The following is a 56,085-nucleotide window of genomic DNA, read 5'->3' as shown; positions in this document are numbered from 1 at the left end:
CAGGCCTACGGCACACGGGAGTCGGGCCGCGCCGAACTCCGCCTGATCACCTGCGGCGGCACCTTCGACCGGACGGCCCACCGCTACACGGCGAACGTGGTCGTCTCGGCGTACCTCACGGGCGGCGGGCTGTAGATACCCGCGGCGGCCACTCGAACTCCAGGACAACCCTTGGTGTCTGTGAGGTGTCTGAGTGGCTGGCGGAGCGAAGTGCGCTCCGCGGGGAGGGGCAAGAATGATCAACCGCCGACGCAAGGCGGGGGCGGTACTGGCCGCCTTCGCCGCCGCCGTCGCCGTATGGCTGCCCGCCACGTCCGCGCAGGCCGCGGGCGGGCCCGTGGTGCACATCTTCGTGGTGAACGACAACATCGGGGTGCCGGTGCCGACCCAGGATCCGCCGCAGATCAGCTGGGGCCTGGACAACGACGGGCCGGGCGCCGCGAAGGACGTCACGGTCAAGCTCGACTTCAGCCAGGTCAAGGACTGGGTCACCGTCAACGGGAAGACGGTCGACACCTACACGGCGCCCGCGCTCGGCGACGTCCACGAGGGCAACAACGGAGGCGGCTTCGTGGACCTGCGGGCGAAGGACGGCACCCCGCTGGGCACCAAGGGCACGGTGACCCTCAGCGGCACCTCGTCGAACGGCACCGTGGTCTCCAAGACCGTCGAAGTGACAGCGGGCGACGTGGAGTTGAAGGTCAACAAGCTCGCCGACCGCAAGGGCGACAAGCCCGGTTCCACCATCGAGTCCCCGCTCACCATCAGCAACACCGGCTCCCTGCCCGCGAACGGCGTCCAGCTCCAGGTGCTCACCACCCCCGGCCTCTCCTACGCGGACAGGTTCTCCAACTGCTCCTACTCCACGGCCTCCGGTGACTTGTACGGCACCACCCAGCAGGCGTTGTGCACCTTCGACACGACCGTCGAGCCGGGCAAGAGCTACCGGCTGGACCAGCCGCTCAAGCTGGACGTGAGCAAGCAGGCCCTGTACGAGTACATCCGCCGCGAGGCCCTGCCCGTGAAGGACGCCAAGGCGCCGTCCGGGAGCGGCCCGAAGCTCTCCCTCGTGGCCGCCGGAGCCGCGGACACCGGTGGCGTGGAGCTCGGCAGGCAGTACGTCATGGTCGACAACACGGCGGACATGGCCGCGGGCGGCGACACCGCCGCGGGCGCGCCGGGCGACCTGGTGCACGTGGACCTCACGCTGAGCAACGAGGGCCCGGCCCGGATGGCCAACGACGTCGGCGACGACCAGCCCGCGCTGCTGTTCACCGTCCCCACCGGGACCAAGGCCGTGGAGATCGCCGACCGGTGCCGGGTGTGGAACCCGGAGTCTCAGTCGAGCACCGGGGAGCGGACGCCGGGCGCCCCGCAGTACATCTGCTTCCCCGAGCCGAACCAGTTCGAGGTGGGGGATACCCGGACCTTCCGGTTCGGCCTGGAGATCCGCAAGGGCGCGAAGACCACCACTGGTGAGGTCCGGGCGACGACGTCGTACGACACCGCCCTGGAGTTCGACCACGACCACGCCAACAACACCGCGGCGGTCAAGGTCGAGGTCGAGGGCAGTGACAGCGGCTCCGCCACCGCCACGGCCACCCCGTCGGCGTCCGCCACCGCCAAGACCGACGGCAACGGCGTCGGGACCCAGACGGTCGCCACCGCCGACGACTCCACCGGCTCCCTCGCCAGCACGGGAAGCAGCGGCATGCTGCCCGTCGCCGCCACGGTGGGCGCGGGCGCGCTGCTGCTCGGCGGCGCTCTGGTGTTCGTGGTCAGGCGCCGCAAGGCCTGACCGGAGGTCCGGCCGGGGCTCGCCGGCCCGGCCCGGTCGGCGGCCCGCTCCCCCTGAGGCCGCCGACCCGGCTGGTCCTCAACCGCGCGCGCTCGGGCTGCGGGAGTAACCCGGCGACCGGCGCGGGAGGCTGGGAAGGCGGGCCCGAGGGGGAGAGCCGCCTGCAAGCGACTGTAGAGGGGAACGGGCGCCCGGGCCTAGGTTCCGGTCCCGCCAAGCATCCACCGCGCCCGTCAACTCCGGCTGTAACAGGTCACCGACAAGGCTTGCGTGACCTCGTGGCGAGTGCGGTGGGTATGTCACGATTGGGGCCTGACCCAGTACACCCAGGGGGGAATTGGATGTACGACAGCAGGGGGGTCCGGTCGGCGGCCTGCGCGTGGGCGCTGGGAGCGGCCTTACTGGTCGCGGGGTGTTCCTCCGGAGGCGGCGGGGACGGTGACAAGCCGTCCGCGAGCCCGGACAGGGCGCTCATCCAGCAGCCCAAGGAGGCCGACCCGTTCTGGGTGAACCCCGACTCCAACGCGGCCCGCCAGGTCAAGGCCTACGCGAAGGCCGGCAAGGACGCCGACGCCGAGCGGATCCGCAGGATAGCGGCACAGCCCACCGGCGAGTGGATCGGCCCGGAGAACCCGGAGCAGGAGGCGCGCGGCTTCACCGAGGCCGCCCAGAAGTCCGACCGCACCGCCCTGCTGGTCCTCTACAACATCCCGCACCGCGACTGCGGCCAGTACAGCCAGGGCGGCGCGGCCGACGGCGACGCGTACCGGGCATGGATCGACGGGGTCGCCCGAGGTATCCAGGACCGTCCCGCGACCGTCGTCCTCGAACCGGACGCCGTACTCCACCTCGTCGACGGCTGTACGCAGGCCCGGTTCGCCGAGGAGCGCTACGACCTGCTGCGCGGCGCGATCGCCAAGCTCAAGTCCCTGAAGAACACCAAGGTCTACCTGGACGCGGGCAACGCCGGCTGGGGTCACCCCGACCAGATCTACCAGCCGCTCCAGCAGGCGGGCGTCGCGCAGGCCGACGGCTTCGCGGTGAACGTCTCCAACTTCTACTCCACCCAGGACTCCATCGCCTACGGCAAGCAGTTGTCGCAGAAGGTGGGCGGCAAGCACTTAGTGATCGACACGAGCCGGAACGGCAACGGCCCGTACAGCGGTGGGAATCCGGAAGAGCGGTGGTGCAATCCGCCGGGGCGGGCGCTGGGGGAGACGCCGACCACGAAGACGGCGGATCCGCTGGTGGACGCCTATCTGTGGGTCAAGCGCCCGGGGGAGTCGGACGGGACGTGCAAGGGCGGGCCGCAGGCGGGGGACTGGTGGCCGGCCTACGCCCTGAAACTGGCCGGGGCGTCAACCTCCTGAGGAATGACGGCCGTTGTCCGGGCCGGCCCGCGCGGGCGGGCCGGCCCAGGGTGACGCCCGCCAGGACGAGCAGCAGCCCGAGCAGCTGCCGGCCCGTCAGCACCTCTCCGGCGACCACCGTGCCGAGCAGTACGCCGGTCAGGGGGTTGAGGAGTCCGATCAGTCCGACCGTCCCCGCGGGCAGGTGCCGCAGCCCGGTGAACCAGGCGACGAAGGCCAGCGCGGTGGCGACCAGGGCCACGTAGACGAACGCGAGGAGCGCGGTCGGGGAGAGTGCGGGGGGCGGCCCTTCCACCGCCGCGGCGACCGGGAGCAGGAAGAGACCTCCGGCGGTGAGCTGCCAGGCGGTCGAGGCGAGTACGTCGGTACCGGCGTTCCACCGCTTGGCCAGGATGTGGCCGAAGGACGACACGAGCATGGCGGCGGCCGAGGCGAGGACTCCCGGCATGCTGACGTCCTCGGCCCCCGTGAGCAGCATGAGGCAGACCCCGCCGAGTCCGATCGCGGCGCCGGCCAGGTGGGCGGTCCGGGGCCGCTCGGAGACCAGCGGCCAGGCCATCAGCGTCATCGTCAGGGGGGACACCGCCATGACGGTCGAGGCGACGCTCGTCGCAAGCAGCTGGGAGGCGGTGTAGACGAGGACGAAGAACACGCTCATGTTGAGCAGCCCGAGGACCGCGGACCGCCACCACCACGCACCGCGCGGCCGCTGTCTGCACAGGGCCAGCAGGACGAGGCCGGCGGGCAGCGCCCGCAGGGCGGCCCCGTACAGCGGGGTGTCGGCCGGCAGGAACTCGTGTGTGACGTAGTAGTTGGCTCCCCAGGCCACCGGCGCGACGGCGGTCAGTGCCACCCAGCGTGCGTTAGCTTCCATGGAAGGCAATATAGCTTCCCGGGAAGCTATTATGGAATGCATGGAGCACGGCGAACCGATGGACCACGTGGCCCGCATCCAGGCCGACTGGCGCCGCGAGCGGCCCGACATCGACGTCACCCCGCAGGGGGTGATCGGCCGGCTGCACCGCCTGGCGGGCCGGCTGACCGGGGAACTCTGCCTCGTCTACGACCGCCACGGCCTGAGCGAGGGCGAGTTCGACGTGCTGTGCGCCCTGCGCCGCGCCGGGGAGCCCTACGAGCGGGCACCCGGCGAGCTCGCCGCGCACACCATGGTCACCACCGGCGCGATGACGAAGCGGATCGACCGCCTGGAGCGGGCCGGCCTCGTCACCCGCCGCCGTTCCGACGACGACCAGCGCGGCCGGATCGTCGCCCTCACCGGACCCGGACGCGAACTGATCGACCGCGCGTTCACCGACCACATGCGCAACGAGCGCCGCCTGCTGGACGCGCTGACCCCCGCCGAGGCCGAGACGCTCGAAACACTGCTCACGACCTGGCTGTCCCGCGTGGAGGACACCCCCTGGGACACCCCGTAGGGCACCCCTAGGGCACCTTCACCCACTGCGCCTTGCTCGGCGTCCCCTGGTCGTCGTCGACGAACAGCATGTACCAGCCCGACTGCACCAGGTTCCGGTTCTTCGGCATGGTCACCGTGATCCGGTTCCCCGACGTCGTGAAGTCCAGCGCGATGCTGCGCTGGTCCACGTCCGTCACATGGGTCGTCGCGCTGGGCCGGATCAGCCGCACCTTCTTGATCGTCGAGGCGTGCTGGGACGTGAACGTCCCCGAACCGCCCCGGGCGATGGTCTGCGGACCGCCACTCAGGGACGGCCGTGAGTCCCGGTACAGATAGGGCGGGGTGTAGATCTCGATCCGCTGCTCGAAGACGCCCGGCCTGGTGTTCGCCCTGTCCGCGTAGAGCGGGTTGGACCCGAAGAACATGACCCGGCCGTCCGGCAGCAGGATCGACCCGGAGTGGTAGTTCCGCCCCACGAGCGGATCGGCCACCCGCTTGAAGGAGTTGGCTCCGGGGTCGTAGAGCCGTGCCTGCAGGATGTCGGAGTCGCTGCGGCCCCGGTAGTCCTCGGAGCCGCCCGACACCAGCACGGTGTCGTCCGGCAGCACCGAGATCTGCGGATACCGGGTGCCCTTCTCCAGCGAGGGCCCGTCCGTGAACCTCGGGTCGGCGTCCTTGAGGTCGATCAGCCGGGTCTTCTTCGTCGACAGCTCGGACTCGCCGACCCCGCCGCCGCCGACCACCAGGTACTTCTCGTCCTGCGCCGGAGGCAGCAGCACGGTCCCGGACGTCTCCAGCATGTTCGGGTCGCTCAGCCCGGGGAGTTTCGTGAACCGGTTGGTGTCCACGTCCCAGATCCCGGGGTCACGGCCCACGTCGTCCGGCCCGTACCCGGCGTTGGAACCCGAGTAGAAGAGCTTGCCGTTCTGCAGGAGGAACAGCGCGGGATAGGTCGGGAACTGGCGCTTGTACTTCGTGTACGTCCAGGTCTTCGTCGCCGGGTCGAAGACCTCGTTCTTCCCGGGGACCAACTGCCCGATGTCGTCGAGACCCGAGACGCTGAGCACCTTTCCGTCGGACAGGGTGGTGAGCGTCGGATACCAGCGGGCCTCGTTCATCGGGTCGACCTTGATGTACTTCTCGGCGACCGGATCGAATTCGTACGCGTTCTTGATGCCCTCGAAGTCCCGCTTGTCGAGGCCGAGTTTGTTGGCGATGCCGTAGGTGTTGCGGGCGTCGGCGCCGGTCAGTCCCTCGATGCTGTAGTTGTCCTGGGTGCCGGTCTCGTACTTCGTGCCCTGCTCGGGCGCCTCCACGATCACCCGCGCGTAACCGGGGTTGTTCCGCAGGAACCTGCCGGTGCTCTTGTCGAAGACCTTCGTCGCGCGCGGGATCAGCGCGGAGTCGTCGGAGACGAAGGTCTTGCCGTTCTGCTTGCCGGTGAACCTCGTGCCCTTGGGCAGGGTCATCGGTTTGTCGGGGTTCTCGTTGTAGAGGATCATGACGCCGCCGGCCTTCTTGACGTCGCCCTTGAGCTTCTCGTACTGCTTGGTGCCGCCGGCGATCAGGATGTTGCCGTCGGCGAGCTGGGTGTGCCCGGTGCAGAACAGATCGGCCGGGGTGGGGACCTTCTTGACCGTGCCCTTGACGGGGTCCCAGATCCGGCTGTCGTAGATCTTCGCGTCGAAGTTGTCCTGGTTGTTGCCCGAGCCCGCGACCAGCAGCACCTTCCCGGTGTGCAGGAGTACCGCGTGGATGGTGTCCTGGCGGTACTCCTTCGGGAACTCGATGACGTCCCAGTGGCCGTTCTCGGCCTTGTACTCGGGTCTGTTGATCTTGTACTGGTGGTACTGCTCGGTCCCGAAGCGGTAGACCCACGGCCCGTTCATCCCGGCCAGGACGAGAACCACCGCCGTGCCGATCGCGAGACGACGAGCCCGGCGGCGGCCGGCACTCTCGTTCATTCCTTACGACCCCCCAGCCCGCCGAGCGCGATCCGCATGGTCTGTTCGGTGTTCGTGCCGGTGGGCGGTGTCCAGGCCGGCCGCTGCTGCGGCGCGTGTCCCGCGGGCAGGTATCCGGCCGGCACCGCGTCCTCCGGCTCGGCCGCCGCCACGGGTGCCCCGCGCTCCTTGCGCAGCGTGTACTGCCAGGCGAAGATCGGCGCGGCCGTGATCAGCAGCGCCAGCGAGGCCCAGGTGAGCATCGCCGGCTGCGAGTGGCCGTTCAGGAAGCCGGAGACGAGCGAACCGCCGAAGACGACGATGAAGAACCAGTGGATCCGGAACGTCCCGAAGGCGGTGTCGGGGCTGGCCGACTCGCCCTTCGGCGTGACCACGAACCTGCTCCTGCGGCGCAGTACCGCGTCCATGAGCGAACGGGCGTAGACGGGTGCGGAGAGGGCCGACATCACCATGCCGGCCACTCCGCCCGAACCCTCCGGCTCGTGCGGGGAGACGTTGTGCCGGCGGTTCCAGATGTAGAGGCCGATCTGGAGCGCGGAGGCGTTGCCGTAGAGCATCAGCCACACGGTCGGGTCGATGTTCACACCCGAGGCACCCAGGCCCAGGAACAGCGCGCAACTCAGCGCCGCCAGGATCCAGTTGAGGGCGGACATCGGGTAGAAGATGATCATCATGGTGTAGTTGAAGAGCTTGCCGGGACCCAGGCTGAACAGGCCCTTCCAGTACTGCTTGAGGATCGTCTCGTAGGTCCCCCGGGACCAGCGCAGCTGCTGGGTGAAGAAGTCGGTCCAGGAGTTCGGGCCCTCGCCGACCGCGAGCACGTCCGGGGTGTAGACCGAGCGCCACTTCCGGCCCGTCGCCGGGTTCTTGGCGCGGTGCATCTCGAAGCCGGTCGCCATGTCCTCGGTGATCGAGTCGTACAGGCCGCCGATCTGCCTGATCGCCCTGATGCGTACGGCGTTGGAGGTGCCGACGAACATGGGGGCGCCGTAGCGGTTGCCGGCGCGCTGGATCAGGGCGTGGAAGAGGAACTGCTGGGACTCGGCGGCCTTGGTGACGAACGTGTCGTAGTTGCCGTACACCTGCGGGCCGATGACGAAGCCGACGTCCGGGTCGCGGAAGTAGCCCAGCATCCGCTCCAGGTAGTTGGGGAGCGGGACGTGGTCGGTGTCGACGGAGGCGAAGAAGTCGTACTCGTCGCCGTGCGCCTCCAGCCAGGCGTTGTAGTTGCCGTGCTTGGTCTTGGCGCGGTGCGGGCCCTTGGGGCGGTTCCACTTCTCGACGCCCTTGCGGCTGAAGTGGTGCACGCCCAGGCGGGCGCAGACCGCCTTCACCTCCGCGTCGTCGCCCTCGTCGAGCAGCCAGACGTGCAGCAGCCCGCGGTGGCGGAGCCGGACGGCCGCCTCCAGGGTCCGGGTGACCATGTCGAGGGGTTCCTTGCCGGGCACGAACGTGGTGATGAAGGCGACCCGGGTGCCGGTCTCGGGGACCACCGGGACCGGGTCGCGGGCGACCAGGGTGGCGTGCGCGTTCGACAGCACGTTCATGCAGCGGAAGAACTCGATCAGGCCGATCGACACCAGCATCACGATGTCGAGGGCCGGCAGGAAGTCGTAGGCCGGGTAGTCCCGCTGGGTCCAGTGCTCGGGCTGCAGCAGCCAGGTCAGCAGCACCAGCGAGAGCAGCGGGGCCGCGCCCAGCATCAGCGCGGCGCGCACGCGGTGCGGCTCCTGGGAGAGCAGCGAGCGGTACTGCACCTGGTACGGCCTGCTCGGATCGGGCTGGGTGAGGGGGCCCGCGAGCCGGCTGTAGTGCTCGTAGTCGTATCTCGGCAGCGTCTTCTTGATCCGGCGCAGGGCGCCGGTGGTGCTTCGGTGCGCGGGCACCCGGAGCTGTGTGGTCCGTGACGGATCGTATGTCTGTGCCGGGTCGTATTCCTGTTCGTGCCGGGCGGCGCCCGTCGGCGTCGACGTCATGAGTCTTCCCCCCCACACGCGCAGACCGGCGCGTGTCTGTCGGTCCCACCGCCCGATCCGATCCCCCTCGACCCTCTCGGGCGCGTCAATGGCGGGGCACGGTCGTCCCACAGAAAATGGACACGGACCGTGACCGTCCGGTTGCATGATGCCCCCCTCGGCACCGATTCATGACGGGGCCCCTCTCCCCGCAGATCTGGCAACCGGGGTTATCTACCCCCCAAGTGCCCGGAATCACCGGCACTTCGGACAACCAGGGTTCTACGGTGTTCAGCATGATCGCAAGGTGCGAAACGCGCTGTTTACCGGTCATACGCGTTCAACGTGGAGCGTGTGGGGATTGTGTGGACCGGCCGTGTCGGTTGTTGACAGAAGAGGGCGCACGCCAGCAGGCCCCCCGCTGCTGCGGAGGGCCTGCTGCTGTCTGTGCGCCGCCAGGGACTCGAACCCCGGACCCGCTGATTAAGAGTCAGCTGCTCTAACCAACTGAGCTAGCGGCGCCTGCTGACATCGAGAACTCTACCCGACCCGCGACGGTGCTCCCGACCACCGGCCACCGGGGTGACCTCTGTCCGCCTCCTGCCGTACATCATTCGCACCGTCAGCATGCGCACCGGGATGACAGTTGGGAAACTTGTTAATGTGCACAATCCCGGACATACCAACAAAAAATATGAGGGGAGTCGCATGCCGGCCCCGGTATTCGAGGAATTCGACCCCGCGAACGACTGCGAATGCCCCGGATGCGTCCACTGGCGGCGGGTGGGCCCGTACCCGCTGCCCGGCCGCTTCGGCGGGCACCCGGCCGCCCGGAGCGTCCTGGTCGTGGCCGCCGCCGCGTCCGCCGCCCTCGCCGCGGGCGCCCCGACCGCCGCCGCCCACGGCACCCCGCCCGCGCCCCACCGGCCCGGGGTCCCCGGCGACGGCGAGCCCAGCACCCCGCAGGGCGCCAAGTCCCCCCTGCACGGCCAGGGCGGCACGCCCGTGCAGGGTCCGGTCCAGACGCCCCCGACCACCCGCACGGAGATCATCAACCGAGCCAAGACCTGGGTCGCCGCCCAGGTGCCGTACAGCATGTCCCTCTACTGGACGGACGGATACCGGCAGGACTGCTCCGGCTATGTCTCGATGGCCTGGAAGCTGACCGGGAACGAGTGGACCGGCAGCCTCGACCAGTTCGGCACGAAGATCACCAAGGAGGAGCTCCAGCCCGGCGACATGCTGCTCTTCCACAACCCGGCCGATCCCGAGAAGGGCTCCCACGTCGTGCTCTTCGGCGGCTGGACGGACTACACGCACACCTATTACACGGCGTACGAGCAGACACCCCCGCACGCCCGCCGCCAGTCCACGCCCTACGCCTACTGGAGCAACTCCGCCAAGTACGTCCCCTACCGCTACAAGGGCCTGGTCGCGGACCCGGGCGCGGCGGGCGCCGAGGCCGGGAAGGCGGCGGGGCCGTACCCGGGGGCGGCCTACTTCGGTCCCGGCGCCGACAACAAGTACGTCTCCCTCCTCGGCCGGATGCTGGTCGCCCGGGGTGCCGACGGCTACTACGCCAAGGGGCCGGGGCCGGTCTGGGGCACCGCGGACCAGCGTGCGACCCAGGCCTTCCAGCGGGCCCAGGGCTGGACCGGTGCTGCCGCCGACGGCCTGCCGGGCCCGGGCACCTGGGAACTCCTCGCCACCGGCAAGGGCAAGAACATCAAGCCCGCCGTCACGGGCACGACCACCCCCGCCTCGCACGGGGTCCCGGGTTACCCGGGCAAGAACCACTTCCGCCCCGGCGCGACCAACGACTACGTCGCCCGGCTCGGCAGGCGGCTGGTCGAGAAGGGCTTCGGCCGCTTCTACCCCAAGGGCCCGGACGCGGTCTGGGACGAGGCGGACCGCCGGGCCGTCGAGGCGTTCCAGCGCACCCAAGGCTGGCGCGGCGGCGCGGCCGACGGCTACCCGGGGCCGGAGACCTGGCGCCGGCTGTTCCTGTGACGACCCCGACGATCACCTGAGTCACCTGAGTCACCTGAGTCACCCGAGTCATCTGAATCACCTGAGGCATCTGGCGCGGAGGCTGGAGGCAGGCATGAGTACGACCACCGCACACACCCCTGATTCGGACGAGCCCCCGGACGGCGGGACGCCCGTCCGCCCGGCCCCCCGGCTGATCCACAACGAGACCACCACCGAGATCCCCGTCCATCTGCTGTTCCGCGACGACCCCGACCCGGTGTCGGTGCCGCTGCGGCCCGCCGTCGTCGCCCGCCGGCAGGGCACCGGCGAACAGCCCCGGCTGCGCCGCCCGGTCATGACCAAGCCCCGTCCGGCCGCCGCCGTCGACCCCGCACTGGTGGAGCGCCCCGCCGGGGTGCTGCCCGGCGTGGCCGGGGTGGCCGCCGGGCTCGGCGGGGTGGCGGGCGGCCTCGCCGCCACCTGGTGGGCGGGGGCACTGCCGCCGCTCGTGGCACATGCGCTGTATCTGCCGGCGTACGCGGGCGCGGGGGCGGGATTCGGCCCGGCGCAGTGGGCCGCGTGCGCCGGAGCGGGCGCGCTCTGCCTGTTCGGCTTCGGGGGGCTCGCGCGCGGGGTGACCGGACAGGCCCGGGTGCTCGGCCTGTTCGGCCGTTATCGGGGGACGGTACGGCGCACCGGCCTGGTCTGGATCAACCCGCTGCTGTTCCGGCGCCGGGTCGACGTCCGGCTGCGGCACTGGCGCAGCGAGGAGATGCCGGCGGCGGACGGCAACGGGGTCGCGCTCAGGGTCGTCGTCCTGGTGGTGTGGCGGGTGCGGGACACCGCGCGGGCGGTGCTCGGTGTCGAGGACCACGAGACGTATCTGCGCGAGTGCGTGGAGGCCGCGCTCGCCCGGGTGCCGGTGGAGCCGGCGGGTACGGCCCGGGGTTCGGTCGAGGTGGCGGCGGACGCGCTGAGCCGGCTGGTCTCGGCGGACGCGGCCGGGATCGGTCTGGAGGTGTTCTCCGTGCGGCCGGTCCGGGTGGAGTACGCGCCGGAGGTCGCCCCGGCCATGCAGCGCCGCCGGATCGCCGCGCTGGACGCCCGGCAGCGGGCCGGGATGCTCGCGGGCGTCGTGGACTCGGTCGAGGACACGGTGACCCGGCTGACCATGCGCGGCCTGGTCGAACTCGACGACTACGAACGCAAGGTGCTGGTGCGGGATCTGACGGTGGCGTTCTGCTCGGGGCGCGTCGAGTCCCTGCCGTGAGGAGACGGGCCGTGGCATTGGTATGGACATGTTCAACAGTCGGCAATAATCTGAAACTTGGTCTAGACCTGCACGGCTCACTGAACCTCCCCCACGTTCTCCAGGAGCGGCAGCATGCGTAAACGGACCAAGGTGTCGGCCGTCGTACTCGGCGTGGCGACCGCCGGAGCCTTCGCGCTCTCCACCGGCGGCGCCAGCGGACACGGCTACACGGACCTCCCCATCAGTCGGCAGAAGCTCTGTGCCAACGGCACGGTGGCCAACTGCGGCGACATCCAGTACGAGCCGCAGAGCGTCGAGGGCCCCAAGGGCTTCCCGGCCTCCGGCCCCGCCGACGGCCAGATCTGCAACGGCGGGCTGAGCCGGTTCGCCCAGCTCAGCTCGCCGACCACACCGTCGGGCGGCGCCTGGCCGACGACGAAGGTGACGGGTGGCCAGTCGTACACGTTCCGCTGGCAGTTCACGGCGATGCACGCCACGACCGACTTCAAGTACTACGTCACCAAGCAGGGCTGGAACCAGAACCACGCCCTCGCCCGTTCGGACCTCAACGCCACACCGTTCCTCACCGTCCCCTACAACGGCCAGCGCCCGCCGGCCACCCTCAGCCACAGCGGCACCCTGCCGTCGGGGCTGAGCGGTCACCAGGTGATCGTGGCGGTCTGGACGATCGCCGACACGGGCAACGCGTTCTACGCCTGCTCGGACGTCACGTTCTGACCGGGGTCGTTCGACAGCTGGGTAACACCGGGTCGATCTGAGCTTCGCTTGAGGACCTGCCGCAGGGTGCAGGGGTACGTTCCCGAACACCGGTCAGTCGGACCGGTGTTCGGAATCGGGGGACTCCCATGGGCCTGATGGAAGCGGTCTTCTACATCCTTCCCGGCATCTTCCTCGTCGGCGGTGTCCTCGGGGTGGTCAAGACGCTGAGGCGGTCGAGCCGGATCAGCCGAGTGTGGCGTCACGGGCGGACCGCCGAGGCGCGCTGTCTGCGGTCGTACACGACGACCAGCGGCGGCGGGGAGATGTCCGTGACGACCACGCTGCACCATGTGTACGAGTTCAGGACGGCCGAGGGGCAGGTTGTCCGTTTCAACGAGGCGAGTGGGCCGTCGACTGTCATCGAGGGTGACTTCGTGACCGTGTACTACCTGCCGGAGGACCCCTCGGGGGCGACGGCACAGCCGCCCGCGCAGGGGAAGCTGGCCGCGGGTACGGGGTGCCTCGTGGCGTTCTTCACGGTGTTCATCCTGTTCTCGCTCGGGTTCATGGGCGTGGCGCACTTCATCTTCTCGGTGACGGGGGATGTGGCTCCGTGAGGTCGTGGGGATGTGCGGGCCGGTGGGGGCTGGTCGCGCCCACGCGGCGGTAGCCGCACATCGATACAGTCCCGCGCCCCTGGGGTGTTGATCTGACGGAGTGTCAATTAATCTGCTTCTCCATGGCCTTCCAAAGGCGCACGATCGCCGAAGCAGTGGCCGCGCGATGGGGTGACCATCGGCCGGGGTTGTGGTGCGGGGAGCGGGTGTACACGCACCACGAGGTGGCTGCGGGGGCGGCGGCCCGGGCCGCGTTGTTCGCCGATCTCCTGCCCCCGGACGCCGTGCCCCACATCGGTGTCCTCCTCGACAACACCCCCGAGTTCCCGCTCTGGCTGGGTGCCGCCGCGCTCGCCGGAGCCGCCGTTGCCGGGGTCAATCCGACCCGGCGCGGTGCCGAGCTCGCCCGGGACATCCGGCACATCGAGTGTCCGGTCCTGGTCACCGAGCGGGCCCGGTTGCCGCTGCTCGCCGGGCTCGAACTCCCCGGCGTCCGGCTCCTCGTCACCGACGAACCGGAGTACGGCGCTCTCCTCGCCCCCTATCTCGGTGCCTTCCCCGATCCCTCCCGGGCCGCCCCCGCCGACCGGATGCTGCTCTACTTCACCTCCGGTTCCACGGGCGCCCCGAAGGCCGCGCTCTGTTCGCAGGGGCGGCTGGCGGCGGCCGGGCGGTCGCTGGTGCAGCAGTTCCGGGTCGGGGCGGACGATGTGCACTACATCTGCATGCCGATGTTCCACGGCAACGCCGTGATCGCCGACTGGGCGCCCGCGCTGATGGCGGGCGCCGGTGTGGCGTTACGGCGGCGGTTCTCGGCGTCCGGCTTCCTGGCCGACGTGCGGCGCTACCGGGCCACCTACTTCACGTACGTCGGGCGCGCGGTGCAGTACATCCTCGCGACCGAGGCGCGGTCCGACGACCGGGACAATCCGCTGCGGCTCGGCTTCGGGACGGAGGCCGGGGCCGTGGACGCGGCCGCCTTCGAGGAGCGGTTCGGGGTGCGGCTGGTGGAGGGGTACGGGTCCTCCGAGGGCGGGGCGGCGATCCAGTGGTCCCCGGGGACGCCGCCGGGTGCGGTGGGGCGGGCGGCGGCCGGTCTCGTCGTACTCGACCAGGAGACGGGGGACGAGTGCCCGGCGGCCGTCTTCGACTCCGGGGGGCGGCTGCTCAACGGGGACGAGGCGATCGGGGAGCTGGTGAACCGGGCCCCGAACCCCTTCGAGGGGTACTGGCGCAATCCGGCGGCGGAGGCCGAGCGGCGCCGGGCAGGCTGGTACTGGACCGGGGACCTGTTCTACCGGGACGGGGACGGCTACCTGTACTTCGCGGGGCGGACCGATGACCGGATACGGGTCGACGGGGAGAACCTGGCCGCCGCGATGATCGAGAACATCGTGGCCCGGTACGGCGGCGCGGACGCCGTCGCGGTGTACGGGGTGCCGGATCCGGTGACCGGGGACCAGGTGATGGCGACGATCGCCGGGCGGTTCGAGCCGCTGGACTTCGCCGAGTTCCTGCTGGCCCAGACCGATCTGGGGACGAAGATGGCACCCCGGTTCGTACGGGTCGTGGAGCGGATGCCGGTGACGGCCACCAACAAGATCCAGCGGGCGGCGCTGCGGCGGGAGGGGGTGCGGTGCGCCGACCCGGTGTGGTGGCGGCCGCCGGGGGAGCAGACGTACCGCAGGCTGACCCCGGAGGACGCCGAAGGGCCCCTCGTTTCCACGAGAGGCCCTTCCTGACGGGGGTGTGGGTGGCGGAGCCCCCACCGCGCGCGGCGCAGCCGCGCAAAAACAGAGATGGCGAGCCTGGTCCGCGCCTTCCGCGGGCATGGCTCGCCATCGTCATCGTGCGCCGCCAGGGACTCGAACCCCGGACCCGCTGATTAAGAGTCAGCTGCTCTAACCAACTGAGCTAGCGGCGCATGACTCTCGCCGACCGCTTGAGACTGGCCCTCGCGGCTGGCGACGAAGAAAATACTACCTGGTCCGCAGGGGTGCTCTCGACCAGGTTCAGATGGCCAGGGAGAGGAGCACCGGAGCCGCGCTGCGGTTCAGGGCGTCGGCGGCCTGGCGGAGCCGGTGCGCGTGCTCCACCGGCAGGGACAGGGCGAGACAGCCCACGGCCGAGCCCGCGGTGATCGGGACCGCCGCGCACACCGTGCCGATCGCGTACTCCTGGAGGTCCAGGACGGGCACCGTCGGCGGCTGCGCCTCCAGTCGGGAGAGCAGCAGCTTGTCGCTGGTGATGGTGCGCGAGGTGAGGCGGGCCATCTTGTGGCGGGAGAGGTGGTCGCGGCGGGCGTTGTGGTCGAGCTGGGTGAGCAGGCTCTTGCCGATCGCGGTGGCGTGCGCGGAGGAGCGGAAGTCCACCCACTCGTTGACCGCGGGGGTAGCCGGGCCGGCCGCGTACTGGCCGATCTTCACCTCGCCGTCGACGTACCGGCTGAGATAGACGGCGGCGCCGACCGAGTCGCGCAGCCGGTCGAGGGTCTGCTGGAGCTGCTGGCCGAGGGCGCGCTCCCGGTCGTGTGCGGAGCCCAGGCGGCGCAGGGTCTCGCCGGTGACGTACGCGCCGTCGGCGATCTGCTCGACATAGCCCTCACGGCGCAGCATGCGCAGCAGCGCGGTCAGCCGCTCGGGATCCAGACGGGTGAGGCGGGCCAGCTCGGTGTCGGTGACGCCGGCGGAGTGCCGTGCCACCGTCTCCAGGACGCGCAGGGCGTCCTGGGCGGAGTGGTACGGGGCGGTCGGCTCGTGCTTCAGCGCCACGGTGGTCCCCCTGCGCTCGCTCGACGGTACTGCTTCGGCAGCACTGCTTGGGCCGCGATCCGGTCTGCGGATCCTCTCCACGATAACGGGCAAGAGCCGGAAACGGAGGGGGTGTTGGCGAGATTCCGGCCCTCCCAACTGCGGCAAAGACCCTCTGGCATATGCCAGCGGAATGACCCGACCGTTGGACCTCGGGTGATCGAGCGTTCACTTCGTGTAATCGGGGCGGCCCTGCAAGGAAACTTTTACGGCGCTGTGTACCGGCCGGTCACAACACCGCGCCCAGGAACTCCCGGGTGCGCTCGTGCTCGGGTTCGCTGAAGATCCGCTCCGGCGGGCCCGCCTCGATGATCCGGCCCGAGTCGAACATCAGGACCTGGTCGGAGATGTCCCGGGCGAAGTTCATCTCGTGGGTCACGCAGAGCATGGTGATGTCGGTGGTGCGGGCGATGTCCCTGAGCAGGTCGAGGACGCCCGCGACCAGCTCGGGGTCGAGCGCCGAGGTCACCTCGTCGAGGAGGAGCACCTTGGGCCGCATGGCCAGCGCCCGCGCGATCGCGACGCGCTGCAGCTGGCCGCCGGAGAGCTGGGTCGGCCGGGCGTCGGCCTTGTCGGCGAGGCCCACCAGGTCCAGCAGCTCCCGGGCCCGCGCCTCCGCCTCCTCCTTGGGCAGGCCGAGGACGGTCACCGGAGCCTCGGTGATGTTGCGCAGCACGGTCATGTTCGGGAACAGGTTGAACTGCTGGAACACCATCCCGATCTGCTTGCGGACCTCCCGCAGCTCCTTCTCCGACGCCGGGAAGAGCCGCTGCCCGTCGACGGTGATGGTGCCGGTGTCCGGCTCGGTCAGGGTCATCAGCAGCCGCAGGATCGTGGTCTTGCCGGAGCCGGAGGGCCCGATCAGGGTGACGTGCCGGCCCGCCTGCACGGTGAGGTCGAGCCCGTCGAGGACGGTGTTCTCCCCGAACCGCTTGGTCACCCCCTCCAGACGGATCAGCTCGGTCGGGGTCGTATCGGACGGGGTTGGCTGCTTGCTGGTCTCAACGGACAAGGCGACGCTCCAGGGTGCGCAGAAGAAGGGAGGCGAGGTAGGAGATGACGATGAAGGCGACGCCGATCACCGTCACCGGCTCGGTGAACTGGAAGTGCTGCTGGGAGAAGAGCCGCGCCTGGCCCAGCATCTCCAGCACGGTGATCGACATCAGGATCGGCGTGTCCTTGAGCATCGAGATCACGTAGTTGCCGAGCGGGGGCACGATCCGGCGCAGCGCCTGCGGCAGGATGACCGCGAACCAGGTCCGCCGTGCCGGCAGGCTGAGCGCCGTGGCGGCCTCCCACTGCCCGGCCGGCACCGCCTCGATACCGGCCCGGTAGACCTGCATGGTGTACGTCGAGTAGTGCAGGCCGATCGCGAAGACACCGGTGGTCAGCGCGGAGAACGTCACCCCCCGCTCGGGCAGCACGTAGAACAGGAAGAACAGCTGCACCAGCAGCGGGGTGTTGCGCACGAACTCCGTGACCACCCCCACCGGCCAGCGCACCCAGCGGCTCGGTGTGCGCATCAGCAGCGTCCACACCAGCCCCAGCGAGAACGAGATCAGCGATCCGAGGACCAGCGCCTGCAGGGTGACCAGCAGACCGTCCCAGAAGTGCGGCATGAACTCGCGTACGGCACTCCAGTCCCACTTCACGCGACACCACCGACCCCGGTCGTCTCCCTGCGTTTCACCGCACGCGCCTCACGTTCGCTTCCCGGGGCCTTGCCGATGCCGGCCTTCAGCCGCTTCTCAAGACCGCGCATCAGCCGGGTGATGACGAACGCGATCACGAAGTAGATGAGGAGCAGGTAGGTGTAGATGTGCGCGCTCTCCTGCAGCGCAAGCCGCACCAGGTTCCCGCTGAACGCCAGGTCGCCCATGCCGGTGATCGACACCAGCGCGGTGCCCTTGAGCAGTTCGACGAGCAGGTTGCAGTAGGAGGGGATCATCTCCGGCACCGCCTGCGGCAGCAGGATCAGCCGCAGCCGTTGCCAGGGCGTGAAGCTGAGCGCGATCCCGCCCTCCTGCTGCGCCGGGTCGACCGCGTTCAGCGCCCCGCGCACGATCTCCGAGCCGTACGCGCCGTACGTCAGCCCGAGCGCGAGGGTGCCCGCCCACAGCGGCACCAGCTGCCAGCCGAAGGCGACCGGCAGCACGAAGAACACCCAGAAGATCATCACCAGGGCCGAGGTGCCGCGGAACACCTCGGTGTAGAGGCCGGCGAGGAAGCGCACGATCCAGTGCCGGTTCGTCCGCGCCACGCCCACCACCAGCGCCACGGCCGTCATCAACAGGCCGCTGAGGAGCAGTAGTTGGATGGTCGTCCAGGTCCCCTTGAAGACGAGGTCCCACAGTCCCGAGGTCATCCGCTCTTGCCTCCCCCGCACAGCTCCTTGGCCGTCAGGTCGGTCATCTCGGCCCGGGTGAAGCCGAACGGCCGCAGGATCCGCAGCAGTTCGCCGCTCTTCTTCAGCTTGCGCAGCTCCACGTCGAAGGCGTCCCGCAGCCGCGTCTCCGCCGACCGGAACGCGAACGCGCCCCCGTCGACATGGGGTCTGCCGCCCACGAGCGGCGCGAACGGCTTGGTCGCCTCGGCCTTGGCGGACTTCTTGACGACCTCGCGGACGGTGACCGCGGTCCCGGCGAACACGTCGACCCGTCCCGCCTCCACGGCGTTCAGCCCGGCGACCTGGTCGGGAACGATCAGGATGTCGCTCTCCTTGTACCCGGCCTCGACCGCGTACTGGATCTCCGCGTAGCCCGTCCCCGTGGCGAACTTCGCCTTCTTCGCGACGATGTCCCGGTAGTCGTGCAGCCCCTTGGGATTGCCCTTCCGCACGACGAACGAGTCGAGCATCTGGTAGTCCGGGTCGGCGAAGATCACCTGCTGGCACCGTTCGGGGTTGACGTACATCCCGGCGGCCACGACATCGAACTGCTGCGAATTCAGTCCGGGAATCAGCGAACCGAACTCGGTCGGTACCGGCTGTACGTTGTCGACCCCGAGCCGCTTGAAGATCGCCTTCGCCAACTCCGGTGCCTCACCGGTCAGCCGGCCGTTCTTGTCGATGTATCCGAAGGGGATCTCACCGGCGATCCCGAGCCGTACGACACCCTGGGCGCGCAGCCGTTGCAGCAGGTCACCGCCGTTGGTGGCGGAGGCGGTGGCCACCCGCGAACAGCCGGCGGCGGCGAGCGCGCCGACGGCGGCGGCACCCGCGAGCACCGCCCGCCGAGAATGTCTGGATTCATACCTTGATGTGTCTATGTTGTTCCCGTGTGGTGGAGCCATGGCGGCGCGGCTACCCTCGGCCAACCCACTTATGCACCATGGATTGCATGGGCAATCGACGCATCGAAGTCTCGCTGGTCAGCCGAGGGGTCACCGCCACGGCCCGGCTCCTCGACGACCGTGCTCCACTGACCTGTGCCGCCGTCTGGGACGCCCTGCCGCTGGTCGGCGACGTCTACCACGCCAAGTACGCCCGCAACGAGATCTACGCGCTTTTCCCGCCATTCGCGGAGGCGGAACCGCCCCTGGAGAACCCGACCGTCACCCCGATCCCCGGTGACCTCTGCTACTTCTCCTTCGCCGGCACCGAGTTGGGCACGAAGGCCTACGGCTACGACCGCGAGGTGCGCGCCGGTACCACCGTGGTCGACCTGGCCCTCTTCTACGAACGCAACAACCTGCTGCTCAACGGGGACGTGGGGTGGGTGCCGGGGATCGTGTGGGGCGAGGTGGTGGAGGGCCTCGCGGAGCTGGCCGAGGCCTGCAACGACCTGTGGCGGAACGGCGCGGCGGGGGAGCGGTTGGCGTTTCGGAGGGCGTGAGCCACGTCGCCGCTAAGCCGCAACGGTGCTGCTCGGCGGTGCCGAAGCCACCCCCGCCTCGTACAGCGCGTGGGCGGCCCGCAGGACCAGGTCGTCGCGGTGGCGGGCGGCCACGATCTGCAGGCCCACCGGCAACCCTTCGGCGTCCGTCCCGACCGGGACCGTCGCCGCCGGCTGCTGGGTCAGGTTGAACGGGTAGGTGAACGGGGTCCAGCCCGTCCACCTGCGGTGTCCCGACCCCTGCGGCACCTCCGCGCCCGCCTCGAACGCCGTCAGCGGCAGCGTCGGCGTCACCAGCAGGTCGTGGCGCTCGTGGAAGCGGCCCATCCGGCGGCCCAGGTCCATACGGACGTCCACCGCCGCGAGATAGTCCAGCGCGCTCAGCCGTGCCCCCTGCGCGCAGATCTCCCGCAGCCCCGGGTCGAGCAGCGTCCGCCGGTGCGGGGAGAAGCGCTGTGTCAGCCGGGCGGCGCCCGCGAACCACAGCGCCTGGAAGGCCTCCACCGGGTCGCTGAAGTCCGGGTCGGTCTCCTCGACGTACGCCCCGAGTCCGGCCAGCCCCGCCACCGCCCACCGTACCGCCGCCGCGACCGCCGGGCGGACCGCCACCTGGCCGCCCAGGGAGGGGGAGAAGGCCACCCGAAGGCCACGGATGCCTCCGGCCAGGCCCGCCACGAAGGAGCCGGACGCGGGGGCGAGGGCCGACCAGTCCCGGGCGTCCGGAGCCCCGATCACGTCCAGCATCAGCGCCGCGTCGGCCGCGTCCCGGGTCATCGGACCCACGTGCGACAGCGTGCCGAAGGCGCTCGCGGGGTAGAGCGGGACGCGCCCGTACGTGGGTTTCAGCCCGAAGATCCCGCAGAAGGACGCCGGGATGCGCACGCTGCCGCCGCCGTCCGTGCCGAGGGAGAGCGGGCCCGCGCCCAGGGCCACCGCGGCCGCGCTGCCGCCGCTGGAGCCGCCTGCGGTGCGGGAGGGGTCGTACGGGTTGCGGGTGATCCCGGAGAGCGGGGAGTCCGTGACGCCCTTCCAGCCGTACTCCGGGGTGGTGGTCTTCCCGATGAACACCGCGCCGTGCTCGCGCAGCCGGGCGACCGAGGGCGCGTCCTCGTCCCAACTCCCCGCCGCGGAGATCGTCTTGGAGCCGCGCAGGGTCGGATGGCCGCGCATCAGGAGGATGTCCTTGACCGTCACCGGGACCCCGTCGAGCAGGCCCTGCGGCTCGCCCCGCCGCCACCGCTCCTCCGAGGCCCTCGCCCGCGCCAGGGCGTCCTCCTCGGTGAGGCGGACGAAGGCGTTGACCTCCGGCTGGATCCGCGCCGCCCGTTCCAGCGTCGCCCGGACGGCCTCCACCGGGCCGAACCCGCCGGTGCGGTAGCCGTCGAGGAGCTGCCGGGCGGTGAGGTCGGTGAGGTCGGTGAGTTCCATGGTCCCCTCCCGAAAGTCAGTGACCGGGCACGTACCCGCGCTTCTTGTCGACCACGTTCACCAGAGATCTGCCCGCCGCCCACCGCTCGTACAACTCCACGAACTGCGTGCCCAGTTCGTCCCGCCAGCCGACCGTGTCCCCGCTCATGTGCGGGGAGACGACCAGGCCCGGCACGTTCCACAACGGGCTGTCGGCGGGCAGGGGTTCGGTCGCGAAGACGTCCAGGGCCGCGCCGGCTATCCACCGTCGGGTCAGCGCCCGCACCAGCGCGTCCTCGTCGACCAGCTGACCGCGGCCGACGTTGATGAAGCACGCCGACGGCTGCATCACGCCGAAGCGGTGCGCGTCGAACATGCCGTACGTCTGCTCGGTCAGCGGGGCCGCCGCGATCACCCAGTCCGCGCGGGACATCAGCCGGTCCAGGTCGTCGGGTCCGTGGATGCCGGTGCGCGGGACCCGGCCGACCAGTGCGGTGGTGACGTCGAGCGCCTTGAGGGTGCGTACGATCGCCCGGCCGATCGGGCCGGAACCGACCACGCACGCGCGTGTGCCGCCCACCCGGCGCGCCTCGCGGTGCCGCCAGGTCCGCTCCCGCTGGAGATCGAGAGTCCGGGGAAGGTCCTTGGCCATCGCGAGGACCAGCGCGGCCACGTACTCGGCGATCGGCCGGTCGAAGATCCCGCGTGCGTTGGTGACGACCGTGTCCGACGCGGCCAGCTCGGGACACAGCAGATGGTCGACGCCCGCGCTCGCGGTGTGCACCCAGCGCGGCCGCGGCCCCTCGCCCGGCCAGGCCTCGCGGACGGCGTGCGAGGCGAAGTCCCAGACGAGCAGGACATCGGCCTCCGGCAGCCGGGACGCGAGGCCCGCCGCGTCCGTGTGCACGATCCGGGCGCGGCCGGTCAGCCGGCCGAGCCGCGGCGGCGGGTCGGCGTCGAGGACCAGCAGAGTGGGCACGGGCGGCGTCATGCGGGGTGGTCTCCCGGTGTCCGACAGCGTCTGACATGGGCGGATGGAACGTCTGACATGAGCGGATTGACCACGCTCGCACCCGAACCTACCTTCGTCAACACGGGCGTATCCGTCGACCGTTACCTCCTCGATCTCCAACGTGAGGCCGGTGACTTCCCATGGACGTCTCCTTTCTGGGCGGGCCTCGTCCCCAGCGCGGCGTGGGCGTCGTGGCGCCCTTCGACTTCGCGCTCGACCGCGAGCTGTGGCGCTGGGTGCCGGACGAGGTGTCCCTGCACCTGACCAGGACACCGTTCGTCCCGGTCGAGGTCAGTCTCGACCTGGCCCGGCTGGTCAGCGAGCACGAGACCCTCGGCGAGGCGGTACGCGCGCTCACGGCCGTGGCACCCGAGGTCGTCGCCTACGCCTGCACCTCCGGCAGTTTCGTCGGCGGCATCGCGGGCGAGCGCGCGATGTGCGAGGCGATGACCCGCTCCGGCGCGGTGCCGTCGCTGACCACGTCCGGGGCGCTGCTCGACGCGCTGACCGAGCTGGGGATACGACGGCTCGCGCTGGTCACGCCGTACACCGTCTCGGTCACCCGGGTGCTGGAGGAGTACGTGGCGGAGGCGGGCGTACGGGTCGCCGGCTGCGCGTTCATGGGGCTGACCCGGCACATCTGGCAGGTGCCGTACCGGGACGTGGTCGCCATGGCCCGGCAGGCGGTACGGCCCGGGGCCGCCGACGCGCTCTTCATCTCCTGCACCAACCTCGCCACCTACGACGTCATCCCCCAGCTGGAGGCCGAACTCCGCATCCCCGTCCTGTCGGCCAACCAGGTCACGATGTGGGCGGCGCTGCGCAGGATGGGTACCCGAGCGGTGGGGCCTTATCAGGCGCTGATCCGTCTTGGGGACGAACCGGCGTCGTCGCGTGACTGGCCCGCACTGCCGGAAGAACAGCAGGAAGGGTGGACATGACAGCGCTCGGACTCCTCTACCCGGGGCACTCCGCCGAGGACGACTATCCCCGTATCGAACAGCTCCTCGGCAGCGACATCCGGGTGGACGTCGTCCACACGGACATCGGTGAGGACGCGCACCGGGTGGACGCGCTGCGCGAGATGGGCTCCGCCCAGCGGCTCGCGGCGGGCGTGGCCGAGCTGCGGCTCGCGGGCGCCGACGCGGTGGTGTGGGCGTGCACCAGCGGAAGCTTCGTGTACGGCTGGGAAGGCGCCCAGCAGCAGGTCCGCACCCTCGCACAGGCGGCCGGGCTGCCCGCCTCCTCGACGTCCTTCGGCTTCGTGCACGCGGTACGGGAGCTGGGGGTACGACGGGTGGCGGTCGGCGCGACCTACCCGGACGACGTGGCCGCGCTCTTCGCCGACTTCCTGCGGGCCGGAGGCCTGGAGGTGACCGGGATGAGGTCGGCGGGGATCGTCACGGCGGCGGAGGTGGGGACGTGGGGCGAGGAGGAGGTGCTGACCCTCGCGCGGGCCGCGGACGTGGGGGAGGCCGAGGCGGTGCTCCTTCCGGACACGGCGCTGCACACGGCGGCGCACCTGTCCCTGCTGGAGAAGGCGCTGTCCAAGCCGGTGCTCACGGCGAACCAGGTGACCGTGTGGGAGGGGCTGAGGCTGGCGGACCGCCGGGTGAACGCGCCGGCCCTGGGCACGCTGTTCACCCGCGAGCCGATCGTGCAGGTCTGACGGGGCCGCCGTACCAGGGGGCGCCGCCCCCTGGACCCCCGAGACCTCCGCCCACCCGCCACCCGACTCGGTCACTCGAAAAGCGAGGAAAAGAACCAAGGAATAAACGGAGACCTCCTCCTGTTATCGCCCCTCAGTACAGTTCACCGCCGCGATCAGGAGGCTCTCACCGTGTCGGCAGACGAGATCCGGGGCATCACGCACGGGACCGCCCCCGTCCCCCTCTCCGTACTGGATCTGGTGACCGTCGGCACCGGCAGTACCGCCACCGACGCCCTGCGCACCAGCGTCGAGCTCGCGCGGCTCACCGAGGCGCGCGGCTTCCACCGGTACTGGGTCGCCGAGCACCACTCGATGCCGGGTGTGGCCTCCTCCTCGCCCGCCGTGATCCTCGCCCACCTGGCCGCCCACACGGAGCGGATCCGGCTGGGCTCGGGCGGCGTGATGCTGCCCAACCACGCGCCGCTCGTCATCGCCGAGCAGTTCGGCACACTGGAGGCGCTGGCCCCGGGGCGGGTCGACCTGGGGCTCGGGCGGGCGCCCGGGACGGACGGGGCCACGGCGGCCGCGCTCCGCCGTACCCAGACCCTCAACGAGGGCGCCGACGATTTCCCCCAGCAGCTCGCCGAGCTCACCCGGTTCCTCGACGACGACTTCCCGGACGGGCACCCGTACCGCAGGATCCACGCCATCCCCGGCCCGGTCCAGAGCACGACCCCCGGCGGTGTGCAGTCCCCGCACCGGCCGCCGATCTGGCTGCTCGGCTCCTCCGGTTTCAGCGCCCGGCTCGCCGGCATGCTCGGACTGCCGTTCGCCTTCGCGCACCACTTCTCCGCGCAGAACACCATCCCCGCGCTCGACCTGTACCGCGAGTCCTTCAGCCCGTCCGCCGTCCTCGACGAGCCGTACGCCCTCATCGGCGTCTCCACCCTCGCGATGGACGACGAACGCGAGGCGCGCCGCCAGGTGCGGGCCGGTGCGCTGAACATGCTGCGGCTGCGTACCGGGCGGCCGGGGCTGTTCCCCGACCCGGACGAGGCCGACAAGCACGAGTTCTCCCCGATGGAGGAGGAGTTCGTGCACTCCTGGACGTCCAACATCGTGCACGGCACCGCCGACGAGGTCCGCGCCGGTCTCGACGACCTGCACAAGCGCACCGGCGCCGACGAGCTGATGCTCACCTCGCACGCCCACCGCGGCGAGCTGCGGCTGCGCTCCTACGGGCTGATCGCCGACGCCTACGGGTTGCCGACCGGGGTGTCCGCGTAGGACTTGGTGTCCAGCAGCTCGGAGATACGGTCCGCCGTCACCGGCCGGGAGTAGAGCCACCCCTGGCCGGTGTCGCAGCCGATGTGGCGCAGGCGGGAGGCCTGTGCCGAGGTCTCGACGCATTCGGCGGTGACGGTCAGGCCGAGGCGGTGGGCCAGCTGGATCATCGCCTCCACCACCACCTCGTCGGCGGGGTTGGGGCGGTCGCCCGGGTCGTCGTACTGGAATCCCCTCACGAAGGACCCGTCCAGTTTGAGGACCGAGACCGGGAGGCGGCTGAGGTAGGCGAGGTTCGAGTAGCCGGTGCCGAAGTCGTCGATGGCGATCCGGACGCCCATGTCGCTGAGGGCCTGGAGGGCCTGCAGCGGGCGGCCCGCCGAGCCCATGACCGCCGACTCCGTCAGCTCCAGCTGGAGCAGGTGCGGGGCCAGCCCGGTCTCCGCGAGGGTCGCGGCGACGTCCGTCACCAGGTCCGAGTCCCAGACCTGGCGGACCGCGACGTTGACGCTGACGAAGATCGGCGGCTCGCCGGGGTGGTCCAGCTGCCAGCGGCGGGCCTGGCGGCAGGCGGTGGTCAGGGCCCAGCGGCCCAGCGGGACGATCGAGCCGTCCTCCTCGGCAAGTCCGATGAACCGATTCGGCGTCAGTGTGCCGAACTGCGGATGGTGCCAGCGGACCAGGGCCTCGACCCCGTTCAGCCGGCCGTCCTCCATCCCCACCAGCGGCTGGTACTCGAGCACGAACTCGCCGCGTTCGATGGCCGGCCGCAGGGTGGAGGAGAGCGCCTGGCGGGTCATCCGGTGGGCGTTGCGCTCCGGGTCGAAGAGCGTCCAGCGGGACTTGCCGTCGGCCTTCGCCCAGTAGAGCGTCGTGTCGGCGGCCTGCATCAGACCGGTCGCGGTCGTGCCCGCCGCGTGGCGTTCCACCACCCCGATCGACGCCGACAGCGACAGCCGCTGCCCGGCCAGGTCGAACGGCGCCTGGAGGGCGGCCAGCGCCGACTCGGCCAGATCGGCCAACTGCTCGGTGCCCGTCGAGTCCTCGACCAGCAGCGCGAACTCGTCGCCGCCGAGCCGGGCCACCAGCGGCGCCCCGGCCCGCGCGAAGCCGGCCTCGTCACAGACCCGGGTCAGCCGCTCGGCGACGGCGGCCAGCAGCCGGTCACCGACCCGGTGGCCGAGGGTGTCGTTGACCGCCTTGAAGCCGTCCAGGTCCAGGTAGCACAGGCCGATCCGGCCGGTGCCGCTCCGCTCGTACGACTCCGCCTCCAGCGCGGCCGACAGTCGCTCGAAGAACAACGTCCGGTTGGGCAGCCGGGTCACGGGGTCATGCATCTGCAAGTGCCGCAGCCGGGCCTGGAGTTCGCGGCGCTCGCTGATGTCGGAGACCGACAGCAGGACACCCGGCCGGTCCTTCGCCAGCGGCGAGATGGTGACCTGGACCCACACCGAGTGCCCGTCGGGATGCTTCAGCCGCCGGGTGCAGCGCAGCTTGGCGTTCCGGCCGCGCAGCACCTCGCGATAGGCGTGCCAGGTACGGGCGTCGGAGGCCAGGTCCAGCAGATCCGCGGCGACCCGCCCGGGCAGGCCGGCCGGGTCGGCGCCGATCAGGGTGCCGAACGCCTCGTTGGCGGTGGTCACGAGGCCCTCGCGGTCGACGACGGCCATGGGTAGCGCGGCGCCCGTGAAGGCGTGTTCGTATGTCTTCAGGTCGGTTGTCTCGTCGTACGACTTCCGACAGGTCTTGTCACTCACTGTGACGGCGGACCGGTCGAGGTCTGCCGCGGGCGTCGGCCCTTCGGACGTTCCGCTCACCGCTCGCTCCCGCAGTGCACTCGATCTCTGTCCGTGCAGGAAAGTGTGCCGATCATAGAGGCTGGCCCGAGGGCCTTCCAGCCACTGTCCAGTGTCCCCGATGAACCGGCGATTCTGACAGATCGTTTCTGCCCGCACCTGGACGGGTTCTTGAGCCGCCCGACCACTTGTGACGTTCCGTGAGTTTCTCGGGGTGTCGGCCGTTCGGGTAGCGCATGGGTCACCAGGGGATCCCTCACCCTTCTGGTGCAGATGAACAGGACATATAATGACAAACCCACGCAGGCTGGGTGCGGTGTCCCGCGAACCGCCCCGGAGGTTTTTCCGTGCCGCGTCTCCCGCTGCGCAGCACCGCCGCCGTGTCCACCACGATGGCGGCGCTCGTCACGACGACGATCCTGACCGGACCGTCGGTCGCCGAGCCGTTCTCCACGGCTCCCTGTGCCCTGCACCGCACCGACGCGCACCACTCCGAGGGTCTCGACACCTGGAACGCCGCCTACACCCGTCCGACGCACCCGCTTTCGGCCGTGATGGTGTTCCTCTCCTTCCCCGACGCCACCCCGCGCACCACGCCGGCGGAGCTGGCAGCCGACCACTTCCCGGCCACCAGCCGCTACTACGAACAGGCCTCCTACGGGAAGTTCACGATCCATCCGCACCCGCTGACGCACTGGCTGCGGATGCCCCGGCCGTCTGTCGCCTATGGCATGCAGCGCGACTGGAGCATGGCCCTGCGGGCCGCCTACCTGCGGGACGCGTTCGCGGTCGCCGATCCGGAGGTCGACTTCTCGCGCTACGACATCGTGTACTTCGTCGCCGACCCGGACGCGCCCGGAGTCGACTCCGACGCCACGAAGGTGGTCAACCTGAGCACCCCGATGCACCTGGACGGCACGGACGTCCGCCGGGTCGTCACCGTCTTCGAGAAGCATCCGCCGGACCGGCTGGTTCTCGCCCATGAGACCGGTCATCTCTTCGACCTCCCCGACCTCTACCACCGTCCGGTGGACGGCAAGGGCGACTGGGACACGTACGTCGGCGACTGGGATCTGATGGGAAGCCAGTTCGGACTGTCCCCGGATCTGTTCGCCTGGCACAAGTGGAAGCTGGGATGGCTGGATCCGCGCCAGGTGGTGTGCGTACGGGGGGCCGGGCCGACCCGGCTGACCCTGGAGCCGCTGTCGGCCGGGCCCGGGGTGCCGGTGCCGGTGCAGGGCGCGGCGGGCGCCCCGGCCTTCGGGCTCGGCAACGGCACGAAGCTGGCGCTGGTGCGCACCGGTACGGACACCGTGCTGGCCTTCGAGGCGCGCGGCGCGACCGGCAACGACAGCACCGCCTGCCGGCAGGGCATCCTGGTCTACCGGGTCCGCGGCGAGGCGGCCTCCGGCGGCGGCCCCATCGAGGTGGTCGACGCCCATCCGCGCACCGAGGCCTGCTGGGAGAACTCGGTCTACCCGCCCCTCGCGGACGCCCCGGTCTCCCTCGGCGAGACCTTCACGGTGCCGGGCGACGGCGTGAAGGTGGAGGTGGAGGGGCGGACGGCGACCGGCGCCTGGAACGTGAAGATCACACCCGGAGAGCCGGACGACCCGGGAGAGTCGGCAGGGCTGGGCTGAGGCCCCGGAAGCGCAAAAACAGTTGGGCCAAGCTCGCAGGAGCTTGGCCCAACCGTCTACTACTTCGCGTGCGCCGCCAGGGACTCGAACCCCGGACCCGCTGATTAAGAGTCAGCTGCTCTAACCAACTGAGCTAGCGGCGCCTGCTGACGTCGTAGACATTAGCATCCTGATCGGTGGGAGGAAAAATCGATATCCGCACGGTCGAGCGGGCCGCCCGTACCGCCGCCCACAGCAGGATCTCGGGGCCCGGCAGCCACGGGTGCCGGGTGTCCGGGGCGACCAGCCAGCGGGAACCGGCCGGGGCGGGGGCGGACCGGTCGCCGCTCGGCGCCGGCACGGTCACCGCGTCGCCGGTGCCGTGGCACAGCAGCGGCGGTACGCCCTGACCGCGGCCGCCCCACTCCTCCCAGCCCAGCAGCGAGGGCAGCCGCGCGGCGGTGCCGGGAGCGGCGAACAGGAGCATCCGGCCCCGGAACACCGCGACCGGCCCGGAGCCCGGCCCCTCGTCCCACAACCGGTCCAGCATGCGGCGGCCGAACATCGCCGGGGCGTTCACCACGTCGAAGGCGGTACCGCAGGGCAGGACGACCGGGGCGTCCGGCCGCTCCTCCCAGAACGCGAGCGTGCTCCGCGGATACGTTCCTGCCGAGGCGAGCCAGGCGGCTCCGTCGGCGGTGACCCCGGCGGCGTCACCGAGGTCGCCGGGGTCGCGGAGAGGTGTCTCGTACGGGTTGCTGCTCATGGGGAATTGATACCCCCGGTGAGCGGCCGCTCCCTGTGAGTTGCCGGAAAACGGGACAGGGTGGAGCGGAGGGGCGTATCTTGCCCGCCTGGCATATGCCGTCCGCCAGGGCCGGACAGCCGTCCGTGCTAGATCTGCTCGGGTCCCTGCCCTTCCGCACCCCTCAGCAGGTCCCGGCCGAACTCGACCATCTTCTTCGCGTAGTCCTCGGTCCACTCGGCCCGCTCGGCGATGTCGGCCGGGGTCAGCCGGTCGAAACGCCGCGGGTCGGCGAGTTGCGCGGCCGCCATGGCCTGGAACTCCACCGCCCGGTCGGTGGCCGCCCGGAACGCCTGGGTCAGCTCGGTCGCGCGCGCCAGCAACGCCCGGGGGTCCTCGATGGACTCCAGGTCGAAGAAGTGCTCCGGGTCGGCGACCGCTTCCACGGGCTCGAAGAGCAGGGGCGCGGGGCGTAGCCGCGGTTCGTTCCGACGCGGCGTGGGCTCCGCCATGTCTGGTCCTCCTCGTACGGTTCTACGGTTCGATGGCCACCGACCATTGTCTCGCGCCCGCGCAAGAGCACCCTGAGGCCGATGACTGACACTGCGCTCGCCCGGCCGCCGAGACAGTGCTCAGGGCCGCCAGGTCACCCGGTGTTCGGCCAGGTGGGCCAGGACCGCGTGGTTCGCCTCCCAGCCGTCCGGGGCTGTGACCATCGGCCGCCTCCGGCGGCGCGCCGGACTCCGTCCGGCGGATGGGGCGCGGCAGCCGAGGCCGGTCGGGCGGGCACCGAAGCATCGGTCAGGGCCGCCAGGTCACCCGGTGTTCGGCCAGGTGGGCCAGGACCGCGTGGTTCGCCTCCCAGCCGTCCGGGAACTTCACGAGCGTGCCCAGCTGGACCGGTTCCGTCGACGGGTAGTCGTCCAGGAGGTCGGTCACACCGGCCCGGCAGACCACGATGCAGGCGTGGCGGTGGCGGGAGGCCAGGACGCACAGGCGGCCCGTCTCCAGGTGGAAGGCGGTGGCGTCCGGGCGGCCGGAGAGCGGGTGCAGGACCACCGTGACGTCGTACTCGCGGCCCTGGAGCCGATTCGCCGTGTCGACCGTGACATCGCTCACGCCCAGCTCCGCCAGGGCCGCGCGGACCGCCGCCGCCTGGTCCCGGTGGGCCGTGCCGACCGCGATCCGGTCGGGGGTCAGGGGCGCGGGGTCGGGTGAGCGCTCCGAGGTCGCCGCGCCGCCCCGGTCGAGCAGCCGCCGTACGACCGTCGCCACCGCCCGGACCGCCTCCGGGTCGGTGCGCGGGGTGTGCCGGGCGGGCAGCTCCAGCAGACCCCAGCCGGACTCCGCCGCCTCGTCGATCACCCGGTCGGGTCCCGAGCCGTCGGACGGGACGGCGAAGGCGAGACTCCGGTCGCCGTGGCCGGTGCCGCTGCGGAACGGGGTGTACGGGTAGAACGCGCCGGAGACGAGCGGGGCCGCGGAGGCCGGCAGGCGCCAGGAGACCGGGAGGCGGTGCTGGGGGAGGCCCGGGTTGTGGGCCAGGAGCGTGGAGACGGCGGAGGCCGAGGGGTCGTACGACAGGCCCGCCCACTGCTCGCTGCCCACGATCGCGAACGGGTCCAGCTGGCCGGGGTCGCCCACGAACAGCGCCCGCTCGAACAGACCGGCCACGGCCAGCAGCGAGTCCGAGCGCATCTGGTACGCCTCGTCGACGATCGCGTGCCGCCAGGGCTCGTCCACCTGGACATGCGCCCACTTCGCGGCGGTGGACAGCACGACCGATGCCTCTCTGAGGTCGGCCGCCTTCGACGACTTGCGGACGTTCGGCAGATCGTCCAGCGCCTTGTCGTACGGGTCGGCGTCACTGCTGTGCAGCCGGCCGACGGGGAGCTCCGGGTTCTTCTCGGCGAGCCTCAGGACCAGGTCGTCGACCTGCGCGTTCGTCTGGGCGACCACCATCAGCGGGCGGCCCGCGTCGGCGAGTTCCAGCGCCGCGCGGACCACGAGCGTGGACTTGCCGGCCCCCGGCGGGGAGTCGACGACCACGCCACGGTCGGTGCCGTGCAGGGTGTCGTGGAGGATCGCGGCGGTGGCACGGGCGGCGGCCGTGCCCGGGTCGAGATCGACGTCGGTCGTCACAGCATGTCCTCCTCGGTCACCGTGTCGGCCGCCTCCTGCGCCGCCTCGCCCGGCGGCCCGCCGTGTGTCCACGGGGTCGCTTCCGGGTCGGGCAGCTTCGCCCCGCCGCGCTGCTCGTGTTCGAAGAGGGTGAAGGTGAGCCGGTCGCCCTGCTCCGGGACCGAACCGGGCTCCGGTTCCTTGCCCCGGCCCATCTTGTCCAGCACCCGCAGGACGACGACCCCCTCGGCCTCGTACCCGGCGAACTCCATGGACTGCGGCTTGCCGCCCAGTGAGCGGTAGGCCTTGGCCCGCTCGCCCAGCTGTGGCCGGTCCTCCGTGCGCACTGTCACCAGCGGGCGCGGGCTGGGCCGCTTGCCCTCGCTGTACGCCATGACGACATCGAGGACCTCGCCCGCGAACGCCTCCCCGGTCAGCCGCCGCCCAGCCATCACCAGCGGGTCGTCGAGCGCCTCCTGGGCGTCGAGGCGGGCCTGTTCGCGTTCGCGCGTGGCCAGTTTGTTCGCGGCGGTGACCGCGTCGTCGCGGCGCGGCTGCGGCGGCTCGCCGGCCACGACCCGGTCCCGGTGGCCGGTGAACGACCAGCGGTCGCGGGTCCACCGCTCCTCGGCCCGGACACCCTCCGGCAGTCGGTGCAGCAGGTCGAGGCCGCGCCAGACCGCGTCCCAGGTGGGCCGGGTCCGGCTCTCGACGAGGTCGCGGATCTCCCGTTCGGCGGTGGTGAGGATCGCCAGCCGGTCGTCGGCCTGGAGGCCGTCCTCGGCGGCGGCCAGGGCGGTCCGGGCCCGGTCGTAGCGCTCGAAGGCGGGGGCCAGCAGCTTGTTGTCGAACGCCGGGTCGGTGGCGGGCCCGGCCGGCGGGCACACCAACTGGCCGTCGGGGTCCCGCGCGAGCTCGGCCGTGCGCGCGGCCGCCGCGCCCGTGCTGCCCTGCGGGGGGTCTATCCAGGCGAGCAGCGCGCCCAGGTGCTGGTCCTCGACGCCGGACTGGCCGGTCGCCCAGTGCCGGGACAGCAGGTCCGTCATGGCGAGCAGCAGAGAGGAGCCGGGCACCCGGGCGCGCTCGCCGAAGTGGGTGAGCCAGCGGCCGAGCAACGGCACCCGGGGCGGCGCCGGGTAGGGCGCTTCGGGGTCCTGCTCGGCCGTGCGCCGGAACCGCATCGAGCGGCCCAGCAGCCGTACGTACTCGACGGCCGCGCGGCCCGGCACGATCAGCTGGGGGGCGTCCGCACACAGTTCGACCTCGACCTTGACCCGCTTGCCGGTCTCCGGGTCGGTCTCGGTGCGCTCGGCTGCCTCGACGTCGTCGGCGAAGGAGTCCAGGTACGGCAGAACGACGTCGGCGAGTTCGGCGAGGAAGGCGAACCGCAGGTCCCGGTCGCGCGGCTGGGGTACGACGAGCAGACGCGGCGCGTCCCGGTCGGTGCCGACCAGCGCGCCGAGCGGGGCACCGGCCTCACCGGCGGTGGTGAGCGGCACGAGGACGAGCGGGCGCTCGGACAGATGCCGGTGGCGGACGGTCGCGGCGGGCCGTGCGGTGCCCGTGCTCACGGCTTCGAGACGGGCGAGGGTGGTGATCAGGGACACGCGGCCCCCTGAAGTGCCTCCGCCCGCAGGGCCGCCGCCCTTCTGAGGGCCGCCACCGCCGGGTCGTCGGGGTCGCCGCTCTCGCCGCGCGCCGCCGACAGGACGTCCTCGACCGTGGTCAGCCCGCCCAGCTCGGCGCGGACCGCGCGACCGAGCGCGGTGACCTCGTCGGCCGCCTGGGAGCGCTGTCGGCAGTGGAAGGCCAGTTCGCAGGCGGACAGGCACTCGGGCGCGTAGGTCGCCGGGACGGCCTCCACGGCCGCCGTGAGCTGCTCGGCCGGCAGGTCCGGGGCGAAGCAGGTGCCCTCGGGGAGGGTGTCGGCGATGTCCTGGATGCGGGTGAGCCGGTCCAGCTGACGGGCGGTGACCGCGCGCTGCTTGCGGACGTCCACCGCGGAGGCGGTGGGCAGGTTGGAGAAGTCCTTGGGGCAGACCAGCAGCACGTCGTGGCGCACCCGCGGGGCCGGGTCGAGCCGGGCCGCGACCTTCTCCAGGGCCAGTACGTACACGGCCGCCTGCCGCGCGGCGGCGCCCACCTTCGCCGGGTCCGCCGAACCGTCCACCATCGGGAAGGACTTGATCTCCACGACCGTCCAGCTGCCGTCGGGGTGTACGACCACCGCGTCCGGCTCCAGGAACGCGGGGGAGCCGGCCACCTCCAGGGCCAGCATCGGGTGGTCGAACAGCGACCAGCCACCCGCTTCGACGGCCTCGCGCAGTGCGAGCGCCGTACGGGCCGTGCGCCCCTCCGGGCCGGTCGCGGACAGGTCGGGCACGGCGGCCCGCTCGGCCGGTTCGGCGCCCGGATCGAGGTGCCCGCGCACCAGCCGCAGCAACTCGGCCCCGCCGTCCGCCTTCACCTTCGCCTCGAAGGCGTTGCCCCGGGTCAGCGCGAACTGCGACTGGCCGAAGGCCGCCGGTGAGCCGAGGGCGCTCGCCAGCGCGGTCTTGTCCACCCCGGCCCCGTCCAGGATCGCCCGCCTGCGGCACCCCGGGTTCGCGGCGAGCGCCGCGAGGGCGCGCGCGTCGAGGGCCTTGGCGGGGACGTCGGGGCCGCGCAGCTCAGCGAGCTGTTGCCGGAGCGCCGTCCCCCGCGTCTGACGGGGAGGCGTCCGGTTCGGCTCCGGAGGCGAGCCGGGGCTCGCGCTGCGATGGAATTCGCTCACCCGCCGAAGTCTGGCATCCGCCACTGACAACGGGGGAATCTGCGCTCTCCGAGCGCGCTGTGACGAGGGAGGTGCCCGGGACGATCCGGACCCGGATCGCGTCCGCGACCCGCATCACGTACGGCGCGAGCAGGAACCCGGCGCCCATCACGGCGACGCCCGCGACCGCGTCCAGGAAGTAGTGGTTGGCGGTGCCCATCACGACGATCGCGGTCAGCAGCGGGTACGCCACGCCGAGTACCTTGGTCAGCCGGGAGTTGCCGTACCGCCACAGCATCACCCCGCACCACAGCGCCCAGCCGCAGTGCAGGCTCGGCATCGCCGCGTACTGGTTGGTCATGCCGCCCATCCCGCGCGGGGCGCTGGCCTCGCCGCCCCACCAGCCGTACGAGCTGTACTGGGCCATGGTGTCGACGAAGCCGTACTTCGCCTCCAGCAGCCGGGGCGGGCAGGTGGGCAGCAGGGTGAAGCCGATCAGACCGATGAACGTGGACGTCATCAGCCAGGTGCGGGCCTGCCGGTAGATCTCGGAGCGCTTGCGGAACAGCCAGACCAGGATCACCGGGGTGACGATGTAGTGCAGCGAGGCGTACCAGAAGTCGGCGGGTATGCCGAGCCAGGGCTCGCGGGTGAAGAGGCGGTTGAGCGGGTGCTCGGCGTTCAGGCGCAGGGTCTTCTCGACGCGCAGGATCGCCAGACCGTGGTCGACGGCGCCGGAGGTGTCCCCGCGTGCGAGGAGGCGGCCGGCCAGATAGCAGCCGTACACCAGCAGGATCAGCGGCAGCTCGGTCCACCAGCGCAGTCGGGTGCCCGAAGTCACCTCGGTGCCTGGTTTCTCGGTCTGCGGCATCCGACTGCCTCCCCCTTCTCGTCCAGTGTCTGCGCGGCGCCCGGCGGGCCGACCGTGACACTTTACGGTGTACGCGTGCCCGCCCTTGCGGGGTGCTCAGACCTCAAAGACGCGGGGAGCGCCCGCCGGGTTGCCCGTTCCCGGCGCGTTCCAGGCGCGTTCCCGGCGTGGGCGATGATGGAGGTGTCCCGCTTCCGAATTTCTCCCGAGAGGTTCTCCCGCTCATGGCACCGCGCATCCTGCTGGCCCGGCACGGACAGACGGAGTGGTCGCTGTCCGGCAAGCACACCGGCAGGACCGACGTACCGCTCCTGGAGGAGGGCCGGCGGGGGGCCAAGCTGCTGGGCGAGCGCCTGCACCGGCCGCCGTTCGACGGCCTGGCCGATGTCGAGGTGCGCACCAGCCCGCTGGCACGCGCGCGTGAGACGTGCGAACTGGCGGGCTTCGGCGACCGTGCGGCCCACTGGGACACGCTGATGGAGTGGGACTACGGCGGCTACGAGGGGCTGACCCCCGCCGAGATCCAGTCCGGTCGCCCCGGCTGGCTGATCTGGCGCGACGGCGTGCCCGGCGGCGAGACGCTCGCCGAGGTGACCGCGCGGGCGGACGAGGTGGTGTCCTGGGCGCGGTCGGCGGACCGGGACGTACTGGTGTTCGCCCACGGGCACATCCTGCGGTCGATCGGCGCGCGCTGGCTGGGCATGCCCCTGGACTTCGCGGCCCGGATCAGGCTGAACCCGACGTCGCTGTCGGTGCTGGGGTGGGCCTACGGAGAGCCCGCGATCGAGAGCTGGAACGATCTGGGGCACCTGGCTGGGTGACCCGGGGTGGGGGCTGGGCGGGGGTGGGGACGCTTACCGGCGCTCGCAGGGTGCCTCCCCCAGAGGGGGCCCCAGCCCACCCGTGCCGCCCTGGGGGCACCTTCCAGGCCCTTGAGGCACTGGGGGAGGCACGACTTCCCGCGACTGGAGAGAAGCGGCTGGGACAGCGCCCCGTCAGGGGCGCTGGGGGTACTCCCGGCCGAAGGCTGGGGGAGGAACTGCGCGACCAGCCCCCACCCACCCGCAGCCGAATGTCGGCCTACACACCCCTCGGCGTGGACGCATGCCGGTCCAGGAACTCCTGGACCCCGCTCGCCCGCCGATGCGGCAGCAGCACCCTCGCCGTGCCCGCCAGCATCCCCTGGATCCGCGACGACTGGACCTGGTCCAGCAGATCGAGCACCCGCATGCCGGCCATCGCCGCCTCGTCCGGCCGGCCGCCCCGCGCGAGGTCGTCGGCCAGTTCCGCCGTGTACAGCGCGATGTTCCGGGTGAAGTGCGGGTCCTGCAGGTCGGCCGCCCGGCGGGCATGGCGTGCGGCCCGCCGCCAGTCGCCCAGCGTGGACCAGCACTGGGCCTCCAGGCCCTCCAGCTCGGCCTCTCCGTAGAAGCTCATCCACTCGGGGTCGGCGTCCGAGTGGCCTCGCTCGAAGAGGGCCTGCGCCCGGGCCAGCGCCTGCTCGCAGCCGGTGCGGTCGGCGAGCCCCGCCCAGCCGCCCGCCTCGCGGAGCGCGAGCAGCGACATGAGCCGGGGCGAGCCCAGCGGCCGGCCGACCCGTTGCGCGGCCTGGGCCGCCCGCACCGCCTCCCGGGGGCGCCCGGCGTCGCGTGCCAGGAACGCCGTGTTGCAGAAGGCGTGCGCCTCCAGCCCCGGATCCCCGGTCATCCGCGCCGTCGCCAGCGCCTCCGCGTAGTGCGAGCGGGCGTCGTCGAAGCGGCCGGAGTCATGGGCCAGCCAGCCCACCGAGATGGCCAGCTCACCGGCGCCCGAGTGCAACCGCTCCGCGGTCGTCTGCCGGGTCGCGCCCGCGTCCAGCAGCGCGTACGCCGCGCGCAGCGGAGCCGCCGCGCGCCGGTACAGACCGTCCGCGCCGTGCCGGTCGTCGAGCAGCCGGATCCGGCGTACGGCCTCCTCCAGGGCGGCCGCGTGCGAGGACCCGGCACGGCGCACCGGCCGGTCCGCCGCGACGGCGTCGATCGTGAACTCCAGTGGGCCCAGCGTGGCGGCGGCCACGGTGGCGCCCCCGCCGGTCATGAATAGGCGACGCAGCACGTCGCTCTCCTCGTAGTTGTCGTGCGTCTCGTACGGGTCCTGCGGGTCATACGGCTCTACGGCCCCTTGCGTCTCACCCGTGGTGAGGGCGAGGGGCACGTCCTCCGGCGGCCGCGCCGCCCGTCCGCGTACGGACGAGCGGGGCGCGAAGCCGAGGTCGGCGAGCGTGCGGCCGGGGAACATGTGCAGGAACACCCGTTCGTACGCATAGTTCGGGCAGCGGATCTCACCCGCCTCGACCCGGCCGATGTAGCGCGCGTCACAGCTCACCCGCTCGCCGATCTCGCGGGCGGCACGCCTTACCAGCGCGGCGAACTCGGCCGGCGAGTGCCGGCCGCGCAGCTGCCTGAAGGCGAGGTTCGGCCGTACCGGCCGATCGGGCTGCGACGAGGTCGTGGTTGACGACGTCATGGCCGGGTCCTCTCGTGCGAACCGTCGAACCATGCCGGACTCATGGTGAGTTGTCCGTGTGGACCCTTGATTCCGGCGGGCAAGAACGTACCTGCTGTGTCGGACCCGTGACGCTGTGTTTGGCTACAAACCGGATATCTCATGCACGATCTGCCATGAACTGCCATCCTTTGCGGCTGACTTCCGCCGTAGCCGTTGACGAGGTGGCGCGTTGGACGTCATGGACTGCAAGAGGGCTGCGTGGTGGAGGCCGGGATGGAGACCAGCCAGAGCAACGATCCTTGTACGCCGTCGGTGACTTCGACGGCAGACGACGCGGGATGCGACCTCGTGACGGTGCCGGCCCGGCACGGTCTGGAGGCGGTCGACATCCTGCGCCGGGGGACCGGGGACGCGGTGGGGCCCGTACTCCACGACGACGGGGGCGGCACCCTCGGCTTCGTGGTGCCGGCCGGCACGGCGGCGGCCTGGGACGTCCCCGGCAGCACGTGCACGGAGACCGACGGGCGCGGGCTGCGGCTCAGCCCCGAGCCGCCGGTCGAGGGCTCCGACTGGCTGCTGCCGCCCGGCGAGGCCGACCTCGCGACGGACCCGGCGGTGCTGCGCCGGGCGCTGGGCGAGGCGGCGCGGCTGATCAAGGCGGCGGACAGCTGCCGCTGAATTTCCCGGGCGCCCGCCGCCTGGGAGAATGGCGGCGTGGGCAAGTCCAGGAACTCACGGCGCCGGTCGGCTGCCGCCGCCGAAGCCGTCGTCGAGGCCGTCGACGGCGGCCTCGCCCAGCTCATACCCGACCCCGACCGCGGCCGGGCCTGGACACTGCTCATCGACGGCGCCCCGCAGTCGCACGTCGACCTGGACGACCCGGCGTACCTCTCCTTCGAGTACCAGCGCCGCCTCGGCCATGTGATCGACCTCGTCGCCCCGCCGGGCCGGCCGGTGCAGGTCGTACACCTCGGGGGCGGTGCGTTCACGCTGGCGCGGTACGTGGCGGCGACCCGGCCCCGGTCCACCCAGCAGATAGTGGAACGCGACGCGGCCCTCGTCCAACTGGTGCGGCGGGAGTTGCCGTTGGATCCGAACGCGCGGATACGGGTGCGGTCCGTGGACGCCCGGGACGGGCTGGGGAAAGTCCCGGAGGGCTGGGCGGACCTGGTCATCGCGGATGTGTTCAGCGGGGCCCGCACTCCGGCGCATCTGACGTCCACGGAGTTCCTGGACGAGGTGCGCAGGGTGTTGAAGCCGGGGGGCGCGTATGCGGCGAACCTCGCGGACGGCCCGCCGCTCGCGCACCTGAGGGGGCAGATCGCCACCGCGGGGGCGCGGTTCGCCGAGCTCGCGGTGGTGGCGGACGCGGGGGTGTGGCGCGGCAAGCGGTTCGGCAACGCGGTGTTGGTCGCGGCCGACGTACAGCTGCCCGTCGGTGAGCTGACCCGGCGCTGTGCGTCCGACCCTCACCCGGGGCGGGTCGAACACGGGCGGGTGTTGAGGGATTTCAGCGGTGGGGCGGTTGCCGTGACCGATGCGGTGGCTGTGGCTTCGCCATCTCCGCCGCCTTCGGTGTTTCGGTGAGTCTGCGGGCCGGTGGGTGCTGAGCGCGCAGTTCCTACCCCCAGCCTTCGGCCGGGGGTACCCCCAGCGCCCCTGAAGCGGCGCTTCAGCCGGGGCTTCTCAGTAGGCGGGGGCGCTCAATAAGTCTGCACCTGCACCTGCGGCGCGCTGTCGTGCCAGGTGCAGAACACCGACACCCGGTCCGTGCTCCTGGCGAACTCGATGCGGATCCAGGTCTCCGTCTTCCACACCTGCATCGACCAGCCGGTGCCGGGGGTGGCGGACACCAGGGTCGCGCTGGTGTCCCCCAGGTCGAACACCGCCCGGCCGCCGTTGGTGTCGTAGGCCTTCACCTGGCCCGACGTGGTGGCGGAGGACGGGCTCGGGGTGGTCGTCGGGGTGACGGACGGTGTGGCGGCGGGCGTCCTCGACGGACGGGGGGACGCCGAAGGCGACGGACTCGGCGGGCGGGACGTCGGCGATGCCAGCGGCTTCGAACCCTGGGTCGTCGGGGCGTCGTCCGTCGCCGTGATCGGCAGGGCGCGCGGCGGGTCGTAGGCCGTGCCCGCCATCACCGTGTGGACACCCCACCACGACAGCGTGGCCGCCGCGCTCGTGGCGAGCAGCCAAGCCAGTACGTGTACGAGTCCTCTGCGCATCGCGGGCCATACTGCCTCAGGGGAACCGCCGTGCGCACTCGCCCCGAGTTATCCACAGGCCCCGACCGGCAATGGCCGCATGGCGTACGGTGCGGCGCATGGCAAGTGTGCTCGTGGTCGAGGACGACCAGTTCGTACGCTCGGCGCTGATCCGGCAGCTGGCCGACGCCTCGCACACCGTGCGCAGTGTCGGTACGGCACTGGAGGCGCTGCGCGAAGTCGCCCATTTCCGTTTCGACGTGGTCATCCTGGACCTCGGACTGCCGGACCTGGACGGCTCCGAGGCCCTGAAGATGCTGCGCGGCATCACCGACGTACCCGTCATCATCGCGACCGCCCGCGACGACGAGACGGAGATCGTCCGGCTGCTCAACGCCGGTGCGGACGACTATCTGACCAAGCCGTTCTCCGTGGAGCACCTGTCGGCGCGGATGGCCGCGGTGCTGCGCCGGGCGCGGTCCGGCGGGGGCGAGAAGGCGCCGTCCAGCGTGCTGCGGGTGGGCGGGCTGACCGTCGATCCGCTGCGCCGCCAGGCCGAGTTGGACGGGATGCGGCTCGACCTCACCCGGCGCGAGTTCGATCTGCTGGCCTTTCTGGCCCGGCGGCCCGGAGTCGTCGTGCCGCGCAAGGAACTGCTGGCGGAGGTGTGGCAGCAGTCCTACGGCGACGACCAGACCATCGATGTGCACCTGTCGTGGCTGCGGCGGAAGTTGGGGGAGACGGCGGCTCGGCCGCGCTATCTGCACACCCTGCGCGGGGTCGGCGTGAAGCTGGAGCCGCCGGGTGCGGAAGGGGGGCCGGTCCGATGAGATGGGCACTGGTCAAGGTCTGTCTGGCGGTGACGGCGATGGTCGTGGTCGCCTTCGCCGTTCCGCTCGGTCTGGTCGTCAAGGAGATGGCCCGCGACCGCGCCTTCTCCAATGCCGAGCGGGAGGCGGCCGCCGTCGCCCCGGCCCTGTCCATCACCACCGACCGGGACAAGCTGGAGCGGGTGGTGGCCTCGGCCGGCGCCGACCGGGGCATGGCCGTGCACATACCCGCGACCGGGGGCAGTCCCGCCGTCGACATCGGGCGGCAGCGCGCCGCCGGCCGGGACATCGCGACCGTACGGAAGCTGGGGCGGGCCTCCACGACCGAGGTCGACGGCGGGTCCACCCTGCTGCAGCCGGTCGCGCTCAGCTCCGGCGCCATCGCGGTCGTCGAGGTCTATGTGCCCGAGTCCGAGGTGACCCACGGCCTCTCCACGGCCTGGGCGGTGCTCGCCGGCGTCGGCCTGGCGCTGATCGTCGGCTCGGTCGCCGTCGCCGACCGGCTGGGCGTCCGGATGGTGCAGCCCGCCCAGCGGCTGGTCGAGGGCGCCCACGAACTGGGGGAGGGCAAGCTCGGGGCGCGGGTGCCCGAGGAGGGACCCACCGAACTGCGGCTGGCGGCGGTGGCGTTCAACTCGATGGCCGATCAGGTCGTACAACTGCTCGCCAACGAGCGGGAGCTGGCGGCGGATCTCTCGCACCGGCTGCGGACCCCGCTCACCGTGCTGCGGCTGAACGCCGCCTCGCTCGGGGACGGGGCCGCCGCCGAACAGACCCGGGCCGCCGTCGCGCAGCTGGAGCGCGAGGTCGACACCATCATCCGTACCGCGCGGGAGGCCAAGCCGCAGACGGCGGCCGTCGGACCGGGTGCCGGGTGTGACGCGGCCGAGGTGGTGCGGGAGCGGATGGGGTTCTGGTCGGCGCTCGCGGAGGACGAGGGCCGCAAGTGGCGGGTGGCCGGGGCCGACCGGCCGGTCCGCATACCCGTCGCCCGGGCCGACCTGGCCGCCGCGCTCGACGCGCTGCTCGGCAACGTCTTCCGGCACACCGCCGAGGGCACCGCCTTCGCGGTCGACGTGCACAACGCGGAGGACGCGGTGATCGTGCTGGTCTCGGACGCGGGGCAGGGCATCCGGGACCCCGAGGCGGCGATGGCGCGCGGGCGGGGGTCCGGGGCGGCCGGGTCGACCGGGCTCGGGCTGGACATCGTGCGCCGGCTCGCCGAGTCCACGGGCGGGGACGTGCGGATCGGCTCGTCGGTGCTCGGCGGGACCGAGGTGCGGATCTGGATCCAGCTGGACGGCGGGAAGCCCGAGCGGAAGGGACACCGGGGGGCGGTGCGCCGACGCCGTTCGCGCAGGCAGCCGGGGGAGACGGGCAGGAGCGGAACCGGGGAACCACCGGAAGAAATGGTCTCTACCTTTAATCGGTCCCGATCCCTTCCTTAAGCGCACCCTAAGGTCTTCAACGACCGTCCCTATCAAGCCGTTTGTCCGGTTCCCGATCGCTAGCGTGCTGCCTCCCACCCCCCTCTCAGCAGGTGAAGGCAGGCAGCGGATGAGCACGCACCGGCGCAGAATCAGCAACAGGAGCAAGGCGATCGGCGGTCTGGTCGCGGCGGCCGTCGTCGGCGGCGGCGCGATCATGTTCAGCGGCATCGCACAGGCCGCCGGCGTCGGCGCCGTGTACTCGAAGACCAGCGACTGGTCGAGCGGCTACAGCGCGCAGTACGTCGTGACGAACAACAGCGGTGCGACGGAGAAGAGCTGGACCCTGGAGTTCGACCTGCCGGCCGGAGCGAAGCTCAGCTCGCTGTGGAACGCCGAGTCGAGCGTCAGCGGTCAGCACGTCACCGTGAAGCCGGCGAAGTGGGACACGGACGGTCTCGCGGTCGGAAAGTCGGTCACCGTCGGCTTCGTCGTCAACGGCAGCGGGGATCCGACCGGCTGTCGTATCGACAACGCGAGCTGTTCGACGGGCGGCACCCCCACCCCCACCCCCACACCGACTCCGACTCCGACTCCGACTCCGACGCCCACCCCGTCCCAGAGCACCGGCACGGGCACCGGATCCGGGTCCGGGTCCGGCACCGCGACCTCCGCCGCCTTCGCCCCGTACGTCGACACCTCCCTCTACCCGGCGTTCGACCTGCTCGCGGCCGCCGACGCGACCGGTGTGAAGAACTACAACCTCGCCTTCATCACCGACGGCGGCGGCTGCACGCCGAAGTGGGGCGGGGTGTCGGACCTGTCCAGCGACGGCGTGGCCTCCCAGATAGGCGCCCTGCGTGCCAAGGGCGGTGACGTCCGGGTCTCCTTCGGCGGCGCCTCCGGCTCCGAGCTCGCCACCACCTGCTCCTCGGCGGACGCGCTATCGGCGGCGTACGGCAAGGTCGTGGACGCGTACAACCTGACCAAGGTCGACTTCGACGTGGAAGGCGGTGCGCTGCCCAACACCACGGCGAACACCAACCGCGCGAAGGCCATCGTCAAGCTCCAGGCGAGCCACCCGAACCTGAACGTCTCCTTCACCCTCCCGGTGATGCCCGACGGACTCACCCAGGACGGCGTCAACCTGGTCTCCAACGCCAAGGCCAACGGCGTGAAGATCAGCGCCGTCAACATCATGGCGATGGACTACGGCCCCGCGTTCAGCGGCGACATGGGCACCTACGCCATCCAGGCCGCCACCGCCACCCAGGCCCAGGTCAAGAGCGTCCTCGGCCTCTCGGACTCCGCCGCCTGGAAGGCGGTCGCGGTCACCCCGATGATCGGCGTCAACGACGTCTCGTCCGAGGTCTTCAAGGTCGACGACGCCGGCCAGCTGGTCGACTTCGCCAAGTCCAAGGGGATCGGCTGGCTGTCGATGTGGTCCGCCACCCGCGACAAGCAGTGCGCCGGCGGCGCCAAGTCCACCGCGGACGCCACCTGCAGCTCGATCGTCCAGGACAAGAACGCCTTCGCCAACGCGTTCAAGGCGATCGGCTGACCGCACCGCGGATGCTCCGATGTCACAACCGGCAGGGCTGTCTCGTCCCAGGTCCCGGAGACGGACTTCGGGACCTGGAGGAGAAGCGGACATGACCAAGACCGGCATCATCATCGGCAGCACCCGCCCCGGACGAAACGGCGAGAAAGTGGCGCGGTGGGTCCGGGACCTGGCGGCCGAACACGCCGCCGGCCGCGCGGACTTCGACCTCGTCGACCTGAAGGACTTCGCGCTGCCCCTGCTCGACGAGCCCGTGCCGGCGCTGCGGACACCGGGCGGGCGGCCGCACACCCGGCGCTGGGCCGAGCGGATCGGCGCGTGCGACGCCTTCATAGTCGTCACCCCCGAGTACAACACCGCCCCGCCCGCGTCCCTGACCAACGCCATCGACTACCTCTACGAGGAGTGGGGCGGCAAGCCGGTCGGTTACGTCGGCTACGGCGTCTTCGGCGCGGTCATGGCCGTACAGAAGCTGCGCGCGCAGGCGGGAGTGCTGCGGATGGCGGACATCGGGCCGCAGGTGGCGCTGTCGCTGCGCGAGGACTTCGTGGCCTTCACCGACTTCCGGCCGCGGGAGTCGCAGGCGGCCGAGGTGCACGGGCTGGTCGACGAACTGCTGGCCTGGGCACGGGCCCTCGGGCCGCTGCGCGCGACCGCGGGGGCCGCCGCCTGAACGGGACACACGAGGCCTGCACGCACGGACACGGTGTACGCGGCACCCGCCGCGTACACCGCCCGCGTTCCCTGTGTGTTCAGAAGAACCCCGGCCCCCCGAAGCCCCCGAACCCGCCGGGTCCGCCGGGGCCGCCCATCGGCGGGCCGTGGTGGTGGAAGCCGTCGAACAGGGCGTCCGCCAGCAGCATGCCGCCGACGCCCGCCGCGCCCGCGACCAGGGCCGTCTTCCACCACGGTGTGCTGTACCAGCCGCCGGGGAGGGTACGGCCGCCGACCGTGCCGCCCGGGTAGTAGTACGGCGTTCCGGCGCCGGGGTGGTCCGAGGACGTGTACGTCCGCAGCAGCGGGCGGGCGGCGGAGTTGAGAGGCCGCTGATCGTTGCCTGAGTGGTGTCTGTGAAGTGGTGTCCGTGAAACGGGAGGGGGCGCGGAACCCCCCGGAACCGCGCCCCCGGTCCACCGAGCCCCCGGCTCAGGCCGCCCCGGTCTCAGGCCGACGCCGGTCGTGGCGCCGGGAGCGTTCCCGTGCGGGCCGCCTCCGCGTACCAGCGCGCGCTCGACTTCGGGGTACGGGCGAGGGTCGCGTAGTCGACGTACACCGCCCCGAACCGCTTGCCGTAGCCGTACGCCCACTCGAAGTTGTCCATCAGGGACCACAGGTAGTAGCCGCGGACGTCCGCTCCGTCGGCGATCGCGCGGCGCACCGCCGAGAGGTGGCCGTGCAGGTAGGCGACGCGCTCCGGGTCGTGGACGTTGCCGTCCGGGTCCGGCTTGTCGTCGTAGGCCGCGCCGTTCTCGGTGATGTAGAGCGGCAGCCCCGGGGCCTCCCGCGAGTAGCGCGTGATCAGCTCGTGCAGGCCCGTCGGGTCGATCGTCCAGCCCATCTCCGTGCGCTCACCCGGCGTCTGGTGGAAGGCGACGTCGTCGGCGCCCGGCCAGGGCGAGTGCGCGCCGGCACCGTGGCCGTCCGCGCGCGGACCGCTCGCCGTGCCGGACGCCGACGACACGAGCGCGGGCGTGTAGTAGTTCAGCCCGAGGGCGTCCAGCGGCTGGTGGATCGCGGCCGGGTCGCCGTCCAGGACGTACGACCAGTCCGTCAGCGATGCCGTCGCCGCGAACAGTGACTTGGGGTACGCGCCGTGCAGGATCGGGCCGTGGAACACCCCGTTGGCCAGATCGTCGATCGTGCGGACCGCCACCAGGTCCGCCGGGTCCTGCGAAAGCGGCCGTACGACCGCGGAGTTGAGGCTGATCGCGATCTGGTTGCGGGCCGGCATCGCCGAGCGCAGCGCTGAAGTGCCCAGCCCGTGCGCCAGGTTGAGGTGGTGCGCGGCGCGCAGGGCGGCCGCCGGATCGGTACGGCCGGGGGCGTGCACCCCGGAGCCGTAACCCAGGAAGGCGCTGCACCAGGGCTCGTTGAGGGTGATCCAGTGCTCGACCCGGTCGCCGAGCGCCTCGCCGACGATCTGCGCGTACTCGGCGAAGCGGTGCGCCGTGTCCCGCTCCGGCCAACCGCCCGCGTCCTCCAGCTCCTGCGGCAGATCCCAGTGGTAGAGCGTGATCGCGGGCTTGATGCCCTTCGCCAGCAGCTCGTCCACCAGCCGGCGGTAGAAGTCCAGGCCCACCTGGACGGCGGGGCCACGGCCGGTCGGCTGGACACGCGACCAGGAGACCGAGAACCGGTAGGCGTTCAGGCCGAGGTCCGCCATCAGCGCCACGTCGTCGCGGTAGCGGTGGTAGTGGTCGACAGCGATGTCACCGGTCTCGCCGCCGGCGGTCCTGCCCGGCGTATGGCTGAAGGTGTCCCAGATCGAGGGTGTGCGGCCGCCCTCCCGCACCGCCCCCTCGATCTGGTACGCGGAGGTCGCGGCGCCCCAGAGGAAGGCGGGAGGAAAGGCCTCGGTCGGCGAATCGGGCATGGAAGCGCTCCCATGGTCGGCTTGCCGCCATTATGCATGGGAGCGCTCCCATGGCAAAGAGGTGCCGTCAGGCTCCCGCGGTGCCGCCGGCGGCTCGGGGTGTCCGGCCCCTGGTAGGCGCTCCGGAAGCTCATCGTTCACCTCTCGGCGTCCGGTCCGGGCGTGCCGCGTCCCGGTCCGGGAAACCCCGAGCGCGCGGTGGTGTGCGGCGCAACTCCTGGGACGCCGACCGCCGTCACGTCTGTGACCTGCGTGATTCCTGGATGAGGCGGGCTGATGTCGGGCCGGTGAAACCCCCCGGCGCGACACGTTCCCGTGACGTCCGGAACACGCTTGGGCAACAACGCCGTTTTCAAGTCTTGACAGTCGGCCCGGCAGGAACCAGTCTTCCGGCATGCCGCGTGGGAGCGGTTCCACGGGTAGCCGGGGAATCTCTCCCGTGTGGAGCGAACCACCCCATGGCCTTTCCCTCTGTCGTCACCGCACCTCGTTGACCAGCACCTTTTCACCGCACGTCGAGTGCTGTGGGCCGGCCGCTGCTCGCACCGAGAGGGCAGGTCCGGATCGCCGGTCCCCGGCGGTCTGTTTCCTGAGATCCCGTTCCCCCACTGGAACAAGGAGTAGTGGAATGCGCATCACCCGTACCGGTCGTCGCGGCCGCAGAGCGGCGGCCCTGACCACAACGGTCCTGACCGCCTCGGCGCTGTTGCTGACCGGTTGCAGCAGCGGCAGCGACTCGAACGCCTCGGACTCCAACGGGAACATCACTCTCACGGTGGCGGACTTCGGGCAGTTCGGCTACAAGGAGGCCGACCTGTTCGCGAAGTACCACAAGCTGCACCCGAAGATCACGGTGAAGGAAGAGACCACCGCCAACGAGCAGGACTACTACCCCAAGCTCCTTCAGCAGCTGAACACGGGCAGTGGCCTGGCGGACGTCACCGGCATCGAGGTGGGCCGCATCAAGGAGGTCGCCGACACCCAGGCGGCCAAGTTCACCGACCTGAGCAAGACGATCAACGTGGACGACTGGGTCTCCTGGAAGGAGAAGCAGGCCACCGCCTCGGACGGCACGGTCATCGGCGCCGGCACCGACATCGGCCCGATGTCCCTGTGCTACCGCAAGGACCTCTTCGAGAAGGCGGGTCTGGCCTCCGACCGCGACGCGGTCGCCAAGGCCGTCGCGGGCGGCTGGGAGGACTACCTCAAGCTCGGCGAGCAGTACAAGAAGAAGGCCCCGTCCGGCACCTACTTCATGGACTCCGCGAGCGCCATGTACAACGCGGTCGTCAGCTCCTCCGCGCAGCAGTACTACGACGCCTCCGGCAAGCCGATCTACAAGGACAGCGCCTCCGTTCAGCAGGGCTGGAACCTGGCCGCCGAGGCCGCCTCGAAGAAGCTGACCCAGGGTCTGGCGCAGTTCACCGACGCCTGGACGGCGGCGCTGCGCAAGGGCAGCGTGGCGACCGTGGCCTGCCCCGCCTGGATGGCCGGGCAGATCTCCACCAACTCCGGTGACGCCTTCAAGGGCAAGTGGGACATAGCCAAGGCCCCCGGCTCGACCGCGGCCAACTGGGGCGGCTCCTTCCTGGCCGTGCCCAAGAGCGGCAAGCACACCAAGGAGGCCGCCGAGCTCGTCAAGTGGCTGACCGCCCCGGAGCAGCAGGCCGAGGTCTTCAAGGCGATCGGTGTCTTCCCGTCGAACAAGGGCGCCTATGACCTGCCCGGCGTGAAGAACGCGACGCTCCCGTACTTCAACAACGCGCCGATCGGCCAGATCTACGCCGACGAGGCCAAGACCATCCCCGAGGCGGTGCTCGGCCCGAAGGACGCGACGATCAAGGACACCATCTCCACGCAGATCAACAACATGGAGCAGCGGGGCACCAAGCCCGCCGACGCGTGGAAGGCCGCGACCGAGGCGATCGACAAGGTGATCGGCTGACGACCCGCGGTGCGGACGGCCCCGTCGGCCGCCCGCACCGCGCGCCGTGCCGTACGAGGTTCCGGTGCCCGGCGCGTGGGTAGGGCGCGCCGGACACCGGCGCGCCGCGTCCCCCGGCCGGGTCCGGTGCGGTGGGAGACCCCGACGTCGCCGTCCGGCCCCGCCCTGTCCCGCCCCCCGGCCGAATCCCCCCAGGAAGGAAATCCCCCGTGGCAACGACGACACCCACACGGGGTGCCCCCACCCCGCCCGCCGGCGGCTCCGGTGCCGTGCCGAACGGACGCGGCACCTGGCGCAGCCGGCTGTGGCGCTTCGACGACCTCGCGTCCCCGTACGCGTACATCGCTCCGTTCTTCCTCGTCTTCGGTGCCTTCGGGCTCTACCCGCTCCTCTACACGGGCTGGATAGCCCTGCACCGGGTGGAGATGACGAGCCTCAGCACCTCGGAGTGGGTCGGCTTCGACAACTTCACCAAGATCCTCCAGGACTCGGAGTTCTGGACGGCCGTCACGAACACCTTCCTGATCGGCGTCATCTCGACCGTCCCGCAGCTGCTCGTGGCGCTCGGCCTCGCCCACCTGCTCAACTACAAGCTGCGCGCCAGCACGTTCTGGCGGACGGTCGTGCTCACCCCGTACGCCACCTCGGTGGCGACCGCGGCCCTGGTCTTCGCCCTGGTGTTCCGGGCCGACGGCGGCATCCTCAACTGGGTGCTGCACTTCGTCGGCATCGGCAACACCGACTGGGGCAACGGCGAGTGGACGTCCAAGATCGCCATCTCGGTCATCGTGATCTGGCGCTGGACCGGCTACAACGCGCTGATCTACCTGGCGGCCATGCAGGCCGTGCCGGCCGACCTGTACGAAGCCGCCTCCATCGACGGGGCGACGCGCTGGCAGCAGTTCCGCAAGGTGACCATTCCCTCGCTGCGGCCGACGATCCTGTTCACCATCGTCATCTCGACGATCGGCTCCATGCAGCTGTTCGGCGAGCCGCTGCTGCTCCAGGGCGGCACGCTCGGCTCCACCGGCGGCAACGAGCACCAGTACGAAACCCTCAGCATCTACCTCTACAACTACGGCTGGAAGCTGGGGCATCTGGGCCCGGCCGCGGCGGTGGCCTGGGCCATGCTCGCCCTGCTGCTGCTCATCGCCCTGATCAACTTGATCGTCGGCCGGTTCCTGCGCAAGAGCGCGGCCTGACGGGAGCGATATCGATGACCACGACCAGCCCCACCAACACCGCACCGGGCCTCGACCCGGTGCCGCCGGTCGCCGCCCCGGGCAGGAACCGCGTACGGCTCAAGCTCGGCGCCGGACAGCAGCTCAAGGGCGGCCCCCTCACCTACCTCGCCCTGGTCGTCGTCGGCCTGGGCTCGGTCTTCCCGCTGTACTGGACGCTGGTGGCCGCCTCGCACGACCAGCAGCGGGTCCTCGACAGTCCGCCGCCGCTGCTGCCGGGCGGCAGGCTGTGGAGCAACCTGCAGACCGCCTGGGACCAGGCCAACCTGGGCAAGGCGATCGTCAACAGCGTGATCGTGTCGGGCTGCATCACCGCGGCCACCCTGTTCTTCTGCACGCTGGCCGGCTACGCCTTCGCCAAGATGCGGTTCCGCGGCCGGGGCGCCCTGATGACCGCGGTCATCGCCACCCTGACGATCCCGCCGCAGCTCAGCGTGGTCCCGCTGTTCATGATGATGGCGGACATCGGCTGGGGCGGAAAACTGGAGTCGGTGATCTTCCCGACCCTGGTCGGCGCCTTCGGTGTCTTCTTCATGCGCCAGTACCTGCTGGAGGCCCTGCCCTACGAACTCATCGAGGCGGCCAAGGTGGACGGCGCGACCAACATCCGCATCGTGTGGAACGTGGTCCTGCCCGCGGCCCGCCCCGCGATGATGGTGCTCGGCATGCTCACCTTCGTCCAGGCGTGGAACGACTTCTTCTGGCCCTTCCTCGCCCTGAACCAGGACAACCCCACCCTCCAGGTCGCGCTCGGCCAGCTCAGCGCCTCCTACACCCCCGACCAGAGCATCGTCATGGCCGGCGCGCTGATCAGCACCCTGCCGCTGCTGCTCGTCTTCGTGATCTTCGGCAAGCAGATCGTCGGAGGCATCATGGCGGGCGCCGTCAAGGGCTGACTCCGGGCGGGCCGCCCGACCCGTCTCCGGCGGTCCGCCCCACCGCGTTCCGGCGGTCCGCCGCCCGGGCCGTGCGGCGTCCCGCACCGTCCGCCGTCCCGTACGGGTCCGCCCCAGGTGCGGGCCCGTGCCCTGGGCCGGTGCCCGCGTGCGACCCGGCCGCCTTCCCGCAGCAGGACCGTGCCCGCCCCCTTCTCCACCTCTCTCCCCTTCCCCCCTTCTCCACGCCACTCCGGGAGCGTTCTCAGATGACCGCCGTACGAACCGAGACCACTGCCCAGTCGGCCTCAGACACCTCCTTCCCGCCCGGCTTCGTCTGGGGTGCCGCCACCGCCGCGTACCAGGTGGAGGGCGCCGCCGCCGAGGACGGTCGTACGCCGTCGATCTGGGACACCTACAGCCACACCCCCGGGAGGGTCCGCAACGGCGACACCGGTGACATCGCCGCCGACCACTACCACCGGTACAAGGGCGACGTGGCGCTGATGAAGGACCTCGGCCTCAAGGCCTACCGGTTCTCCGTCTCCTGGTCCCGGGTGCAGCCCACCGGACGGGGGCCCGCGGTCGAGCGCGGCCTGGACTTCTACCGGCGGCTCACCGACGAACTCCTCGAAGCGGGCATCACCCCGGTCGCCACCCTCTACCACTGGGACCTCCCGCAGGAACTGGAGGACGCGGGCGGCTGGCCGCAGCGGGACACCGCGCACCGCTTCGCCGACTACGCCGAGATCACGGCCCGGGCCCTGGGGGACCGCGTCGGGCTGTGGACCACCCTCAACGAGCCCTGGTGCAGCGCCTTCCTGGGCTACGGCTCCGGCGTGCACGCCCCCGGCCGTACCGACCCGGCGGCCACCCTGCGCGCCGCGCACCACCTCAACCTGGCCCACGGGCTGGCGATCGGGGCGCTGCGGGAGAACCTGCCGTCGACCGCGCAGACCTCCGTCACCCTCAACCTGCACCAGGTGCGCCCGCTGACCGACAGCGCCGCGGACGCCGAGGCGGCCCGGCGTATCGACGCGGTCGGCAACCGGATCTTCACCGGCCCGATCCTGGACGGGGCCTACCCCGAGGACCTGCTCGCCGACACCGCGCACCTCGTGGACTGGGCGGAGCTGGTGCACGACGGCGACCTGGCCGAGATCTCCCGCCCGATCGACCTGCTCGGCGTCAACTACTACTCGCCGACCGTGGTCTCCGCGGCCGTCGAGGGCGGCGCCGGCACCCGCAACGACGGCCACGGCGCGAGCGACCACTCCCCGTGGACGGGCTCCGACGACGTCACCTTCCATCTGGCCAACGACCAGCTCACCGCGATGAACTGGGCCATCGACGCGAGCGGACTGCACACCCTGCTGACCGGCCTGGCCGCCTCGCACCCGGGGCTGCCGCTGATGGTCACCGAGAACGGCGCCGCCTTCGACGACTACGTCTCGCCCGAGGGCCGGGTGAACGACCCGCAGCGGATCGCCTACCTCCACTCCCACCTGGACGCCGTCCGGCAGGCCGTCGCCGACGGAGCGGACGTGCGCGGCTACTTCCTGTGGTCGCTGCTGGACAACTTCGAGTGGTCCTACGGCTACTCCAAGCGCTTCGGCGCCGTCTACGTCGACTACGGCACCCAGCGCCGCATCCCCAAGGCGAGCGCACACTGGTACGCGGAGGTGATCCGCCGGAACGCCCTGCCGAGCGCCGGTGAGCAGGGCTGACCCGGTACGGCCCCGGGGGCGTGACGGGGCCCGGAGCGGCCGGGCCCCGGCTGTTACATTTCCTGGCCTGAGGGCTGCGAACGGAAGGCGGCGACCATGACGGTCAAGGGTGAGCGGGGCCGGGGCACTCGGCGGCCGACCCTGGAGGAGGTCGCCGCCCGGGCCGGCGTGGGCCGCGGCACGGTGTCACGCGTGATCAACGGCTCGCCCCGGGTCAGCGACGCGACCCGCGCGGCCGTGGAGGCGGCCGTCAACGAACTCGGCTACGTCCCCAACACCGCCGCCCGCGCGCTGGCCGCCAACCGCACGGACGCGATCGCGCTGGTCGTCCCCGAGCCGGAGACCCGGTTCTTCGCGGAGCCGTACTTCTCCGACATGCTCAGCGGCGTCGGTGCCGAACTCTCCGAGACCGAGATGCAGTTGCTGCTGATCTTCGCGGGCAGCGACCGCGAGCGGCGCCGGCTCGCGCAGTACCTGGCCGCGCACCGGGTGGACGGGGTGCTGCTGGTGTCCGTGCACGCCGACGACCCGCTGCCCGACCTGCTCGCCCAGCTGGAGATCCCGGCCGTGATCAGCGGCCCCCGCTCGGCGGAGGAGACGCTGACCTCGGTGGACTCCGACAACTACGGCGGCGCCCGGTCGGCCGTGGAGCACCTGCTGACCCGCGGCCGCCGCACGATCGCCCACATCACCGGCCGGCTCGACGTGTACGGAGCCCAGCGCCGCGTCGACGGCTACCGCGACGCCCTGCGCGACGCGGGCCGTGCGGCGGACGAACTCCTCATCGAACCGGGCGACTTCACCGAGGAGGGCGGCCGGCGGGCGATGGCCCGGCTGCTGGAGCGCGAGCCCCGCCTCGACGCCGTGTTCGCCGGCTCCGACGTGATGGCGGCGGGCGCCCGCCAGGTGCTGCGGGTGGCGGGCCGCCGTATCCCCGAGGACGTGGCGCTGGTCGGGTACGACGACTCGGCCATCGCGCGTCACATGGACCCGCCGCTCACCAGCGTCCGCCAGCCGATCGACGAGATGGGCCGCGCGATGATCGACCTGCTGCTGGCCGAGATCGCCGACCGGCGCCCGGCCGCCGCCCGGGGGCTGGAGCGCCGGCACGCGGTACTGCCGACGGCACTGGTGGCCCGGGCGTCCTCCTAGTTCTCCGGGTTCCCCGGGTTCCCCCGGAGGCAGGTCACTTGGTGGCGTGGACGGCGGTGTAGCCGCCGATGAGGTGACGGGCCTCCACCTTGGCGAAGCCGGCGTCCCGGAGCCACTGGGTGGCGTCCTCGACCGTGTACTCCGACCCGCCCTCGGTGTCGATGAGCATGTTGAGCGACAGCAGCAGGCCGTAGGTGTTGTGGCGGCGCTCGTCGTCGATCATGGCGTCGTAGACGATGAGGGTGCCGCCCTCGGGCAGGGCGTCGTAGGCCTTCTGGAGCAGGAACCGGCGCTGCTCCAGGTTCCAGTCGTGGAGGATCTGCCCCATGACGTAGACGTCGGCCTCGGGCAGCGGGTCGGAGAAGAAGTCCCCGCCGTGGAAGGTGAGGCGGTCGGTCAGGCCGTGGGCGGCGACGAACTCCTCGAACACCGGGCCGACGGGGGGAAGTTCGAAGACGGCTCCGGTGATGTCCGGGTGGGAGCGCAGGACGGCGGCGGGCACCGCGCCGAGGGCTCCGCCGAGGTCGATGACGTGCCGCCGGCCGGTCCAGTCGAAGTCGGCGGCCAGTGCGGCGGCGAGGGGCGTGCTGACGCCGTTCATGCCGTTGAGGAAGGCGCGCCAGGCGACCGGGTCCTGGCTGAGCGTCGCGAAGAACGGGGCGCCGCTGTGCGCGACCTCGTTCTGCAGGGCGCCGGTCCGCAGCGCGTCGGTGAGGTTGTTCCAGAAGCCGAAGAGACGTGCGTTGGCCATCTCCAGGATGCCGCCCATGTACGACGGCTTGGCCCGGTCCAGGAACACGTCCGCGGCGGGGGAGTTGCGGTAGGTGCCGTCCTCGTCGCGGGTCAGCACGTCGAGCGAGACCAGGGCGTCCAGGAAGTCCGCGGCGGACCTGGGGTGCAGGCCCACCTCGGAGGCGAGGGACTCACGGTCGCGGCCGCCGCCTGCCAGCGCCGTGAAGATTCCCAACTCCACTGCGCTCAGCAGCGTCTTGGAAGCCATGAAGCCCAGGCCGAGCTGAAGAAGCGGCTCAGGGGTGATCGCGTCGGTGACCGACATTTCTCTCTCCATCAGGATTGGAAGGTGAAGTTTGAACAGCGGGTGTCGTGTGCGGGTCTCAGAGCGTCTTGGTCTGGCCGCCGTCGACGAGGGTCTCCGTGCCGGTGATGTTCGCGGCGAGGGGCGAGGCGAGGAACAGGGTGAGGTCGGCGACCTCGTGCGCCTCGCTGATGCGTCCTGACGTGATGCCCATGCTCTGCGGTACGACGACGTCCAGCGCTTCCTGTGCGGTGGTCCCGGCGGCCTCGGCGGTGGCGTCGGCGAAGCCGCCCGGCGCGGTCCAGAACGGCGTGCGGACCGGGCCCGGGGCGATGGCGTTGACGCGCACGCCCTGAGGCGCGAACTCCTCGGACAGGGACTTGTTGAGGTTGGTCAGTGCGGCCTTGGCCGCCGAGTAGTCGACCACCATGGGGAAGGGCAGCCGGGCGTTGATCGAGCTGATGTTCACGATGGCCGCGTCACCCGCCGCGATCAGATGAGGCAGGGCGGCGCGGCTCGTGCGCACGGCGCTGAAGAAGGTCAGGTCGAAGATCCGCTGCCAGGCGGCGTCGTCGACCTTGAGGAACGACTCTCGGGGTTCGGCGGCGCCGACGTTGTTGACCAGGATGTCCAGGCGCTGGTGACGCTCCACGGCCTGCTGGATCAAGGCCTCCGCCCCGTCCCTGGTGGACAGGTCGACCGGCACGAACGTGACGTCGTGGTCGGCCGCCAGGGCGTCCAGCTCGGGGGTCGAGGTGCGGCTGCCGGCCACGACCTTGACGCCCTCCCGGGCCAGCCTCTCGACCACGGCCAGGCCGATGCCCTTGCTGGCTCCGGTGACGACGGCGACCTTGTCCTTGAGGTGCAGTTCCATGACGGTTCCTTTCTGGATTGATCAATACACAATTAAGGTACGGCGAACCGCGGATGCGGGCGTTGTGCGGGTTCTCCGCGGTGTTCAGTCCAGTACGCGCATCGCCGTGGACAGGGCGTCCTCCATGAACTCCCTCCCCACGCGTGCTCCGCCGACGATGCGGATCCCCTGGATGAACGTGGTCAGGAACCTGGCCAGTTCGCCCGGGTTCTTCTCCGGGGAGATCTCCCCGCGCGCCTGTGCCCGCTCCAGGGCGCCGGCGAGCGAGGACTCGACCTGCCGGATCGCGGTGTTGACGCGGTCCGCGGCCAAGGGCTGGTCGCCGCACTCCGTGGCGGTGTTGACCACGAGGCAGCCACGCGTGGGGTCGGTCAGGTCCGCCTCGATCAGGGAGGTGAGCACCCTGCGGATCGCGGGCCGGATCCCGGGCGTCCCGTCGAGGGTCGCCTCCAGGTCGCCGCCCTGGACGGAGATGTAGCGGTCGAGGGAGCGGATGTAGAGCTGCTCCTTCGAGCCGAAGGCCGCGTAGAAGCTGCCGCTGCCTATCGACAGTTCCTTCAGCAGGTCCTGCAGGGAGGTCTCGGCATAGCCCCGGCGCCAGAACAGGTCCATGGCGCGGTCGACCGCCCGGTCCGAGTTCTCGCGGCCGACGGTGATGTAGGGCATGTCGGTTTCCCTTCTGGGTTCGGTGGGCCGAAAACACTGGGCAGTTGGGGGATGGTGATGGAGGGGGAAAGCGGTCGTCGCCCGATCAGCCCCAGCTCCGCGCCGTATCGCGAACCGGTTTCGAGGGTCAGCGCGAGGAGCAGCCCCGGCAGAGGGCCGTGGTCGCGGGAGTCGGTCATCTCCGTCGCTGCCTCTCGGTGGTGTGCCCGCTGCGGGGATCTGTGCGGAGCGGGTCGGGGGAGGCGGGCATGCTCGTTCCTTTCGCAGGCCGGCCGGACGCATGGGTGAAGCGGCCCGGCCGGGGCGTCGCGGACGACGCCGGGTCAGGAGGTGGCGTGGGCGGCGGCCTCGATGACGTGCGCGATGGCGTCGGGATGCGAGACGAGGACCGCGTGCGAGGCGCCGCGGATCACCTCGGTGTGCGAACCCGCACGACGCGCCGTGGCCTGCTCGGCCGCCGGTGGGACGGCATCGCCGAACGCATCGGCTTTCAGCGGTGTTG

48 protein-coding genes, 3 tRNA genes and 1 pseudogene (1 of these 52 running past the window's edge) are annotated in these 56,085 nt (G+C 71.3%); 26 read left to right on the top strand and 26 right to left on the bottom strand.

Annotated features, from left to right (window positions below; genetic code table 11):
- From ACIRR9_RS17425 to ACIRR9_RS17415, 3 genes are all read left to right on the top strand, one after another.
- Positions 1-135 carry the 3' end of a class F sortase gene (locus ACIRR9_RS17425; protein WP_403752088.1) on the top strand. It extends 534 nt beyond the left edge of the window, so only the last 135 of its 669 coding nucleotides appear in the window; its start codon lies off the left edge, out of view; it ends in the stop codon at positions 133-135.
- 100 nt (positions 136-235) lie between these two features.
- A complete protein-coding gene (locus tag ACIRR9_RS17420; protein ID WP_403752085.1) occupies positions 236-1,798 on the top strand; it encodes an LPXTG cell wall anchor domain-containing protein in 1,563 nt (520 codons plus the stop codon).
- 341 nt (positions 1,799-2,139) lie between these two features.
- Positions 2,140-3,168 carry a glycoside hydrolase family 6 protein gene (locus ACIRR9_RS17415; protein WP_403752082.1) on the top strand — a complete coding sequence of 343 codons (1,029 nt, stop codon included), beginning with the start codon at positions 2,140-2,142 and terminating at the stop codon, positions 3,166-3,168.
- Here the strand turns inward: ACIRR9_RS17415 and ACIRR9_RS17410 are convergent.
- Positions 3,065-4,042, bottom strand: coding sequence for an EamA family transporter (locus ACIRR9_RS17410; protein ID WP_403752079.1), 978 nt, complete (start codon positions 4,040-4,042; stop codon positions 3,065-3,067). The two genes, ACIRR9_RS17415 and ACIRR9_RS17410, sit on opposite strands and share 104 nt — an antisense overlap.
- Before the next feature lie 40 nt (positions 4,043-4,082).
- Here ACIRR9_RS17410 and ACIRR9_RS17405 point away from each other — a divergent pair, with 40 nt between their 5' ends.
- Positions 4,083-4,604, top strand: coding sequence for a MarR family winged helix-turn-helix transcriptional regulator (locus ACIRR9_RS17405; protein ID WP_403752076.1), 522 nt, complete (start codon positions 4,083-4,085; stop codon positions 4,602-4,604).
- 7 nt (positions 4,605-4,611) lie between these two features.
- Here the strand turns inward: ACIRR9_RS17405 and ACIRR9_RS17400 are convergent, their stop codons facing one another.
- The 3 genes from ACIRR9_RS17400 to ACIRR9_RS17390 all read right to left on the bottom strand — a co-directional run bounded on the left by ACIRR9_RS17400 (position 4,612) and on the right by ACIRR9_RS17390 (position 9,026).
- Entirely contained in the window at positions 4,612-6,549 is a 1,938-nt protein-coding gene (locus ACIRR9_RS17400; protein WP_403752073.1) for a galactose oxidase-like domain-containing protein, read from the bottom strand.
- The gene (locus tag ACIRR9_RS17395) at positions 6,546-8,525 is read right to left on the bottom strand and encodes a glycosyltransferase family 2 protein (protein ID WP_403752070.1); all 1,980 of its coding nucleotides are present in this window, start codon (positions 8,523-8,525) and stop codon (positions 6,546-6,548) included. Before ACIRR9_RS17395 ends, ACIRR9_RS17400 begins: the two co-directional genes overlap by 4 nt.
- Positions 8,526-8,952: 427 nt before the next feature.
- Positions 8,953-9,026 (bottom strand) — tRNA-Lys (locus tag ACIRR9_RS17390).
- Between the two features lie 186 nt (positions 9,027-9,212).
- Between ACIRR9_RS17390 and ACIRR9_RS17385 the strand changes: the two genes are divergently transcribed.
- The 5 genes from ACIRR9_RS17385 (at position 9,213) to ACIRR9_RS17365 (ending at position 14,806) form a co-directional block, all read left to right on the top strand.
- Positions 9,213-10,514: a peptidoglycan-binding protein gene (locus tag ACIRR9_RS17385; RefSeq protein WP_403752067.1), complete on the top strand. Its 1,302-nt coding sequence runs from the start codon at positions 9,213-9,215 to the stop codon at positions 10,512-10,514.
- 94 nt (positions 10,515-10,608) lie between these two features.
- A complete protein-coding gene (locus tag ACIRR9_RS17380; protein ID WP_403752064.1) occupies positions 10,609-11,745 on the top strand; it encodes an SPFH domain-containing protein in 1,137 nt (378 codons plus the stop codon).
- Positions 11,746-11,859: 114 nt separating this feature from the next.
- Positions 11,860-12,465 carry a lytic polysaccharide monooxygenase gene (locus ACIRR9_RS17375; RefSeq protein WP_403752061.1) on the top strand — a complete coding sequence of 202 codons (606 nt, stop codon included), beginning with the start codon at positions 11,860-11,862 and terminating at the stop codon, positions 12,463-12,465.
- A gap of 128 nt (positions 12,466-12,593) precedes the next feature.
- Positions 12,594-13,064, top strand: coding sequence for a DUF3592 domain-containing protein (locus ACIRR9_RS17370; RefSeq protein ID WP_403752058.1), 471 nt, complete (start codon positions 12,594-12,596; stop codon positions 13,062-13,064).
- 122 nt (positions 13,065-13,186) lie between these two features.
- On the top strand, positions 13,187-14,806 hold the full coding sequence (locus tag ACIRR9_RS17365) for an AMP-binding protein (RefSeq protein ID WP_403752055.1): 1,620 nt from the start codon (positions 13,187-13,189) through the stop codon (positions 14,804-14,806).
- A 108-nt stretch (positions 14,807-14,914) separates the two neighbouring features.
- On the opposite strand, the gene ACIRR9_RS17360 is transcribed toward ACIRR9_RS17365, so the two are convergent.
- The 6 genes from ACIRR9_RS17360 to ehuB form a co-directional block, all read right to left on the bottom strand.
- Positions 14,915-14,988: transfer RNA gene (locus ACIRR9_RS17360), tRNA-Lys, on the bottom strand.
- A gap of 88 nt (positions 14,989-15,076) precedes the next feature.
- Positions 15,077-15,835: an IclR family transcriptional regulator C-terminal domain-containing protein gene (locus ACIRR9_RS17355; protein WP_365338149.1), complete on the bottom strand. Its 759-nt coding sequence runs from the start codon at positions 15,833-15,835 to the stop codon at positions 15,077-15,079.
- Positions 15,836-16,103: 268 nt separating this feature from the next.
- Positions 16,104-16,886: an ectoine/hydroxyectoine ABC transporter ATP-binding protein EhuA gene (ehuA, locus tag ACIRR9_RS17350; protein WP_403752051.1), complete on the bottom strand. Its 783-nt coding sequence runs from the start codon at positions 16,884-16,886 to the stop codon at positions 16,104-16,106.
- On the bottom strand, positions 16,876-17,526 hold the full coding sequence (ehuD, locus tag ACIRR9_RS17345) for an ectoine/hydroxyectoine ABC transporter permease subunit EhuD (RefSeq protein WP_403752048.1): 651 nt from the start codon (positions 17,524-17,526) through the stop codon (positions 16,876-16,878). Before ehuD ends, ehuA begins: the two co-directional genes overlap by 11 nt.
- A complete protein-coding gene (ehuC, locus tag ACIRR9_RS17340) occupies positions 17,523-18,239 on the bottom strand; it encodes an ectoine/hydroxyectoine ABC transporter permease subunit EhuC (protein WP_403752045.1) in 717 nt (238 codons plus the stop codon). The genes ehuD and ehuC overlap by 4 nt, the downstream gene beginning before the upstream one ends.
- On the bottom strand, positions 18,236-19,165 hold the full coding sequence (ehuB, locus tag ACIRR9_RS17335; RefSeq protein ID WP_403752043.1) for an ectoine/hydroxyectoine ABC transporter substrate-binding protein EhuB: 930 nt from the start codon (positions 19,163-19,165) through the stop codon (positions 18,236-18,238). Before ehuB ends, ehuC begins: the two co-directional genes overlap by 4 nt.
- 47 nt (positions 19,166-19,212) lie before the next feature.
- On the opposite strand from ehuB, the gene ACIRR9_RS17330 reads away from it, so the two are divergent.
- Positions 19,213-19,707, top strand: a complete 495-nt coding sequence (locus ACIRR9_RS17330; RefSeq protein ID WP_365338157.1) for a DUF3830 family protein — start codon at positions 19,213-19,215, stop codon at positions 19,705-19,707.
- Positions 19,708-19,719: 12 nt separating this feature from the next.
- Here ACIRR9_RS17330 and ACIRR9_RS17325 read toward each other — a convergent pair whose 3' ends face one another.
- Entirely contained in the window at positions 19,720-21,135 is a 1,416-nt protein-coding gene (locus ACIRR9_RS17325) for an amidase (RefSeq protein ID WP_403752039.1), read from the bottom strand.
- Positions 21,136-21,151: 16 nt separating this feature from the next.
- Complete coding sequence (locus tag ACIRR9_RS17320; protein ID WP_403752036.1) at positions 21,152-22,105, bottom strand: D-2-hydroxyacid dehydrogenase; 954 nt, start codon at positions 22,103-22,105, stop codon at positions 21,152-21,154.
- Between the two features lie 161 nt (positions 22,106-22,266).
- Between ACIRR9_RS17320 and ACIRR9_RS17315 the strand changes: the two genes are divergently transcribed.
- From ACIRR9_RS17315 to ACIRR9_RS17305, 3 genes are all read left to right on the top strand, one after another.
- Entirely contained in the window at positions 22,267-23,067 is an 801-nt protein-coding gene (locus ACIRR9_RS17315) for a decarboxylase (protein WP_403251811.1), read from the top strand.
- Positions 23,064-23,795 (top strand): decarboxylase, encoded by a 732-nt coding sequence (locus ACIRR9_RS17310; protein ID WP_403752033.1) that lies wholly within the window; start codon positions 23,064-23,066, stop codon positions 23,793-23,795. Before ACIRR9_RS17315 ends, ACIRR9_RS17310 begins: the two co-directional genes overlap by 4 nt.
- Positions 23,796-23,966: 171 nt before the next feature.
- Positions 23,967-25,064: an LLM class flavin-dependent oxidoreductase gene (locus ACIRR9_RS17305; RefSeq protein ID WP_403752030.1), complete on the top strand. Its 1,098-nt coding sequence runs from the start codon at positions 23,967-23,969 to the stop codon at positions 25,062-25,064.
- Here the strand turns inward: ACIRR9_RS17305 and ACIRR9_RS17300 are convergent.
- Complete coding sequence (locus ACIRR9_RS17300) at positions 25,034-26,878, bottom strand: putative bifunctional diguanylate cyclase/phosphodiesterase (RefSeq protein WP_403752027.1); 1,845 nt, start codon at positions 26,876-26,878, stop codon at positions 25,034-25,036. The two genes, ACIRR9_RS17305 and ACIRR9_RS17300, sit on opposite strands and share 31 nt — an antisense overlap.
- 371 nt (positions 26,879-27,249) lie before the next feature.
- On the opposite strand from ACIRR9_RS17300, the gene ACIRR9_RS17295 reads away from it, so the two are divergent.
- A complete protein-coding gene (locus ACIRR9_RS17295) occupies positions 27,250-28,497 on the top strand; it encodes a M6 family metalloprotease domain-containing protein (RefSeq protein WP_403752326.1) in 1,248 nt (415 codons plus the stop codon).
- 69 nt (positions 28,498-28,566) lie between these two features.
- Here the strand turns inward: ACIRR9_RS17295 and ACIRR9_RS17290 are convergent.
- The 7 genes and pseudogenes from ACIRR9_RS17290 to ACIRR9_RS17260 form a co-directional block, all read right to left on the bottom strand.
- Positions 28,567-28,640: transfer RNA gene (locus ACIRR9_RS17290), tRNA-Lys, on the bottom strand.
- Positions 28,631-29,275 (bottom strand): annotated as a pseudogene (locus tag ACIRR9_RS17285) (bifunctional DNA primase/polymerase); the annotation flags it as partial. The gene ACIRR9_RS17290 and the pseudogene ACIRR9_RS17285, both read right to left, overlap by 10 nt.
- Positions 29,276-29,370: 95 nt before the next feature.
- Positions 29,371-29,733, bottom strand: coding sequence for a hypothetical protein (locus tag ACIRR9_RS17280; protein WP_365338173.1), 363 nt, complete (start codon positions 29,731-29,733; stop codon positions 29,371-29,373).
- 289 nt (positions 29,734-30,022) lie between these two features.
- A complete protein-coding gene (locus ACIRR9_RS17275) occupies positions 30,023-31,363 on the bottom strand; it encodes an AAA family ATPase (protein ID WP_403752023.1) in 1,341 nt (446 codons plus the stop codon).
- Positions 31,360-32,949 carry a hypothetical protein gene (locus ACIRR9_RS17270; protein ID WP_403752020.1) on the bottom strand — a complete coding sequence of 530 codons (1,590 nt, stop codon included), beginning with the start codon at positions 32,947-32,949 and terminating at the stop codon, positions 31,360-31,362. Before ACIRR9_RS17270 ends, ACIRR9_RS17275 begins: the two co-directional genes overlap by 4 nt.
- On the bottom strand, positions 32,940-34,115 hold the full coding sequence (locus ACIRR9_RS17265) for a hypothetical protein (protein ID WP_365338180.1): 1,176 nt from the start codon (positions 34,113-34,115) through the stop codon (positions 32,940-32,942). The genes ACIRR9_RS17270 and ACIRR9_RS17265 overlap by 10 nt, the downstream gene beginning before the upstream one ends.
- Positions 34,012-34,965, bottom strand: coding sequence for a phosphatase PAP2 family protein (locus ACIRR9_RS17260; RefSeq protein ID WP_403752015.1), 954 nt, complete (start codon positions 34,963-34,965; stop codon positions 34,012-34,014). The genes ACIRR9_RS17265 and ACIRR9_RS17260 overlap by 104 nt, the downstream gene beginning before the upstream one ends.
- A 224-nt stretch (positions 34,966-35,189) precedes the next feature.
- Between ACIRR9_RS17260 and ACIRR9_RS17255 the strand changes: the two genes are divergently transcribed.
- Complete coding sequence (locus ACIRR9_RS17255; RefSeq protein WP_403752012.1) at positions 35,190-35,786, top strand: histidine phosphatase family protein; 597 nt, start codon at positions 35,190-35,192, stop codon at positions 35,784-35,786.
- A gap of 259 nt (positions 35,787-36,045) precedes the next feature.
- On the opposite strand, the gene ACIRR9_RS17250 is transcribed toward ACIRR9_RS17255, so the two are convergent.
- Complete coding sequence (locus ACIRR9_RS17250) at positions 36,046-37,470, bottom strand: hypothetical protein (protein WP_403752009.1); 1,425 nt, start codon at positions 37,468-37,470, stop codon at positions 36,046-36,048.
- 255 nt (positions 37,471-37,725) lie between these two features.
- On the opposite strand from ACIRR9_RS17250, the gene ACIRR9_RS17245 reads away from it, so the two are divergent.
- Both ACIRR9_RS17245 and ACIRR9_RS17240 read left to right on the top strand, forming a co-directional pair.
- Positions 37,726-38,130 (top strand): hypothetical protein, encoded by a 405-nt coding sequence (locus tag ACIRR9_RS17245; protein ID WP_403752006.1) that lies wholly within the window; start codon positions 37,726-37,728, stop codon positions 38,128-38,130.
- 36 nt (positions 38,131-38,166) lie between these two features.
- On the top strand, positions 38,167-39,039 hold the full coding sequence (locus ACIRR9_RS17240) for a spermidine synthase (RefSeq protein ID WP_403752003.1): 873 nt from the start codon (positions 38,167-38,169) through the stop codon (positions 39,037-39,039).
- A gap of 116 nt (positions 39,040-39,155) precedes the next feature.
- Here the strand turns inward: ACIRR9_RS17240 and ACIRR9_RS17235 are convergent, their stop codons facing one another.
- Positions 39,156-39,677, bottom strand: a complete 522-nt coding sequence (locus ACIRR9_RS17235) for a hypothetical protein (protein ID WP_403752000.1) — start codon at positions 39,675-39,677, stop codon at positions 39,156-39,158.
- Positions 39,678-39,775: 98 nt separating this feature from the next.
- On the opposite strand from ACIRR9_RS17235, the gene ACIRR9_RS17230 reads away from it, so the two are divergent.
- The 4 genes from ACIRR9_RS17230 to ACIRR9_RS17215 all read left to right on the top strand — a co-directional run bounded on the left by ACIRR9_RS17230 (position 39,776) and on the right by ACIRR9_RS17215 (position 44,147).
- Positions 39,776-40,486 carry a response regulator transcription factor gene (locus ACIRR9_RS17230; protein ID WP_403751997.1) on the top strand — a complete coding sequence of 237 codons (711 nt, stop codon included), beginning with the start codon at positions 39,776-39,778 and terminating at the stop codon, positions 40,484-40,486.
- A complete protein-coding gene (locus ACIRR9_RS17225) occupies positions 40,483-41,934 on the top strand; it encodes a HAMP domain-containing sensor histidine kinase (protein ID WP_260328292.1) in 1,452 nt (483 codons plus the stop codon). The genes ACIRR9_RS17230 and ACIRR9_RS17225 overlap by 4 nt, the downstream gene beginning before the upstream one ends.
- A 109-nt stretch (positions 41,935-42,043) precedes the next feature.
- Complete coding sequence (locus ACIRR9_RS17220) at positions 42,044-43,474, top strand: cellulose binding domain-containing protein (protein WP_403751993.1); 1,431 nt, start codon at positions 42,044-42,046, stop codon at positions 43,472-43,474.
- A gap of 91 nt (positions 43,475-43,565) precedes the next feature.
- Positions 43,566-44,147: an NADPH-dependent FMN reductase gene (locus tag ACIRR9_RS17215; protein WP_403751990.1), complete on the top strand. Its 582-nt coding sequence runs from the start codon at positions 43,566-43,568 to the stop codon at positions 44,145-44,147.
- Between the two features lie 489 nt (positions 44,148-44,636).
- On the opposite strand, the gene ACIRR9_RS17210 is transcribed toward ACIRR9_RS17215, so the two are convergent.
- Entirely contained in the window at positions 44,637-46,067 is a 1,431-nt protein-coding gene (locus tag ACIRR9_RS17210; protein WP_403751986.1) for a GH1 family beta-glucosidase, read from the bottom strand.
- A 628-nt stretch (positions 46,068-46,695) separates the two neighbouring features.
- Here ACIRR9_RS17210 and ACIRR9_RS17205 point away from each other — a divergent pair.
- The 5 genes from ACIRR9_RS17205 to ACIRR9_RS17185 all read left to right on the top strand — a co-directional run bounded on the left by ACIRR9_RS17205 (position 46,696) and on the right by ACIRR9_RS17185 (position 53,007).
- On the top strand, positions 46,696-48,012 hold the full coding sequence (locus ACIRR9_RS17205) for an ABC transporter substrate-binding protein (protein WP_403751984.1): 1,317 nt from the start codon (positions 46,696-46,698) through the stop codon (positions 48,010-48,012).
- A 209-nt stretch (positions 48,013-48,221) separates the two neighbouring features.
- Positions 48,222-49,214 carry a carbohydrate ABC transporter permease gene (locus ACIRR9_RS17200; protein ID WP_403751982.1) on the top strand — a complete coding sequence of 331 codons (993 nt, stop codon included), beginning with the start codon at positions 48,222-48,224 and terminating at the stop codon, positions 49,212-49,214.
- 14 nt (positions 49,215-49,228) lie between these two features.
- Positions 49,229-50,149, top strand: a complete 921-nt coding sequence (locus ACIRR9_RS17195) for a carbohydrate ABC transporter permease (RefSeq protein WP_403751980.1) — start codon at positions 49,229-49,231, stop codon at positions 50,147-50,149.
- Between the two features lie 248 nt (positions 50,150-50,397).
- Positions 50,398-51,855 (top strand): GH1 family beta-glucosidase, encoded by a 1,458-nt coding sequence (locus ACIRR9_RS17190; RefSeq protein ID WP_403751978.1) that lies wholly within the window; start codon positions 50,398-50,400, stop codon positions 51,853-51,855.
- Positions 51,856-51,951: 96 nt separating this feature from the next.
- Positions 51,952-53,007: a LacI family DNA-binding transcriptional regulator gene (locus ACIRR9_RS17185; protein WP_403751976.1), complete on the top strand. Its 1,056-nt coding sequence runs from the start codon at positions 51,952-51,954 to the stop codon at positions 53,005-53,007.
- Positions 53,008-53,041: 34 nt separating this feature from the next.
- Here the strand turns inward: ACIRR9_RS17185 and ACIRR9_RS17180 are convergent, their stop codons facing one another.
- From ACIRR9_RS17180 to ACIRR9_RS17170, 3 genes are all read right to left on the bottom strand, one after another.
- Positions 53,042-54,064: a methyltransferase gene (locus ACIRR9_RS17180; protein WP_403751974.1), complete on the bottom strand. Its 1,023-nt coding sequence runs from the start codon at positions 54,062-54,064 to the stop codon at positions 53,042-53,044.
- Positions 54,065-54,122: 58 nt separating this feature from the next.
- Complete coding sequence (locus ACIRR9_RS17175) at positions 54,123-54,917, bottom strand: SDR family NAD(P)-dependent oxidoreductase (protein ID WP_403751972.1); 795 nt, start codon at positions 54,915-54,917, stop codon at positions 54,123-54,125.
- A gap of 84 nt (positions 54,918-55,001) precedes the next feature.
- Positions 55,002-55,583: a TetR/AcrR family transcriptional regulator gene (locus ACIRR9_RS17170; protein WP_403751970.1), complete on the bottom strand. Its 582-nt coding sequence runs from the start codon at positions 55,581-55,583 to the stop codon at positions 55,002-55,004.
- Between the last annotated feature and the right edge of the window lie 502 nt (positions 55,584-56,085).

This window comes from Streptomyces sp. NPDC101234, from assembly GCF_044767525.1.
In the GTDB taxonomy this organism is placed as follows: domain Bacteria; phylum Actinomycetota; class Actinomycetes; order Streptomycetales; family Streptomycetaceae; genus Streptomyces; species Streptomyces sasae.
The sequence above is the reverse complement of the archived record's forward strand: the minus strand, read 5'-3'. Positions and strand labels throughout refer to the sequence as shown.

Coding starts and splice junctions, on each gene's coding strand:
- ACIRR9_RS17420 (WP_403752085.1), top strand. CDS start 236: ATGATCAACCGCCGACGCAAGGCGGGGGCGGTACTGGCCGCCTTCGCC.
- ACIRR9_RS17415 (WP_403752082.1), top strand. CDS start 2,140: ATGTACGACAGCAGGGGGGTCCGGTCGGCGGCCTGCGCGTGGGCGCTG.
- ACIRR9_RS17410 (WP_403752079.1), bottom strand. CDS start 4,042: ATGGAAGCTAACGCACGCTGGGTGGCACTGACCGCCGTCGCGCCGGTG.
- ACIRR9_RS17405 (WP_403752076.1), top strand. CDS start 4,083: ATGGAGCACGGCGAACCGATGGACCACGTGGCCCGCATCCAGGCCGAC.
- ACIRR9_RS17400 (WP_403752073.1), bottom strand. CDS start 6,549: ATGAACGAGAGTGCCGGCCGCCGCCGGGCTCGTCGTCTCGCGATCGGC.
- ACIRR9_RS17395 (WP_403752070.1), bottom strand. CDS start 8,525: ATGACGTCGACGCCGACGGGCGCCGCCCGGCACGAACAGGAATACGAC.
- ACIRR9_RS17385 (WP_403752067.1), top strand. CDS start 9,213: ATGCCGGCCCCGGTATTCGAGGAATTCGACCCCGCGAACGACTGCGAA.
- ACIRR9_RS17380 (WP_403752064.1), top strand. CDS start 10,609: ATGAGTACGACCACCGCACACACCCCTGATTCGGACGAGCCCCCGGAC.
- ACIRR9_RS17375 (WP_403752061.1), top strand. CDS start 11,860: ATGCGTAAACGGACCAAGGTGTCGGCCGTCGTACTCGGCGTGGCGACC.
- ACIRR9_RS17370 (WP_403752058.1), top strand. CDS start 12,594: ATGGGCCTGATGGAAGCGGTCTTCTACATCCTTCCCGGCATCTTCCTC.
- ACIRR9_RS17365 (WP_403752055.1), top strand. CDS start 13,187: ATGGCCTTCCAAAGGCGCACGATCGCCGAAGCAGTGGCCGCGCGATGG.
- ehuC (WP_403752045.1), bottom strand. CDS start 18,239: ATGACCTCGGGACTGTGGGACCTCGTCTTCAAGGGGACCTGGACGACC.
- ehuB (WP_403752043.1), bottom strand. CDS start 19,165: ATGGCTCCACCACACGGGAACAACATAGACACATCAAGGTATGAATCC.
- ACIRR9_RS17330 (WP_365338157.1), top strand. CDS start 19,213: ATGGGCAATCGACGCATCGAAGTCTCGCTGGTCAGCCGAGGGGTCACC.
- ACIRR9_RS17325 (WP_403752039.1), bottom strand. CDS start 21,135: ATGGAACTCACCGACCTCACCGACCTCACCGCCCGGCAGCTCCTCGAC.
- ACIRR9_RS17320 (WP_403752036.1), bottom strand. CDS start 22,105: ATGACGCCGCCCGTGCCCACTCTGCTGGTCCTCGACGCCGACCCGCCG.
- ACIRR9_RS17315 (WP_403251811.1), top strand. CDS start 22,267: ATGGACGTCTCCTTTCTGGGCGGGCCTCGTCCCCAGCGCGGCGTGGGC.
- ACIRR9_RS17310 (WP_403752033.1), top strand. CDS start 23,064: ATGACAGCGCTCGGACTCCTCTACCCGGGGCACTCCGCCGAGGACGAC.
- ACIRR9_RS17295 (WP_403752326.1), top strand. CDS start 27,250: ATGGCGGCGCTCGTCACGACGACGATCCTGACCGGACCGTCGGTCGCC.
- ACIRR9_RS17280 (WP_365338173.1), bottom strand. CDS start 29,733: ATGGCGGAGCCCACGCCGCGTCGGAACGAACCGCGGCTACGCCCCGCG.
- ACIRR9_RS17260 (WP_403752015.1), bottom strand. CDS start 34,965: ATGCCGCAGACCGAGAAACCAGGCACCGAGGTGACTTCGGGCACCCGA.
- ACIRR9_RS17255 (WP_403752012.1), top strand. CDS start 35,190: ATGGCACCGCGCATCCTGCTGGCCCGGCACGGACAGACGGAGTGGTCG.
- ACIRR9_RS17250 (WP_403752009.1), bottom strand. CDS start 37,470: ATGACGTCGTCAACCACGACCTCGTCGCAGCCCGATCGGCCGGTACGG.
- ACIRR9_RS17245 (WP_403752006.1), top strand. CDS start 37,726: ATGGAGACCAGCCAGAGCAACGATCCTTGTACGCCGTCGGTGACTTCG.
- ACIRR9_RS17235 (WP_403752000.1), bottom strand. CDS start 39,677: ATGCGCAGAGGACTCGTACACGTACTGGCTTGGCTGCTCGCCACGAGC.
- ACIRR9_RS17230 (WP_403751997.1), top strand. CDS start 39,776: ATGGCAAGTGTGCTCGTGGTCGAGGACGACCAGTTCGTACGCTCGGCG.
- ACIRR9_RS17225 (WP_260328292.1), top strand. CDS start 40,483: ATGAGATGGGCACTGGTCAAGGTCTGTCTGGCGGTGACGGCGATGGTC.
- ACIRR9_RS17220 (WP_403751993.1), top strand. CDS start 42,044: ATGAGCACGCACCGGCGCAGAATCAGCAACAGGAGCAAGGCGATCGGC.
- ACIRR9_RS17215 (WP_403751990.1), top strand. CDS start 43,566: ATGACCAAGACCGGCATCATCATCGGCAGCACCCGCCCCGGACGAAAC.
- ACIRR9_RS17210 (WP_403751986.1), bottom strand. CDS start 46,067: ATGCCCGATTCGCCGACCGAGGCCTTTCCTCCCGCCTTCCTCTGGGGC.
- ACIRR9_RS17205 (WP_403751984.1), top strand. CDS start 46,696: ATGCGCATCACCCGTACCGGTCGTCGCGGCCGCAGAGCGGCGGCCCTG.
- ACIRR9_RS17195 (WP_403751980.1), top strand. CDS start 49,229: ATGACCACGACCAGCCCCACCAACACCGCACCGGGCCTCGACCCGGTG.
- ACIRR9_RS17190 (WP_403751978.1), top strand. CDS start 50,398: ATGACCGCCGTACGAACCGAGACCACTGCCCAGTCGGCCTCAGACACC.
- ACIRR9_RS17185 (WP_403751976.1), top strand. CDS start 51,952: ATGACGGTCAAGGGTGAGCGGGGCCGGGGCACTCGGCGGCCGACCCTG.
- ACIRR9_RS17180 (WP_403751974.1), bottom strand. CDS start 54,064: ATGTCGGTCACCGACGCGATCACCCCTGAGCCGCTTCTTCAGCTCGGC.
- ACIRR9_RS17175 (WP_403751972.1), bottom strand. CDS start 54,917: ATGGAACTGCACCTCAAGGACAAGGTCGCCGTCGTCACCGGAGCCAGC.
- ACIRR9_RS17170 (WP_403751970.1), bottom strand. CDS start 55,583: ATGCCCTACATCACCGTCGGCCGCGAGAACTCGGACCGGGCGGTCGAC.